Here is a 54,996-nt window from a genome sequence, read left to right on the forward strand (position 1 = left end):
GGGACGGTGATCCGAGGAGCGCCACACCGATCGCGAGTCGCACCTTCATACCGAGCGACAGCGCCCTGACCCGACGCCCCAGGACGGCGTGGAGACCCACGCGACGCGCCGTCTCGTCGACCGCTGAGCGATCGCTGCCCACGAAACGGGCTCGGAGCAGCAGCGTCTCCCGGACGGTCCTGCCGCGGTGCAGGTCTCCGTCCCCGAAGACGGCCCCGACCGCCTCGCCGCGCTGCCACGGCGATCCGGTGAGAGCACCGTGGTCGATGCGCACGAGGCCCGCGAGGACGGCGAGGAGCGTGGACTTCCCGGCGCCGTTCGGGCCGACCAGACCGTACACACGGCCTGGCTGCAGTTCGACGGACACGTCCTGGAGACGAGGTCGGTCGTGGCCACGAAGGCCGACGTCCCGGAGTTGGATCATTGCTCGTTCCTTCCGACTCGGGGCGGCGGCCCGGGCTGGCCCGGACCGCCGCTCCCGAGCGCAGATCAACCGAAGAAGTAGTTCCAGAGAGCGCTGAACAGCTCCTGGACGGTCAGGTGCGCGAGCGCGTTGATGCCGGCGCGGACCCAGCCCGCCAGCCCGTTCCACCAGTTCTTGAAGGCGTTCAGTCCGTTCCGGAGCGCGGTCTTGAGCGCGGGGATGACGGACGAGGCGTTGCGCTTGAGCCAGTCGACGATCGGCCTGATCGGGACTCCGTCAGTGGAGGACCCACTGGTCGTTCCGGCCGGTCCGGTCGGTCCGGTCGTGGACGGAGACGACGCCGCGGGAGGCGCGACGGCGATCGCCGATGAACTGACGGCGCTGGACGAACTCGAGCTGACCGGTTGCGCTGAAGCAGCGGTCGCCCCGATCGTGCCCAGCATCGCTCCGCCCAGGATCGCTGCGACGACCGCACTCGTACGGATCTTCTTCATGGTGGTTCCCCTCGTGGAGGGCGGCTCCTTCACCACCGCTGAATCCACCATTTCAGATACCGAACTGGAATACCAATGAGAGGAGCTGTCAGCTCCCGATCGGCACCCACTCCGCCCCCACCCGGTACACCGCCGGCCCGTGCCCCGGCAGCACGATCGCCGGGTACGGCAGCACCCGCGCCGACTCCACGGCGAGCGCCTGGTCCGCCGTGAAGAACGGCGTGATCATCCGCGGCCGCGGCGCCCAGGACGCGGGCTGCGTGTCGTGGTGCGTGACGACCGCGTCCCCGGTGACGAGGGCGTCCGCGGCCGGGAGCAGGTACGTGGTGGACCCGGCGGTGTGCCCGGGTGCCGGCAGGGGGGTCATCGCACGGCCGTCGAAGTCGCGGGCCGTGAAGGCGCGGGCGCTCGGAACGGTGGTGGGTCGGAGGGCGTCGGACGCGACCGCGCGGGCGAGCCAGCGGAGCACGCGCGGTGCGGCGAGCCGTCCGCCGATCTCCGCCGGGGTGACCTGCTGCCGGTCGGGGCCGCGGACGTTGTCGACCTCGTCGGCGTGCGCGAGCACCTCGACGTGCGGGAAGCGCTCGAGGATCCCGGGCAGGCCGCCGACGTGGTCGACGTGCCCGTGCGTGACGTAGACGCGGCGGAGGTCCTCGAGGTCGTGTCCGGCGAGCAGCACGCTGTCGAGCACGAGGTCGGTGTCGGCCGGGTAGCCCGCGTCGATGAGAGCGACGCCGTCCTCCTCCGCCAGGACGACCCAGTTCGACACCGGCCCCTCGACGAAGACCACACCGGGTGCGACGGAGACGACGGAGCGCGGAGCACGAGGAGCCATCCCCCGACGCTACCGCCCGGCGTTACCGCCCGCCCTCGTCCGACAGGTCGCCGGGCCGGTGTCCCTCCGCGTCGCGACGGGCGCGTGTCTGGACGGCCCGGGCCTCCAGTGCGTCGTCGTCCGGGTACCCGACCTCGGTGAGGGTGAGTCCGCGGGCCGGGGCGGTGGTGAAGGCGCTGGTGCGTTCCGCCGCGACGCGGAGCCCGTCGAGTTCGTCCGGCGTCAGCCGGCCCTCGCCGACGGCGAGGGTGCCGCCGACCATCGCGCGCACCATGGAGTGACAGAAGGCGTCGGCCTGGAGGCTCGCCACCAGCACGCCGTCCGGCTCACGGTCCCAGCGGAACTCCTGCAGGGTCCGGATCGTGGTCGCGCCGACCCGCGGCTTGCAGAACGCCGCGAAGTCGTGCAGCCCGAGCAGCCGCAGCGCACCGCGCTCCATCGACGCCGGGTCGAGGCGCCCCGGGTACCAGGTCGTGTGCCCGCGGCGGAGGGGGTCGCGGAGGGCGTCGACGTCGGCGACCCGGTACCGGTAGCGCCGCCAGAGCGGGGAGAACCGGGCGTCGAAGCCGGCCGGGGCGACACGCACGCTGCGGACGACGACGTCCCCGTCGGCGCCGGCGAGCCCGTTGAGCCGTCGGACGAGCCCGCTGAAGGCGTCGCGGACGGTGCCGTCGGCGCTCGGACGCTTCGGCCGGGTCAGGGCGGCCCACTGGTCCGGGCTGAGGTCGAGGTGCGCGACCTGTCCGGTGGCGTGGACGCCGGCATCGGTGCGCCCGGCGACCGTCAGCCGGGGTGGTTCGCCCCACCGGGTGAAGACGGTGGCGAGGGCGTCCTCGAGCACACCCTGCACGGTCCGGAGTGCGGGCTGCCGCGCCCATCCGGAGAAGCCGGAACCGTCGTACGCCAGGTCGATCCGCAGTCGCACGCCGGTGTCGTCTGCGCCGGTGTCGTCTGGTGTCCGGGCCGTCTCGCTCACGCCCTCCACGGTACCGATGTCAGCGCCGCGTCAGTGCCGCGTGAGCGGTGCTCGGCAGTGTCCTCCCCGTACACGACGTCGACGGAAGGACACGACGATGACCACGACACCGCTCGCGGTGGAGGCCTCGGGCCTCGTGAAGACGTTCGGCAGCAACCGGGCCGTGGACGGCGTCGACCTGCGGGTCGAGGCCGGCACGGTGTACGGCGTGCTCGGTCCGAACGGCGCCGGCAAGACCACCACGATCAGCATGCTCGCGACCCTGCTCCGCCTGGACGGCGGCGAGGCGCGGGTGTTCGGCCACGACGTCCGCCGGGAGCCGCACGTGGTGCGGCAGCTCATCGGTGTGACCGGCCAGTACGCCAGCGTCGACGAGACCCTGAGCGCGACCGAGAACCTCGTCGTCTTCGGCCGGCTGCTCGGGCTGTCCCGGACGGAGGCGAAGCGGAAGTCGACGGAGCTGCTCGAGCGCTTCGGCTTGAGCGAGGCCGCACGACGACCGCTCCGCGGGTTCTCCGGCGGCATGCGCCGACGGTTGGACCTGGCTGCGAGCCTCATCGCACAGCCGCCGCTGATCTTCCTCGACGAGCCGACGACGGGCCTCGATCCCCGGACCCGGGCGCAGATGTGGGACACGATCCGGGAGCTCGTCGCGACCGGGTCGACGGTGCTGCTGACGACGCAGTACCTCGACGAGGCCGACCAGCTCGCGGACCGGATCGCGGTGATCGACCACGGCCGGGTCGTGGCCGAGGGCACGAGCGACGAGTTGAAGGCCTCGGTCGGCACCGCGTCGCTGCAGCTCCGGCTGGCCGACTCGACGCCGGCACGACTGGCCGAGGCGTCCGACCTGGTGCTCCGCGTGCTCGGGACCGAGGCGGTGGCGAGCCCGGAGGGCTCCCGCCTGACCGCGCCGATGGCGGACCCCGACCGTGTCACCGACCTGCTCGTGTCCTTCCGGGACGCCGGCATCTCCCTCGCCGAGATGAGCGTGCAGAAGCCGACGCTCGACGAGGTCTTCCTCACCATCACCGGCGAGGGGGCGGGCGCTGGCACGCCTGCACCCGCCGCCCGCGCGCTCGAAGGGAGCAACGCATGAGCACGCTCACCACCCCCGACCTGGCCGCCGCACCGTCGGGTGCCCCGCGGGTCGCCCCGCGGCCCGGCGTCGGCGGATCCGGCCTGGCCGCGACCGTCCGGCAGTCGCTGACGATGGCGTACCGCGGCCTGGTCAAGGTCCGACGGACGCCGGAGCAGCTCTTCGACGTGACGCTCATGCCGATCGTGTTCACCGTGATGTTCACGTACATCTTCGGGGGCGCGATCGCCGGGGACGTCAGCAGCTACCTGCCGATCATCATCCCGGGCATCCTCGTGCAGACGAACATCACGTCGTCGATCGTCACCGGCGTGCAGCTCCGTGAGGACATGGACAAGGGCGTGTTCGACCGCTTCCGGTCGCTGCCGATCGCCCGTATCGCCCCGCTCGCCGGAGCGCTGCTCGCCGACACGGTCCGCTACGCGATCGCCACCACGATCACGTTCACGGTCGGGTTCATCATGGGGCTGCGTCCCGCCGGTGGCATCGGCGCGGTGCTGGTCGCCGGCCTGCTCGTCGTCGTCGTGGCCTGGGCGATCAGCTGGGTCTTCGCCTACTTCGGCGTCGTCGCCCGCACCGCGTCGAGCGTGTCGGGCATCTCGAACCTGGTGCTCTTCCCGCTGACGTTCCTGTCGAACGCGTTCGTCCCGGCGGACACGCTGCCGGACTGGCTGCACTGGTTCTCCGACGTGAACCCGATCTCGCACCTCATCACCGCGGTCCGCGACCTGGTCAACCACGGCACGGTCGGCGGCGACCTGTGGTTGAGCCTGCTCGGCGCAGCGGTCGTCGTCGCGGTGTTCGCCCCGCTCACCGTCCGGGCCTACATGCGGAAGGCCTGACCGCTTCGAGCGTCGCTCGCGCGGCAGCGACGGCCTCGGCCCGGGACATCCCGGCCGAGGCCGTCTCGGCGTCCTCCACGAGGGCCTCGCCGACCGCGGCCACGACCAGCGGCCGGAGCCGTCCGTGACCGAGGACCGCGAAGTCCTGCCGGGCACCCAGACGGAGCGCACTGGCCCAGGCAGCGGCGACCAGGGCCGGGTCGACTCCGCGGTCGATCGCCTCGAGCGTGGCGCCGAGGACGGCCGTCCCGACGACCGGCAGGTCGTTCCACAGCGACGGCATGCGGAGCGCGACCAGGGCGCTCACCCGGACCTGCCGGGCGAGGTCCGCACGGGCCTCCCGACCGGCGTCCTGGAGGCCCGCTGCGGCCCCGGCGGACCGGCCCTGCGCCGCCTCGTCCTGCGCGGCCAGGAGCGCCGCACCGATGACCATCACCCACTGGCTCGCCTCGCGCCGGTGCGGCACCACCTGGTCCCAGGCCCGCCGGTACTCGACGACCGCGCGTGCGGGGTCCCCCTCGGTCCGTGCGACCTCGGCCCGGACCGCGTGCGCGAGCAGCGTCATCTGCGCCCGCTCCCCGCCGGGGCCGCCACCCGGGCCACCGACCGGTCCGGAACCGGGGGACGCCGGGAGCGCGGCGAGTTCGGCCGCCAACGAGCGGGCGCGGTCGACGTCCCCGGTCGCCGCGGCGCTCAACCCGACGCTCCACCCGACCTCGACCAGGTCGTCCTCGGCGCCGAACTGCTCGAGCCGTTCGCGGGCTGTGGCCGCCGCGGCGAGTGCCTGCTCGTACCGACCGAGTTGCCCGGCGAGCTGCGTCACCGAGACGGCCGCGGTGCCCGAGGTCCAGACGTCACCGGCCTGCTCGGCGAGCAGCCGCGCGCGGGTCGAGAAGCCGAGGGCGCGTTCGAGCTCACCGTCGTTCTCGGTCAACGGCGCGCTGAGCAGGTGCGCCAGGCACGCCACTCCGGTGTCCGGGTCCTCGCGGAGTCGGGTCAGGGCGGTCTCACCCGCGGCCCGACGGCCGAGGGTGAGGAGCAGCTCGGCCTGGGCGTCGACCACCGGGACGCCGGTCACGCCGGCCCGGTGCAGGCGGCGGAGCGCGGCGCGGGCGCGCACCGAGGTGCGGCGGTCGGAGAAGGCGGCGGTCGCGCAGGCGATGACGAGGCCGAGGACGGCGGCCGTCCGCACGCCGGTCGCGGGCTCGGGCTCGGGCTCGGGCTCGGGCTCGGGCTCGGGCTCGGGTGGGACGGTGCGGAGGACGGCCACGACGTCGGACGCGATCGCCGCGACCTCGCCGTGGGCCCCACGGAACGACCAGTACCCGGCGAGCGCCGAGAAGAGCGGCGCGACCGCGACGGCGTCCTCGGCGCGCAGGTTCCAGCGCAGCATCGTGACGAGGTTGTCGGCCTCGCGTTCGAGCACCCGGAAGCGCACGACCTGGTCCGTGGTCCGCACGATGAACAGGTCGTGCTCGGCCGCGACCCGGCAGGCCCAGCGGGTCATCGCCGCACGGACGTCCCCGGTGGCGCCGGACTCCTCCAGCCGTGCGGCACCGAACTCGCGGACGGTCTCGAGCAGGCGGTAGCGGACGGGCTCGCCCTCCTGCTCGACGAGCTGCACGAGGGACTGCTCCACCAGTTCGGCCAGGTCGTCGAGGGCGTCGTGCACCCGGGACGGTGCGGCGACCGCTTCGACGGCGTCGACGGACAGGCCGTCCGGGAAGAGTGTGAGTCGGGTCAGCAGGTCGCGGGCCCCGTCGTCGAGCAGTCGCCAGCTCCACTCGATGACGGCGAGCAGGGTCCGGTGCCGTTCCGGGGCCGACCGGTCGCCACCGCGGAGCAGCGCGAAACGGTCGTCGAGTCGTCGTTCGATCTCGTCGACGCTCATCCCCCGGATCCGCGCGGCGGCCAGCTCGATCGCCAGCGGGGACCCGTCGAGCCGCGTGCAGATCCGGCGGACCGCGTCGACCGGCAGCACCGCACCCGGTCGTGCCGCGCGTGCCCGGTCGGTGAACAGGCGGACGGCGGCCCCGTCGGCTTCCACCGGCAGCGGCGCCAGCGGCGCGACGACCTCGCCGGCGACCGCGAGCGGCGCGCGCGAGGTCGTCAGGACCCGCAGTCCGGGCAGCTCCGCGAGCAGGTCGGCGGTGAACGCGGCGACGGGTTCGAGGATGTGCTCGCAGTTGTCGAGCACGAGCAGGGTGGGTTCCTCGCCGAGTGCTCGGACCACCCGGCTCCGCAGGTCGGCCACCACGGCGTCCCGCAGGCTCCGTGCGCTGCGGACCTCGGCGATCCCCAGCAGCGCACCGATCGCGGGGACCACGTCCTCGCCGGTGGTGAGCGGCGCGAGCTCGACCACGACGACACCGCAGGCGGGCGGGACCGTCGTCGCCGCGGCCTGCGCGAGTCGCGTCTTGCCGAGACCGCCGGCACCGAGGATCGTCACCAGCCGCGCCTGGGACAGGAGGCGCGTGACGGTGGCGAGGTCGGCCTCCCGTCCGATGAGCGCATTCGGCGCGGCCCGCAGCCCGACCCGCCGGACCGAGCCGCTGACGGGACCGGTGCTGCGGAGCACCTCGGCGTTGAGTCGCACCAGGTCGGCGGACGGATCGGCGCCGAGTTCGTCGGACAGCCGGTCGCGGTGCGCGGCGAAGACGGCGAGCGCCTCGGCTGCCTGTCCGGCACCGGCGAGGGCACGGACCAGCCCGGCGACGGCTGCCTCGTCGAACGGGTCGGCCGCGGCCTCGTCGCGCCAGAGGGCTGCGGCGGCATCCGGGTCGCCACTGGACTGGAGGACCGTGGCGAGTCGACGACGGAGGTCCCGTCGGACCGCGCCAGCCCGGTCGGCGAGCTCCCCGGCGACGGAACCCTCGAGGTCCCCTCCGGGCTCGCCGCGCCAGCGGTCCAGGGCCGCGCGCAGCACCGGCGCGTCCGGGGTGCCGCCGAGCATCCGTTCGGCCGCACCGAGGTCGGTCGCGTCGGTGTCCACGCCGAGGACGTACCCGGACGGGGTGGAGACGACGAGCCCGTCGGCGGTGGCGCGGCGGAGGCGCGAGACGAGCGTCTGCAGGGCCGCGCGGGCGCCCCTGGGTGGTTCGTCGGCCCACAGGTCGTCGATGAGGGACTCCGTGGTCACGGCGCGGCCGCGCGCCAGGACGAGCGCGGTGAGGAACGTCCGAGCCAGCGTCCCGGGGACCGGGACGAGGGCACCGGTCCGGTCCTCGGCGAGCACCGGACCGAGGACGGCGACACGGAGCTCGGGCACGCTCGGAGTCTAGGCGCGCCTCGTCACGCGATCGTGATGGGAACGGCCTCTGCTGCCGTCGTGCCCGCCCGTACCCTGAGCATGTGTCCACACGCTTCCGCCGTATCACGACCGCCGCCGTCGCGGTCACGGTCGTCCTCGGTCTGACGGCCTGCTCCGGCACCGACTCGTCGTCCGCGCCGGGTCCGACGTCGGGAGCTGCGAGCGGGACGACCTCCACGCCGGACACCGGGGCTGCCGGGTCCGACCAGGACGGTGCCGACCAGCGGGTCTCCTTCGGGCGCACCCCGGACAGCGCCGGATGGCCGAGCTGTGCGCAGCTGCTGCCGGGTGGCCTGGTCGAGGCGGTCATCCCGGGCGTCGCCGTCGAGGACCCGCTCACCGGGCAGGCGCACACCCTGGGCGCGTGGGCGTTCCCGCAAGCCGCCGGTGGCGCGTCCTGCTGGGCCACCAACGGGGTGTCCACGTTCGACGACGTCGCGGAAGCCCGGCGGGACGACCCCGTGTTCCAGGGCGTCCACGTGTCGGTGCTCCCCGACGCGACCCCCGAGTTCCGGGCTGCGGGCGGGAACGACGCCGCGGGCGCGAGCATGTCCACGACCGAGGTCCGCTGTGACGCGACGGATGCCGCACGCGTGCAGTGCCAGGGTGGCGTCCTGGCCGGTGACGCCTGGGTCGACGTCACGGCCGTCCGGGCGCAGGGCAGCGCCGCTGCGACGCCCGAGGCCGTGCTGCCCGCCTTCCGGACCCTCCTCGGACACGTGCAGCAGGACGTGGCGGACTCCGCCGGCGCGTCGGTGTCCACCGGTCACGCCGCAGCGAGCAGCCGACTGACGGTGTGCGACAGCAGCCGGGTGGACGACGTCAGCGACGCCGACCTCTCGACGCCGTCCGACGTGGCCACCGACACCGCCGCCGAACTCGGCGACTTCGCGATGCACCGGGTCGAGGGCGCCGTGTGTGTCTTCCGCTACGACGGCTCGGGGCGCTACCCGCTGACCGGTGCCGCGTACTCCGAACTGCCCGACGGTGGGTGGGTGCTCGAACAGCGGCTCGGCAACGGCACGGTCGACCGTTCCGGCCGACTCGACCTCGACGGACTCGAGAGCGGCGACGCCGCCTGGCGCACCTGCGACGACATGCTCTGCTCGGTGGACGTCCTGCGAGACGGCACCTGGGAGCACTTCGCGCTCTGGCGCGCGGTCGCGCCGGACACCACCTCGGCGATCGTCCGCTGGGTGGAGGCCTCGCTGGCCGCCTGAGCCGGCTACCGCTCCCGGGGGCGCTGCGGACGGCCCGTTCGCGGCCGTCGCCCGACCCGGTCGCGGACCCGCTCGCGGATTGGTCGCCGGTCCGTGTCGTCCGAGGGCCCGGTCGCGGTGTCCAGGTCCTGCGTCGCCTGGCGCTCGGACTCGACGATGCCGCGGAGCGACACCAGCGCGGACGAGGTCACCGCCACGTCCGACGGGTACTCGCGCGATGCGTCGAGCGCCCGCTCGAGTTCGGAGATCGCCCGGTCGCCCTCCTCCGGCGGGTGGTCGCCCCGGATCATCGCCGCCACCTGCCGGACCGCCGTCGTGAGCGGCACGGTGAACGCCTCGTCCGGCCGACCGAGGTTCGACGACACCGGGCCTGACCGGGCGACGAGTTCGGTGAGGTCCGTCGTGTACCAGGCGACCCGCTCGAGTGCGCGGAACCGGGAACCGTCGCGCTGCAACCGCGCACGCGATCCCCGGAGCGCTCCGCGGGGGTTGATGCGACGACTCTCCTGCGCGATCGACACCCGGCTCCGCACGTCGGCGATGGCACGGTCCACGCGGTCCTGCGCGCGGTCCCACGCCCGCTCGTCCCGCTCCCCCTGCTCGAGCACGTCGGCCAGTCCGTCGAGGTGTTCGGCCAGCACGCTGTTCACCTGGTCGATCCGACGTTCGGCGTCCCAGAAGCGCAGCGGTGGGAACACCAGGAAGTTCACCAACAGGCCGACGACCACACCGACCGCCATCTGCACGAGGTACCCGAGCGAGTACCCCTCGGCGTGGGCGCCGCCGACGAGCAGCACGAAGAGCGCCGCCGTGGAGACCCACGAACTCCCCTCGCCGAGGATCCGGAACCCACCGACGAGCACACCGACGCCGACCGCGAGGGCGACCGCCAGGACTCTCGGGTCGCCCACCCACATCGTGAAGGCGGCGACGGCGATGCCCAGGGCGATGCCGACCAGGGTCTGCACGCCGCTGCGGAGGCCGGCGAACACCGTCGTCTGCATGGCGACCACCGCACCGAGCGGGGCGTAGTACGGGTAGTCGGACGCGACGCCCGGGACGTGCCGGGCGATCATCCATGCGAGCGCTGCGGCGGCGGCGGCCTTGCCGGCGTGCAGCAGGCGCGGCTGTGTTCCGGAACTCCGGCTCCACCGCCACACGCGCGTGCCGACCCCGGCGATGTGCTGGAACTGCATGGGTGCTCTCGTCTCGTCGGCCGGCACCGTGGCGGCGGGCGCTGGGCGTGCCTCCCGGCCGCGCGGGTCCACGCACGAACACGGGAGGGCCCCCGCAGCCTGCGCTGCGAGGGCCCTCCCGTGTGGTGCGGTGTGACTACTTGGACGTGTCCGCGGCGTCGTCCGACTTGGCGGCGGCGTCGGCCTCGACCTCAGCGGCAGCGTCGGTCGTGGTCTCCTCGGCGACCGGCGTCGACTCCTCGGTGGTCTCGGTCTCCTCGACCGGGGCCTCCGTGGTGTCGGACTCCGTCGCGGCCGGCGCTGCGGCGGCCGGAGCAGCCGTGCGCGAGACCGGAGCAGGCGTGCTCGACACGGGCTCGAGGACGAGCTCGATCGAGGCGAGCGGCGCGTTGTCGCCCTTGCGGAAGCCGAGCTTCGTGATGCGGGTGTATCCGCCCTGGCGGTCGGCCACCTGCGGCGCGATCTCCGTGAACAGCGTGTGCACGACGGTCTTGTCGCGCAGGGCTGCGATCACACGACGACGAGCGTGCAGGTCGCCACGCTTCGCGAACGTGATGAGCCGCTCGGCGACCGGGCGGAGGCGCTTGGCCTTCGTCTCGGTCGTGGTGATGCGGCCGTGCGTGAACAGGGCGTTGGCGAGGTTGCTCAGGAGCAGGCGCTCGTGGGCGGGACCGCCACCGAGGCGGGGGCCCTTGGTGGGCTTCGGCATGTCAGTTCTCCAGTGGTGATGGTGGTGCGCCCCGTGTCAGGAGCGCGTGCGCGTCAGCGCGAGGTCAGTTGCTGGACTCGTCCTCGTCGTACCCGCTGTAGAAGTGGGCACCATCGAATCCGGGGACGGTGTCCTTGAGGGACAGGCCGAGCTCGGTGAGCTTGTCCTTGACCTCGTCCACCGACTTCTGGCCGAAGTTGCGGATGTTCATGAGCTGCGTCTCCGAGAGAGCGACGAGCTCGGACACCGTGTTGATGCCCTCGCGCTTCAGGCAGTTGTAGCTCCGGACCGACAGGTCGAGGTCCTCGATCGGCGTCTGCAGCTCGTTCGACAGCACGGCGTCGACCGGCGCGGGGCCGATCTCGATGCCTTCAGCCGCCGTGTTGAGCTCGCGGGCGAGCCCGAACAGCTCGACGAGCGTGCGACCGGCCGACGCGATGGCGTCGCGCGGCGTGATCGCGGGCTTCGACTCGACGTCGACGACCAGACGGTCGAAGTCCGTACGCTCACCCGCACGCGTCGCCTCGACGCGGTAGGTGACCTTGAGCACGGGCGAGTAGATCGAGTCGATCGGGATCTGACCGGCTTCGCTGAACTCCGAACGGTTCTGGGTCGCCGAGACGTAGCCGCGGCCACGCTCGATCGTCAGCTCCAGCTCGAAGCGCGCGGAGTCGTTCAGGGTCGCGATGACGAGGTCCGGGTTGTGGATCTCGACACCGGCCGGCGCGGAGATGTCCGCAGCGGTGACCTGACCGGCGCCCTGCTTGCGCAGGTAGGCGGTGATCGGCTCGTCGTGCTCACTGGAGACGACCAGGCTCTTGATGTTCAGGATGATCTCGGTGACGTCCTCCTTGACACCGGGAACGGTGCTGAACTCGTGGAGGACACCGTCGATGCGGATGCTCGTGACGGCAGCACCCGGGATGGACGAGAGGAGCGTGCGGCGCAGCGAGTTGCCGAGGGTGTACCCGAAGCCCGGCTCGAGCGGTTCGATGACGAAGCGCGAGCGGAATTCGGAGATGGACTCCTCGTTCAGGGTGGGGCGCTGTGCAATGAGCACTGTGGAATTCCTTTCGGCGAAGTGTCCGCTATATGACACTTGGCGGTACGACGGGGCCGGCCGGGCCCCGACGGGTCTGTTTCAGTTGTGATCACGCGCACAGGAGTGCGCGATCGAACGACCAGGAATGGCCGCCCCCACTCGTCCCGGTCAGGGAACGAGCGGGGAACGGCCGGTTGCTCCTCGCGTCAGACGCGGCGGCGCTTCGGCGGGCGACACCCGTTGTGCGCCTGCGGCGTCACGTCGTTGATCGAGCCGACCTCGAGGCCAGCGGCCTGGAGCGAACGGATCGCCGTCTCGCGACCCGAACCCGGGCCCTTGACGAAGACGTCGACCTTCTTGACGCCGTGCTCCGCTGCCTGGCGGGCAGCCGACTCGGCGGCGAGCTGCGCCGCGAACGGCGTCGACTTGCGCGAGCCCTTGAAGCCGACGGCCCCGGAGGACGCCCAGCTGAGGACGGCACCCGACGGGTCGGTGATGCTGACGATGGTGTTGTTGAACGTGCTCTTGATGTGGGCCTGGCCCACAGCGACGTTCTTCTTCTCCTTGCGGCGCGGCTTGCGCGCGGCGGTCTTGGGGGTAGCCATCGTGATCTCCTATCGAGCCTTCTTCTTGCCTGCCACGGTGCGCTTCGGGCCCTTGCGGGTACGAGCGTTCGTCTTGGTGCGCTGACCGCGCACCGGGAGACCGCGACGGTGGCGGAGACCCTCGTAGCTACCGATCTCGACCTTGCGGCGGATGTCGGCGGCGACCTCACGGCGGAGGTCACCCTCCACCTTGAAGGTGCCCTCGATGAAGTCACGGAGGGCGACGAGCTGGTCGTCGGTGAGGTCCTTGACGCGGATGTCGCCGGAGATGCCGGTCTCCGCGAGCGTCTGGACGGCGCGGGTACGGCCGACCCCGTAGATGTAGGTGAGTGCGATCTCCACGCGCTTCTCGCGCGGGATGTCGACGCCTGCTAGACGTGCCATTGTGCTGGCTGCTCCTGTTGTCGATGGAGGTGTGGCGCAGTGCCGGTGCCCGGGCCTCCGACCCGAGGTGTCCCCCGCCCGCTGGTGCGGACGGGATCTGACACTGCGTTGTCGATGTTCAGTTGTGGGTCGTGCTCGAGCCGCTGGCAGTCTCTCGACTGGCGGCCCCGGTCGTGCAACCGGACCGGAGTCCGTTCCGGAGCAGCTCTCGCTGGTCCGTCAGGGACTAACCCTGGCGCTGCTTGTGACGCGGGTTGCTCTTGCAGATCACCATGACGCGGCCCTTGCGGCGGATGACGCGGCAGTGCTCGCAGATGGGCTTGACGCTGGGGTTGACCTTCATTGTTCGTTCCTCGTGCTCGCTGGCTTCGTGCTCGGCGGGTTCGCCTTGCCGTTCCTTTCCAGCTCGCGGATCACTTGTAGCGGTAGACGATCCGGCCGCGGGTCAGGTCGTACGGGCTCAGCTCCACGATCACGCGGTCCTCGGGGAGGATGCGGATGTAGTGCTGGCGCATCTTCCCGGAGATGTGCGCGAGGACCTTGTGTCCGTTGGTCAGCTCAACGCGGAACATCGCGTTGGGCAGAGCTTCGAGCACCGAGCCTTCGATCTCGATGACGCCGTCTTTCTTGGCCATAGCCTCACTGTCGCTTGGTTGGATTACCGGTGTGATCCCCGAGCCGGTCTGCGGGTTCGGGCGCCACGCCAGAAGGCATGGCACACCAAAGATCGATCTTATGTGGTAGTCGGCGGATTGCCAAGTGCGGGTTCCGTGCTGCGCGCGTCGGGCCCCGGTCCGGCGCGCGGCGAGCACCCGTGCGGCAGGGGCCGAGCACCCCAGTGCAGGGGGTGGATCGTCCGTCCGGGTCCGCGGATGCGCTGTTCCACAGGGATCTCCTGGCCACACCGTCGTCGCCACCGAGCCCGGAGCCGTACGGTGACGGGAGCAGTGACCGAAGGAGAACCCCGTGCCCGACGCCCCCGGCCGCACGCGCCCTGTCGCGCGACACGGTCGCCTCCCCCGCCGACGCGGGTGGACGACCCTGCTCACCGTCGTCGCCGCCGCCGCCGCGGTGGTGCTGGTCAGCGGCACCAGCGTCGCCACCATCGCCGCAGCGCAGCTCGCCGCCGCACCGCGGACCGTGCAGCTGAGCACCGACGACCAGAGCACCGCGAAGACCGCCGACGTCACCGCGATCAGGGGCGGTGCGAACATCCTGCTCATCGGCAGCGACACCCGCATCGGACAGTTCGACTCCGACGAGGACGTCGAGGGCGCCCGGAACGACGTCACGATGCTCATCCACGTGTCCGAGGACCACCAGCAGCTCACCGCCGTCAGCTTCCCCCGCGACCTCATGGTCCCGATCCCGGCCTGCACCAACCCGGAGACCGGCACCACCTACCCGGCCGCGTCGTCCGCGCAGTTCAACACGGCCCTCGGGAACGGTGGTGTCTCCTGCGTCGTCGACACGGTCGAGAACCTCACCGGTCTGACGGTCCCGTACGCCGGACTCATCACCTTCGACGGCGTGATCGAGATGTCGAACGCCCTCGGCGGGGTCGACGTCTGCGTGGCCTCCCCGATCGACGACACGTACACGGGGCTGCACCTCAGCGCCGGCGCCCACTCGCTGCAGGGCTCGGACGCCCTCGCCTTCCTGCGGTCCCGGCACGGCGTCGGCGACGGCAGCGACCTGGCGCGGATCAGCTCGCAGCAGGTGTTCCTGTCGGCGCTGCTCCGCCAGGTGACGTCGAACGGCACGCTCTCGAACCCGATCACGCTCTACAAGCTCGCCGGTGCGGCGCTGTCGAACATGACGCTCTCGGACGGCCTCGCCCAGACCCGCACCCTGGTCGGGCTCGCCTCCGCACTCCGGGGGATGAGCACGTCGAGCATGTTGTTCGTCCAGTACCCCGTCGTCGACGATCCGGCGGACTCTGCCCGCGTGGTCGTCGACGAGGCGAACGCCCACACCCTCAACGTCGCCCTGCAGACGGACGAGCGGACGACGCTCAACGACTCCTCCACGGGTCGAGCCTCGCGGGAGTCGTCCGACACCGCGAGCCCGTCGGCCTCCGCGGCACCGTCGGCCCCCGCGACGACGCCCGGTGCTGCGACGCCGGCCCCGGAGACACCCGCTCCGGAGACCACGACGACCAGCAGCCCGTCCTCGACGCCACTGCCCTCGTCCATCACCGGCCAGAGTGCCGCCGAGCAGACTTGCTCGGTGGGGAACTGACCCCGACGCCCCAGGGCCGCGACGCGGCGCGACCACGACATGACGGGAGGCCCGTCGCCAGCAGGCGACGGGCCTCCCGTCATGTGGGCCGGTGCGTCGGCACGCCTCGGAGCACGACCCCGACGCGGGTGGAGTCGGGGAACCGTTCCGCAGCCCCGTGGACCGTGTGGCCGTCCGGCTCCCTGGCGCAGTCCGCTAGGGGACCGGGACCGGCGTCACGCCGAGCGGCTCGAGGCCGGCGGCACCACCGTCGGCAGCCGTGAGGACCCAGATGCCACCGGGATGGACCGCGACGCTGTGCTCCCAGTGGGCGGCGTCGGAACCGTCGAGCGTCCGCACGGTCCACTCGTCGGCGTCGGTCGAGCTGTCGATCGTGCCCGCGGTGACCATCGGTTCGATGGCGACGGCCAGGCCCGGCTTGACGGCAGGCCCGGCGCCACGGACCCGGTGGTTGAACACCGGTGGTTCCTCGTGCATCGAACGCCCGATGCCGTGCCCCGTGTAGTCCTCGACGATGCCCCAGTCACCGGTCTCGTCGATGGCGTCCTCGACCGCCGCGCCGACCTCGTGCAGGTGCTTCGCGTGCGCGAGGGCGGCGACCCCGTGCCAGAGCGCGCGTTCGGTGGTGTCGCAGAGCTTCTGACGCGCCGTGGCCGTGGTGGCGTCACCACCGGGCACGACGACGGTGAAGGCGCTGTCGCCGTTCCACCCGTCGACCTCGGCGCCGGCGTCGACCGAGACGATGCCACCTGGCTCGAGGGTGCGGTCCCCCGGGATGCCGTGCACGATTTCGTCGTTCACCGAGACGCACAGCGTGTGTCGGTAGCCGGGGACCAGCTGGAAGTTCGGCACACCGCCGCCGTCGCGGATGGTGCGCTCCGCGATCGCGTCGAGCTCACCCGTGGTGACGCCCGGCCGGACAGCGGCGCGGACGGCGTCGAGCGCCTGCGCCGTGAGCAGCCCGGGGCGCACCATGGCGCGGAGCTCCTCGGGCGTCTTGTAGATCGATGGCTTCCGGAGACGCGACACGGAGCTCAGACCGAGGCTGCGAGGCCGCGGGCAGAGAGCGCCGCAGCGATCCGGTCGCCGACCTCGTCGACCGCGCCGAGGCCGTCGACGTCCACGACCAGCCCACGCTCCTGGTAGACCGCCACGAGCGGAGCGGTCTGCTCCTGGTACACCTGCTGACGGCGGCGGATGGTCTGCTCGTTGTCGTCGGCGCGGCCCTGGTCGGCCGCACGGTTGAGCAGTCGCCCGACCAGCGCGTCCTGGTCCGCGACCAGCTGCACGACGGCGTCGATCCCGGTGCCCTGCTCGGCGAGCAGCCCGTCCAGGTACTCGACCTGGGCCGGCGTCCGCGGGTAACCGTCGAGGAGGAACCCGTCAGCGGCATCCGACTCGGCGAGGCGGTCGCGGACCAGCTCGTTCGTCAGGTCGTCCGGGACGTAGTCGCCCGCGTCCATGATCGCCTGCGCACGCTGACCGAGGGGCGTGCCCTCGGCGACGTTCTTCCGGAAGATGTCCCCGGTCGAGATCGCGGGGATCCCGAAGGACGACGCGATCCGACCGGCCTGCGTGCCCTTCCCGGCTCCGGGAGGTCCGACGATGACGAGACGTGCGCTCAACGGAGAAGCCCTTCGTAGTGACGTTGCTGCAGCTGCGAGTCGATCTGCTTCACCGTCTCGAGGCCGACACCCACGATGATCAGGATGCTGGCACCGCCGAACGGGAAGTTCTGGTTCGCCCCGAACAGCGCCAGTGCTGCGAGCGGGATGAGTGCGATGAGACCGAGGTAGAGCGCACCGGGCAACGTCACCCGGGTCAGGACGTAGTCGAGGTACTCGGCGGTCGGACGTCCGGCACGGATGCCCGGGATGAACCCGCCGTACTTCTTCATGTTGTCGGCGACCTCTTCGGGGTTGAAGGTGATCGCGACGTAGAAGTACGTGAAGCCGACGATGAGCAGGAAGTACAGGACCATGTAGAACCAGTTGTCACCCGAGGTCAGGTTGCTCTGGATCCAGGTCACCCACGGGGCCGGCGCGGAGCCGTCCGAGGGCTGGTTGAACTGCGCGATCAGCGCCGGCAGGTAGAGCAGCGACGACGCGAAGATGACGGGCACGACGCCGGCCATGTTCACCTTGATCGGGATGTACGTGTTGTTGCCGCCGTACGTACGCCGCCCGACCATGCGCTTGGCGTACTGCACCGGGATCCGTCGTTGCGACTGCTCGACGAACACGACGGCCATCATGATCACCAGTCCGACCAGGATCACGAAGAGGAACAGCTCGAAGGACTGCGACTGCTCGATCGCCCACAGGGCGGACGGGAACTGCGCGGCGATCGAGGTGAAGATGAGCAGCGACATGCCGTTGCCGATGCCGCGCTCGGTGACGAGCTCGCCCATCCACATGATGAGGCCGGTACCGGCGGTCAGGGTGATGACCATGAGCAGGATCGCGTACCAGCTGTCGTTGGAGATGATCGACGTGCAGGACGCCGAGGCGCTCGTGCCGAACAGCGCGCCCGAGCGGGCGACGGTGATCAGGGTGGTGGACTGCAGCACGCCCAGCGCGATGGTGAGGTAGCGCGTGTACTGCGTCAGCTTGGCCTGACCCGACTGACCCTCCTTGTAGAGGGAGTCGAAGTGCGGGATGACCACGCGCAGGAGCTGCACGATGATCGACGACGTGATGTACGGCATGATCCCGAGCGCGAACACCGACAGCTTGAGGAGCGCGCCGCCGGAGAACAGGTTGATCAGGTCGTAGAGGCCGCCGGAGGACGACGCGGACGCCAGGCAGGCCTGGACGCTGGCGTAGTCGACGAACGGTGCGGGGATGTACGAGCCCAGGCGGAACAGCGCGATGATCGCCAGGGTGAAGCCGATCTTCTTGCGAAGATCTGGGGTGCGCATGATGCGCGCGACCGCTCTGAACACGAGTTACTCCGAACTTCTGTGACCGGTCGAGCCGGTCGAGCCGGGCGAGGTGCCCGTGGCCGGAAGCGCCGACCCCGTGGCCCGTTGACGCACGTCGAACGACGCAGTCTTGCCGGGCCTGCCATCAAGGAAACCGTAACGGCGGCCCGCGCGCAATGCGCGGGCCGCCGACGGGGACTACTTGGTGACGGTGCCGCCCGCCGCCACGATCTTCTCCTCGGCGGATGCCGAGACCTTGTCGACCGTGACCGTGAGCTTCACGCTGATGTCACCCTGACCGAGAACCTTGACCTTCTCGTTCTTGCGGACGGCGCCCTTGGCGACCAGGTCCGCGACGGTGACGTCGCCACCGTTCGGGTAGAGCTCCGCGATCTTGTCCAGGTTCACGGGCTGGTACTCGACGCGGAACGGGTTCTTGAACCCGCGGAGCTTCGGGGTGCGCATGTGCAGCGGCATCTGCCCACCCTCGAAGCCGACCTTGACCTGGTACCGGGCCTTCTGACCCTTGGTACCACGGCCGGCGGTCTTGCCCTTCGACCCCTCACCGCGACCCACACGGGTGCGGTCCTTCTTCGAGCCAGCGGCCGGACGAAGGTGGTGCACCTTCAGGATCTGGACGCGCTCGTTCTTCTCGTCGCTCATGCGTCGACCTCCTCGACCTTCACGAGGTGCGCCACCGTGGCGACGTACCCGCGGTTCTGGGCGTTGTCCTCACGCAGGACCGTACGGCCGATGCGCTTGAGACCCAGGCTGCGGAGCGTGTCGCGCTGGTACTGCTTCTCGCTGATGACGGACTTCGTCTGCGTGATCTTCAGCATGGCCATCAGGCACCTGCCTTCTCGTTCGCGGCGGCACGCGCGGCTGCCTCGGCGTGCAGCAGGCGAGCCGGCACGACGTGGTCGACGGGGAGGCCACGACGTGCTGCGACGGCGCGGGGCTCCTCGAGCTGCTTGAGGGCCTCGACCGTGGCGTGCACGATGTTGATGGTGTTCGACGAGCCGAGCGACTTGCTCAGGACGTCGTGGATGCCGGCGCACTCGAGCACGGCGCGGACCGGACCACCGGCGATGACACCGGTACCGGCAGCGGCCGGACGCAGGAGGACGACGCCAGCGGCGGCTTCACCCTGCACCGGGTGCGGGATCGTGTTGCCGACGCGGGGGACGCGGAAGAAGTTCTTCTTGGCCTCTTCGACGCCCTTCGAGATGGCGGTCGGGACCTCGCGGGCCTTGCCGTAGCCGACGCCGACCAGACCGTTGCCGTCACCGACGACGACGAGCGCGGTGAAGCTGAAGCGACGACCACCCTTGACGACCTTGGAGACGCGGTTGATGGTGACGACGCGCTCGAGGAACTGGCTGTCGCCACCCCGCCCGTTGCGGTCGCCGCCACGGCCACCCTGCTGGCGGTCACGGCCGCCACCGCTGCCGCCACCACGGCGACCACGGTTGTCGACGGAGTCGCGGTTGTTCGAAGCCGAACCCGCCGCGGTCTCGACGGGACGCTCGACGACGGGGACCTCGGGCTCCTTGACCGCGGGGGCCTTGGCGTCTGCGTCGGTCGTCTCGGCAGCGTCGGTGCTCTCCGTGGCGGTGTCCGCCTCGGTCGGCGCCGCAGCGGTCGTGTCGACCTCGGCGTCGGTCGTGGCCTCGGCCTTGACCTCGGCGTCGTCGTTGGTGTTCGCGATGTCGCTCACAGGTTCAGCCCTCCTTCACGGGCACCGTCGGCGATCGCGGCGACGCGACCGGCGTACTTGCTACCACCGCGGTCGAAGACCACGGCCTCGACGCCAGCCGACTTCGCGCGCTCGGCGACGAGCTCGCCGACACGACGGGCCTTGGCGGTCTTGTCGCCGTCGAACGAGCGGAGGTCGGCCTCCATCGTCGATGCGCTGGCGAGGGTGTGACCCTTCGCGTCGTCGATGACCTGGACGAACACGTGACGTGACGAACGGGTGACGGCGAGGCGGGGACGGGTCTCGGTCCCGGTGATCTTCTTCCGGAGACGGTTGTGGCGGCGGGCCTTGGCTGCCGCCTTGCTCTTGCCTCGAGTACGAGTTCCGATGGCCATGATCACTTACCTGACTTTCCGGCCTTGCGGCGCACGATCTCGCCGGCGTAGCGGACACCCTTGCCCTTGTAGGGCTCGGGCTTGCGCAGCTTGCGGATGTTGGCCGCGACCTCACCGACGAGCTGCTTGTCGATGCCGTTCACGGTGACCCGGTTGTTGCCCTCGACGGCGAAGCTGATGCCTGCCGGCGGGTTGACCGTGATCGGGTGGGAGTACCCGAGCGCGAACTCGAGGTCGCTGCCCTTGGCGGCCACGCGGTAACCGGTACCGACGACCTCGAGGCCCTTGGAGTAGCCCTGGGTCACGCCGATGATCTGGTTCGCGATGAGCGACCGGGTCAGGCCGTGCAGCGCGCGGGAGGAACGCTCGTCGTCCGGACGGCTGACGAGGACCTGGTTGTCCTCGACAGTGGCCTGGATGGGCTCAGCGATGACGAGCGTGAGCTCGCCCTTCGGGCCCTTGACGGCGACGTTCTGGCCGTCGACCGAGACGGTCGCTCCGGCCGGGATGTCGATGGGGAGACGTCCGATACGAGACATGATCGATCACCAAACGTAGGCGAGGACTTCCCCACCCACGCCCTTCTGCTCGGCTTCGCGGTCGGTCAGGAGCCCCGAGGAGGTCGACAGGATCGCCACGCCGAGGCCACCGAGGACACGGGGCAGCTCGGTCGACTTCGCGTAGACGCGGAGGCCCGGCTTCGAGACGCGCTTGATGCCGGCGATCGAGCGCTCGCGATCGGGGCCGTACTTGAGTTCGATGGTCAGGGTCTGCCCGACGCGGGCGTCCTCGACCTTCCACTCGCTGATGTAACCCTCGCGCTTGAGGATGTCAGCGATGGTCTGCTTGAGCTTGGAGCTCGGAAGCGAGACGGCGTCGTGGTGCGCCGAGTTCGCGTTCCGCAATCTGGTCAGCATGTCTGCGACCGGATCGGTCATCGTCATGATGCGTATCCGTTCTTCGTCCGGTTTCGATCACCCGTTCCACGAGTGCCGACCTCGACGATCGATGTGATCCCAGGGCGGTTCCCCGGGATCGGTGTGACTTCGTGCGTGCGGGCCGGAGGAGATGAACTCCTCCGGCCCGCACCGCCCGGAGTAGCTTAGACCGTCTGCTCGCCCGAACGGAACGGGAAGCCGAGCTGGCGGAGCAGCGCGCGGCCTTCGTCGTCCGTCTTCGCGGTGGTCACGACGGTGATGTCGAAGCCACGCACGCGGTCGATGCGGTCCTGGTCGATCTCGTGGAACACGCTCTGCTCCGAGAGACCGAAGGTGTAGTTGCCGTTGCCGTCGAACTGGCGGTCGCTCAGCCCACGGAAGTCGCGGATGCGCGGGAGGGCCAGCGACAGCAGGCGGTCCAGGAACTCCCACGCACGGTCACCGCGGAGCGTGACGTGTGCGCCGATGGCCTGGCCCTCGCGCAGCTTGAACTGCGCGATCGACTTGCGGGCCAGCGTGACCTGCGGCTTCTGACCGGTGATCGCCGTGAGGTCCTTGATGGCACCCTCGATGATCTTCGAGTCGCGCGCGGCCTCACCGACACCGGTGTTGACGACGACCTTGACCAGGCCGGGGACCTGGTTCACGTTCGCGTAACCGAACTGCTCGGTCAGCGCCGCCTTGATCTCATCGCGGTACTTCTGCTTGAGGCGCGGCTGAACTTTCTCAGTCGTCGCGGCAGTCGTGTCAGTCATCAGAGCTTCTCACCAGACTTCTTGGCGTAGCGGACGCGGACGGTCTTGGTGACGCCGTCCTTCTCCACCTCTTCGTTGCGGAAACCGACGCGGGTCGGCTTCTTGGTCGTCGGGTCGACGATCGCGACGTTGGACACGTGGATCGGAGCTTCGTGCTGCTCGATGCCACCGGTCTTCGAACCGCGCTGGGTCTGACCGACGCGGACGTGCTTGGTCACGAAGTTGATGCCCTCGACGACCAGACGGTCGCCGCGGACCTCGATGACCTTGCCCTGCTTGCCGCGGTCGCCGCCACGCTCCTGCGTGGCACCGGTGATGACCTGGACCAGGTCACCCTTCTTGATGTTCGCCATGGCTTACAGCACCTCCGGCGCGAGCGAGATGATCTTCATGAACTTCTTGTCACGGAGCTCGCGACCGATCGGCCCGAAGATGCGCGTACCGCGCGGGTCGCCATCAGCCTTGAGGATCACTGCCGCGTTCTCATCGAACTTGATGTAGGAGCCGTCTGCACGACGGGTCTCCTTCTTGGTGCGAACGATGACCGCCTTGACGACGTCACCCTTCTTCACGTTGCCGCCGGGGATGGCGTCCTTCACCGTGGCGACGATGACGTCACCGAGGCCGGCGTAGCGACGACCCGAGCCGCCGAGAACACGGATGGTGAGGATCTCCTTGGCGCCCGTGTTGTCAGCCACCTTCAGGCGGGATTCCTGCTGAATCACTGCTGTCTCCTATTCCGAAGCGGGCCGAGGCCTACTTGGCCTTCTCGAGGATCTCGACCAGGCGCCAGCGCTTCGTGGCGCTGAGGGGACGGGTCTCGCTGATGACGACCAGGTCGCCGATGCCGGCGGAACCCTGCTCGTCGTGGGCCTTGACCTTCGACGTGCGACGGATGACCTTGCCGTAGAGGGGGTGCTTCACGCGGTCCTCGACCTCGACGACGATCGTCTTGTCCATCTTGTCGCTCGTGACGTAGCCACGACGGGTCTTGCGGTAGCCGCGGGTGACGGCGGCGGAGTCCTTCTCTTCGGTGGCCATCAGTTCTCCTCGGCGGTCGCGGCCTCGGTCGACTCAGCCGGCTTCTCGGCCTTCTTCGACGACTTCTTGGCCTTCGGGGCGGTCTCGACGGGCGCGGGCGTGGCACGGATGCCGAGCTCGCGCTCACGGAGCACGGTGTAGATGCGCGCGATGTCGCGCTTGACGGCACGGAGACGGCCGTGGCTCTCCAGCTGGCCGGTGGCCGACTGGAAGCGGAGGTTGAACAGCTCCTCCTTGGCCTTCTTCAGCTCGTCAGCGAGACGCTCGTTCTCGAACGTGTCGAGCTCCGTCGGACGGAGCTCCTTGGAACCGATCGCCATTATGCGTCGCCCTCCTCGCGCTTGATGATGCGTGCCTTGAGGGGCAGCTTGTGAATTGCACGGGTCAGTGCCTCGCGAGCGACGTCGTCGCTCACACCGGCGAGCTCGAAGAGCACGCGACCCGGCTTGACGTTGGCGACCCACCACTCGGGCGAACCCTTACCGGAACCCATTCGGGTCTCAGCCGGCTTCTTGGTCAGCGGGCGGTCCGGGTAGATGTTGATCCACACCTTGCCGCCACGCTTGATGTGACGCGTCATGGCGATACGAGCGGACTCGATCTGACGGTTGGTCACGTAGGCCGGGGTGAGCGCCTGGATTCCGTACTCACCGAAGGAGACCTTCGTGCCACCGGTCGCCTGGCCCGAACGCTTCGGGTGGTGCTGCTTGCGGTGCTTGACTCGACGGGGGATAAGCATGGTTACGCCTCAACTCCTGCGCCGGCCGGCGCGTCCTGCGGGGCCTGCTGCTCGCGACGGTCGCCACCGCGGTCGTTGCGGTCGCCACGGGGGCCGCCGCCACGACGGTCGTTGCCGCCGCCACGACGCTCCGGGCGGGACGAACGCTGGTTCGCCTGCTCGCGAGCGAGCTCCTTGTTCGTGATGTCGCCCTTGTAGATCCAGACCTTCACGCCGATGCGGCCGAACGTGGTCCGGGCCTCGTAGAAGCCGTAGTCGATGTTCGCGCGGAGGGTGTGCAGGGGCACGCGGCCCTCGCGGTAGAACTCCGAACGGGACATCTCGGCGCCGCCGAGGCGGCCCGACACCTGGATGCGGACACCCTTGGCACCGGCGCGCTGTGCACCCTGCAGGCCCTTGCGCATGGCGCGACGGAACGCGACACGAGCGGAGAGCTGCTCGGCGATGCCCTGCGCGACGAGCTGGGCCTCGGTCTCGGGGTTCTTGACCTCGAGGATGTTGAGCTGGATCTGCTTCTTGGTGAGCTTCTCGAGCTCGCTCCGGATGCGCTCGGCCTCGGCGCCGCGGCGACCGATGACGATGCCCGGGCGCGCCGTGTGGATGTCCACGCGGACGCGGTCGCGGGTGCGCTCCAGCTCGATACGGGCAACGCCCGCGCGGTCGAGGCTCTTCGTCAGGAACTGACGGATCTTGACGTCCTCGGCCACGAAGTCGGCGTAACGCTGACCCTTCTTCGTGCTGTCGGCGAACCAGTGGGAGATGTGGTCCGTCGTGATCCCGAGACGGAAGCCGTACGGGTTGACCTTCTGGCCCATTACTTGCTCGCCTTCTTGCTCGTCGCGGCGGCCTCGGCCTCATCCGGCGTCGCGAGGACGACCGTGATGTGGCTGGTGCGCTTTTTGATGCTGAAGGCCCGGCCCTGGGCACGCGGCTGGAACCGCTTCAGGGTCGTTCCCTCATCGACGTAGACGCTGCTCACGTAGAGATCGCGCTCGTCGAGGAAGCTGTTCGTCGAGTCAGCCTTGACCCGTGCGTTCGCGATCGCCGAAGCGACCAGCTTGTACACGGGCTCCGAAGCGCCCTGGGGGGCGAACTTCAGGATGGCGAGCGCCTCGTGGGCCTGCTTGCCGCGGATCAGCTGGATGACGCGACGGGCCTTCTGAGGCGTGACGCGGATGTGTCGCACGCGTGCGATCGACTCCACCATTTCGTTCCTCCTCTTCGTCGCCGCCTTAGCGGCGACGGCCCTTCTTGTCGTCCTTCACGTGGCCGCGGAAGGTGCGGGTCGGCGCGAACTCGCCGAGCTTGTGACCGACCATCGACTCGGTGACGAACACCGGGATGTGCTTCCGGCCGTCGTGCACCGCGATGGTGTGACCGAGCATGTTCGGGACGATCATCGACCGTCGCGACCACGTGCGGATCACGTTCTTGGTGTTGGCCTCGTTCTGCGTGACGACCTTGCGGAGCAGGTGCTCGTCGACGAAGGGGCCCTTCTTCAGACTGCGTGGCATCTTCGGAACTCCTACTTGCGCTTCTTGCCGGCGTTACGGCGACGGACGATGAGCTTGTCGCTCGGCTTGTTCGGCTTGCGCGTACGGCCCTCGGACTGGCCCCACGGGCTGACCGGGTGACGGCCACCGGAGGTCTTGCCTTCACCACCACCGTGCGGGTGGTCGACCGGGTTCATCGCGACACCACGCACCGTCGGGCGGACGCCCTTCCAGCGCATGCGGCCGGCCTTGCCCCAGTTGATGTTCGACTGTTCGGCGTTGCCGACCTCGCCGATCGTGGCGCGGCAGCGGGCGTCGACGTTCCGGACTTCACCCGACGGCAGACGGAGCTGCGCGTAGGGGCCGTCCTTGGCGACGAGACGCACCGAGGCGCCGGCGGAGCGGGCGAGCTTGGCGCCGCCACCGGGGCGGAGCTCGATCGCGTGCACGACCGTACCCACGGGGATGTTGCGCAGCGGCAGGTTGTTGCCGGGCTTGATGTCAGCGCCGGGGCCCGTCTCGACGACGTCGCCCTGCTTGAGCTTGTTCGGCGCGATGATGTAGCGCTTGGTGCCGTCCACGAAGTGCAGGAGCGCGATGCGCGCCGTGCGGTTCGGGTCGTACTCGATGTGTGCGACCTTGGCGTCGACACCGTCCTTGTCGGCACGACGGAAGTCGATCACGCGGTACTGGCGCTTGTGGCCACCACCGATGTGACGCGTCGTGATGCGACCCGAGCTGTTCCGGCCACCGGTCTTCGGCAGCGGACGGAGCAGGGACTTCTCCGGGGTCGAGCGGGTGATCTCGGCGAAGTCGGCGACCGAGGAGCCGCGACGACCGGGGGTCGTGGGCTTGTAGTTACGAATAGCCATGATTTATCCCTCTGGTCCTCAGCCGACAGCCGTGAAGATGTCGATCGAACCGGACTTGAGCGTCACGATGGCGCGCTTGGTGTCCTTGCGCTTGCCGATCCCGAACTTGGTCCGGCGGGTCTTGCCCGGACGGTTCAGCGTGTTGATGCCGGCGACCTTGACGTCGAAGATCTTCTCGATCGCGAGCTTGATCTCGGTCTTGTTCGCACGGGGGTCCACGAGGAACGTGTACTTGCCCTGGTCGATGAGGCCGTAGCTCTTCTCCGACACGACCGGCGAGATGATGATGTCGCGCGGGTCCTTGTTGAAGCCGCTCATGCGGTGATCTCCTTCGCGGTCTTCGACGCGATGAAGGCGTCGAGGGCGCTCTTGCTGAAGACGACGGCGTCCGCACGGAGGACGTCGTAGGCGTTCAGCTGGCCGTACGAGAGCGCGTGGACGTTCGGCAGGTTGCGGACGCTCTTGAGCGTCAGCTCGTCGCCCGACTCGAGCACGATGAGCACGTGCTTGACGGGTGCGACCTTCTCGAGCAGCGTGCGGGCGGTCTTGGTCGACGGCAGTTCTGCCTCGACGAAGCCCTCCACAGCGGAGATGCGGCCACCGCGGGCACGGTCCGAGAGCGAGCCGAGCAGAGCTGCGGCGATCATCTTCTTCGGGGTGCGCTGCGAGTAGTCACGCGGGGTCGGTCCGTGGACGACGCCACCACCGGTGTGCTCCGGGGCGCGGACCGAACCCTGACGGGCGCGGCCGGTGCCCTTCTGCTTGAACGGCTTGCGACCCGAACCGCGGACTTCGCCACGGTTCTTGGTCTTGTGGGTGCCCTGACGCGCGGCGGCGAGCTGCGCGGTGACGACCTGGTGGATGAGCGGGACGTTGGTCTCGACGTCGAAGATCGCTGCGGGGAGCTCGACGGAGCCGGACTTCACGCCCGAGGCGTCGAGGACGTCGATCGTGGTTGCGGTCGTGGTGGCCATGATCACTTACCCTTCACGGCGGTGCGGACGAAGACGGAACGGCCACGAGCACCGGGGACGGCGCCCTTGACGAGCAGCAGACCCTTCTCGGCGTCGACGGCGTGGACCGTGAGGTTGAGGACGGTCACGCGGTCGCCACCCATACGACCGGCCATGCGCATGCCCTTGAAGACACGCGACGGGGTCGAGGAGGCGCCGATGGAACCGGGCTTGCGGTGGTTGCGGTGCGAACCGTGCGAGGCGGAGACACCGGCGAAGTTGTGACGCTTCATGACACCGGCGAAGCCCTTGCCCTTGCTGGTGCCGACGACGTCGACCTTCTGGCCGGCCTCGAACGTGTCGACGGTCAGCTCCTGACCGAGCGAGTACTCCGCGGAGTCGTTCGTGCGGATCTCGGTGAGGGTGCGTCGCGGCGTGACACCGGCGGCCTCGAAGTGGCCAGCGGCCGGCTTGTTCACCTTGCGGGGGTCGATCTGGCCCGCGGCGATCTGGATCGCCTCGTAGCCGTCGCGCTCGATGTTCCGGATCTGGGTGACCACGTTCGGGCCGACCTCGATCACGGTGACGGGGATGAACTTGTTGTTCTCGTCCCACACCTGGGTCATCCCGAGCTTCTTGCCGAGGAGGCCCTTGACGGTCTTGGTTGAGTTCGCCATGAGTTCCAGCCCCCTTACAGCTTGATCTCGATGTTGACGTCGGCCGGGAGGTCGAGACGCATGAGCGAGTCGACGGCCTTCGGCGTCGGGTCGACGATGTCGATGACCCGCTTGTGCGTGCGCTTCTCGAAGTGCTCGCGCGAGTCCTTGTACTTGTGAGGGGAACGGATCACGGGGATCACGTTCTTCTCGGTGGGGAGCGGCACCGGGCCGACCACGGTCGCACCGGCACGGGTCACCGTGTCGACGATCTTCCGGGCCGACGTGTCGATGACCTCGTGGTCGTACGACTTGAGCCGGATGCGGATCTTCTGTCCCGCCATGTGTTTTCCTGTCCTCTCTTGCGCCGCGCACCCTCAGGCCGCCTGACGCCGCCGGGGCTCCGCTGTCGCGTGCCCGGCTGTTTACGTGAACCACCGGCTCCATCCGCAGGGATGACCGCTGTTCTCCTGTCAACCGCGCGAGTACCCGGGGCACACGCGTGGGCATGTCGTCACCCGCGCACCGTGGTGCTGGCGGATGTCGATCGTGTTCTGCTGCCTGCGGCCCAACCCAGCCCTGCTGAACAGGGGGGTTGTGCACTGCCAGAGCAGTGACCCCACGGGCGCGAACGCCCGCGGAATTTCGGAACCGCACAAGTCTCGCATAGGCCATGCCTCCGTGCAACCCGGGCGTGTCGCGATCTCGACGGCGTGTTGCGGAGCGCGTGACGAGCCTCCCGGCCGGGCTCCCACTGCCGGTCCGAAGTCCGGACTGGAGGCACTGCCCGCGCCTGCCAGGTCGGCCCCCGTCGGGCCCTCGGAACGCCGCTGCTAGCCTTCGCGCATGCCCGATCTCGATGTGCTCGCCGATCCTTCCGACCCCGCCGTCCAGCGGCTCAGCGACCTCGCCAAGCCCGCCCGCGGGGCCGTCCGGACCGCGATCATCGAGGACCAGGAGCCGCTCGTGCAGGCCCTCCACGCGGGAGTCCGGTTCATCGAGGTCTACGGCGAGTCCACGCGGGAGTTCCCCGACGACCTCGCGGCTCTCTGCGCCGAGCTCCGGGTGCCGGTCCGGCTCGTCGAGCCGGCCGTGCTCACCAAGGTGTTCCGCAGCGAGAAGCGCCCGAAGGTCTTCGGCGTCGCGAACATCCCCGCACCGGCCCGTTTCTCGGCGCTGGCAGAGGGCACCGGCGATGTGCTGGTCCTCGACGGGGTGAAGATCGTCGGCAACATCGGCGCCATCGTCCGGACCGCCGTCGGCCTCGGCGCACGCGGGGTCGTCCTCGTCGACAGCGACCTGCCGACCATCGCCGACCGCCGGGTCGTCCGCGCGAGCCGCGGTCACGTGTTCTCGGTCCCGGTGCTGCTGGAGTCACGGGAGCGGGTCGCCCGCTGGCTCGCCGAGTCCGGCCTGCGGGTCGTCGACGTGGACATGGACGGCTCGCTCTCGCCCGAGTCGCTCGGCGAGCTCGAGGGTGACGTGGCCCTGCTGCTCGGTGCCGAGAAGACCGGCGCATCGGACGTGCTGCAGGACCTCGCGGCGGACACGGTCTCGGTGCCGATCGACAGCCGCGTCGAGTCGCTCAACGTGTCCGTGGTCGCCGGCATCGTCCTCTACGCCCGCAGCCGACGCAGCGCCTGACCCCGGACACCACGACGCCCCGGCCCGCACGTGCGGTCCGGGGCGTTCTGTGCATCCGGGGATCAGTCCTCGGGCAGCGGCGGGACGAACCACGGCGGGAAGACGGCCACACGCGGAGCGGGCCCACCGTGTTCGGCGAAGACGGCCTTCACCTGCTGACGGACCTTGTCGTTCGGCACCCCCACCAGGGCGACCGAGGACATCGGCACCTGTGGGCCGGCGAGCAGCTCCACGCCGTGCATCGACGGGTCGGTGATGTCGGTGCGGCGGAGCAGGTTGGTCGCTGCATCCGGCCCGACGGCGAAGCGCACGTCCGGGTCGTCGGCGTCGGTGTCGGCCAGGATCACGGACGCACCGAAGGCGGTCGTCGGGACCACGAGGACGACGAACTCGGTCGCGCGGGTGCGCCGGGCGGCGTCGGACCAGCGGTCCTCCTCGGCTCCGGAGCGCAGCTCGTCCCACCGGCGGGCGTCGGGCGAGAGGGTGAACGGGACGTGGCCGGCCACGCTCGAACCGTCTGGGGCGGTGGCCGCACCACGGGCCTCCCGGGTGGCGGCGGAGCTGACGTCCACGGCCGGCGTGGCCTGGTCCGACGCGAGGATCGCGCCGTCCGCCACGATGCCCGCCAGGTTGTCGATGTGGGTGACGTGGTGCGCGCGGAGCGCACCGAAATCCCGGGTCGCCGGCAGCACCTGCTCGGGGACCTTGCCGCCCGGCGTCGACGGGGTCGACCGCAGTGACGTGGTCACGCGGGTCCGACGCGGCGTCGGGGTCTTGATGATGTCCTCCGGATCACGCTGCCGTGGGGAGCAGATGTCGCAGAGTTCGATGGGGAAACCGTGGATGCACTCGTCGGTCACGACTGATGGGTCCTTCCGTGCCTCGTGGGGTGGGCGGGCACGACCACCAACGCTACGTCATCACGGCACTGCCTGCGACCGTTCACCACTCCACCACGTCATTGTCGGTAGAGCAGCGCCCGGACCTCGGACTCGGCCGCGTGCAGACGTTGGGGGTCGATCGTCTCGCCGTGCTCGTACGCGTCGAGCAGCCTGGGGTCGATATAACTCTGTCTCGCGACGGTCGGTGTGTTGCCCAGGACATCGCTCGCGGCCTTGACGGCGTGCGAGATGGCCTTCTTCCGCTTCGCCTGACTCGACAGTACGCCGGTCTGGGCCAGGTCGACGGCGGCCGCGACCGTCCCGTGCAGCGTCCGGAAGTCCTTCGCGGTGAAGTCCTCCCCCGCACGCTCCTTGACGTAGGCGTTGATGTCCTCAGCGGTCACCGGCTCCCAGTCGTCACCGCGGCGCTCTCGGAACGAGAGCAGGCGGGCGTTCGGACCGCGACGCTTCATGCCGACGAGCACGCGCGCCAGGTCCGCGTCGTGGATCGTCGACGACCACGCCTGGTGGCTCTTGCCGGGGAACTCGAGCTCGATGTCATCGCCCGAGATGTGGGCGTGCGTGCAGAGGAGCGTCGACAGGCCGTGGCTGCCGTGCTCGGTGGCGTACCGCTCGGACCCGACGCGCAGGGAACCCTGGTCGAGCATCCGGAACGCCGCGGCCAGCGCACGGCGTCGGTCCGGCTCCGGACGGCGCAGGTCCTGTGTCACCATCCGTCGCGCGGCTGGCAGGGACTCAGCCAGGGCGAGCGCACGGTCGTACTTGATCTTGTCCATGCGATCGCGCCAGGACGGGTGGTACATGTACTGCCGTCGTCCGGCGCCGTCGATGCCGGTCGCCAGGATGTGCCCGTTCTCGTACGGCGAGATCCACACGTCGTCCCACGCCGGCGGGATGACGAGGTCCTCGAGACGCTGGCGGACCTCCGGATCGGTCACGGTCGTACCGTGCGGGTCCTTGTACGAGAAGCCCTTGCCGCTCCGAACGCGGTGGTAGCCCCGACCCTTGGTCGAGGAACGGCGCAGACGTGTCACGTTCCTGATGCAACACCATGGGGGCTGCCCGACTGAGCAGGAACGTACCCCGGTGCGCGTGCTGGCCCGGACGGCCGGGCCGAACGGAAAGCGGGGCCGGACCCGAAGGTCCGACCCCGCTGACGCAAGTGACCGGAGTTACTTGATGATCTTCTCGACCGTGCCGGCGCCGACCGTACGACCACCCTCACGGATGGCGAAGCGGAGGCCCTCTTCCATGGCGATCGGCTGGATCAGCTCGACCGTCATGGCGACGGTGTCACCGGGCATGACCATCTCGGTGCCCTCGGGCAGCGTGATGACGCCGGTGACGTCCGTGGTGCGGAAGTAGAACTGCGGACGGTAGTTCGCGTAGAACGGGTTGTGACGACCGCCCTCTTCCTTGTTCAGGATGTACGCGTTCGCGGTGAACTCGGTGTGCGGCGTGACCGAACCCGGCTTCACGACGACCTGGCCGCGCTCGACGTCCTCGCGCTTGAGGCCACGGATGAGCAGACCGGTGTTGTCACCGGCGACTGCCTTGTCCAGCAGCTTGCGGAACATCTCGATGCCCGTGACCGTGGTCTTCTGGGTCGCCTTGATGCCGACGATCTCGACCTCGGAGTTGATGTCCAGCTCGCCACGCTCGACGCGACCGGTGACGACGGTGCCACGACCGGTGATCGTGAAGACGTCCTCGATCGGCATGAGGAACGGCTGGTCGGTGGCGCGCACCGGGTCCGGGACGTTCTCGTCGACGGCGGCCATCAGGTCCTGGACGGACTTGACCCACTTCTCGTCGCCCTCGAGCGCCTTGAGCGCCGAGACCTGCACGACGGGGGCGTCCTCGTCGAACTCCTGCGAGCCGAGGAGCTCGCGCACCTCGAGCTCGACGAGCTCGAGGATCTCCTCGTCGTCCACCATGTCGGCCTTGTTCAGCGCGACGACGATGTACGGGACGCCGACCTGGCGGGCGAGCAGCACGTGCTCACGCGTCTGGGGCATCGGGCCGTCGGTGGCGGCGACCACGAGGATCGCGCCGTCCATCTGGGCCGCACCGGTGATCATGTTCTTCACGTAGTCAGCGTGACCAGGAGCGTCGACGTGCGCGTAGTGGCGCTTCTCCGTCTGGTACTCGACGTGCGAGATGTTGATCGTGATGCCGCGCTGGCGCTCTTCGGGAGCGTTGTCGATCTGCGCGAAGTCGCGGGCCTCGTTGAGGTCCGGGTACTGGTCGTGCAGAACCTTGGTGATCGCCGCCGTGAGCGTGGTCTTGCCGTGGTCGACGTGACCGATGGTTCCGATGTTGACGTGCGGCTTGGTCCGCTCGAACTTGGCCTTGGCCACTGTGGGTCCTCCTCAGGACTCGGATGCGTCGCCCCCAGCAGGACCTGGTCGGTCCTGCGCTGTTGGCGCGCGGTGTGTGTGTCTCTACTTTACTTGGTGGCGAGGGGCCCGTCGCCGGGCACCCTCGCCTGGGGATGACGCGGGAGCGTCAGGCCCCGGTGCTCTTCTGGATGATCTCGTCCGCCACGTTGCGCGGGACCTCGTTGTAGGTCTCGAACACCATGGAGAAGACAGCACGACCAGAGGTCTTGGAGCGCAGGTCGCCCACGTAGCCGAACATCTCGGACAGCGGGACGCTCGCACGGACCACCTTGACGCCGGACGCATCCGTCATCTCGGAGATCTGGCCACGACGCGAGTTCAGGTCGCCGATGACGTCGCCCATGTACTCCTCGGGCGTACGGACCTCGACGGCCATGATCGGCTCGAGCAGCACGGGACCGGCCTTGCGGGCCGCTTCCTTGTACGCGATCGAGCCGGCGATCTTGAACGCCATCTCGGACGAGTCGACGTCGTGCGCCGCGCCGTCCTTGAGGGTCGCCTTGACACCGACGGTCGGGAAGCCGGCGAGGACGCCGACCTGCATCGCGTCCTGGATGCCCGCGTCGACCGAGGGGATGTACTCACGCGGGACGCGACCACCGGTCACGCCGTTCACGAACTCGTACACCTTCTCAGCGGTGACGGGCATCGGCTCGAGCGCGATCTGCACCTTCGCGAACTGACCGGAACCACCGGTCTGCTTCTTGTGGGTGTAGTCGTAGCGCTCGACGACCTTGGTCAGGGTCTCGCGGTAGGCCACCTGCGGCTTGCCGACGTTCGCCTCGACCTTGAACTCACGCTTCATGCGGTCGACGAGGATGTCGAGGTGGAGCTCGCCCATGCCCTTGATCGTCGTCTGACCGGTCTCGGCGTTCTGCTCGACGCGGAACGTCGGGTCTTCTTCAGCGAGCTTCTGGATGGCGACGGAGAGCTTCTCCTGGTCGGCCTTCGTGTTCGGCTCGATCGCGACCTCGATGACCGGCTCCGGGAACGTCATCGACTCGAGGACGACCTGGTTGGACGGGTCGCACAGGGTGTCACCCGTGGTGGTGTCCTTGAGGCCGATGACCGCGTAGATGTGACCGGCGGTGACCGAGTCGACCGGGTTCTCCTTGTTGGAGTGCATCTGGAAGATCTTGCCGATGCGCTCCTTCTTGCCCTTGGTCGAGTTGATGACCTGGGCACCGGAGTCGATGTGACCGGAGTACACGCGGACGTAGGTGAGGCGACCGAAGAACGGGTGCACCGCGACCTTGAACGCGAGCGCCGAGAAGGGCTCGGAGGACTCCGGCTTGCGGATGATCTCGACCTCTTCGTCCTTGACGTCGTGGCCGATCATCGGCGGCACGTCGAGGGGCGAGGGGAGGTAGTCGATGACCGCGTCGAGCATCGGCTGCACGCCGCGGTTCTTGAAGGCCGAGCCACAGAGGATCGGGTAGACCTCGGAGTTGATCGTCAGCTTGCGGATCGCAGCCTTGATCTCGGCCTTGGTCAGCTCTTCGCCACCGAAGTACTTCTCGAGCAGTGCGTCGTCGGTCTCCGCGACACGCTCGACGAGCTTGGCGCGGTACTCCTCGGCACGCTCCTGGAGGTCCGCGGGGATCTCCTGGACCTCGTACTGGGCGCCCATGGTGACGTCACCCTTGGCATCGCCCGGCCACACCTTGGCGTGCATCTCGATGAGGTCGATGACGCCGGTGAAGTCGTTCTCGGCACCGATCGGGAGCTGGAGCACGAGCGGCTCCGCACCGAGGCGGTTGATGATCGTGTCGACGGTGAAGTAGAAGTCAGCGCCGAGCTTGTCCATCTTGTTGACGAAGCAGATGCGCGGGACGTTGTACTTGTCCGCCTGACGCCACACGGTCTCGGACTGGGGCTCGACGCCCTCCTTGCCGTCGAAGACGGCGACCGCGCCGTCGAGGACGCGGAGCGAACGCTCCACCTCGACCGTGAAGTCCACGTGACCCGGGGTGTCGATGATGTTGATCTGGTTGTTGTCCCAGAAGCAGGTCGTCGCGGCCGACGTGATCGTGATGCCGCGTTCCTGCTCCTGCGCCATCCAGTCCATCGTGGCAGCGCCGTCGTGGACCTCACCGATCTTGTGCGTGATGCCCGTGTAGAACAGGATGCGCTCGGTCGTCGTGGTCTTGCCGGCATCGATGTGCGCCATGATGCCGATGTTGCGGACCTTGTTCAGGTCGGTGAGCACGTCCTGTGCCACAGGTTCCTCCGGGAGAGTTGTAGGAGAGGGTGGCGGCCGTCCGGGTGCCGCGGCTCTTGGCCGAGGCACCCGGACGGTGCCGGATGACTACCAGCGGTAGTGCGCGAAGGCCTTGTTCGACTCGGCCATCTTGTGGGTGTCCTCACGGCGCTTGACCGCGGCACCGAGACCGTTCGACGCGTCGAGGATCTCGTTCATGAGACGCTCGGTCATCGTCTTCTCGCGACGGCCCTTGGCGTACGAGGTCAGCCAGCGGAGCGCGAGGGTGTTCGCGCGGTGCGGCTTGACCTCGACCGGGACCTGGTAGGTCGAGCCACCGACGCGGCGGCTGCGGACCTCGAGGGTCGGTCGGACGTTGTCGAGCGCCTTCTTGAGCGTGACGACGGCGTCCTGGCCGTTCTTGGAGGAGACCCCTTCGAGCGCGTCGTAGACGATGCGCTCGGCGAGGCCCTTCTTGCCGTCGAGGAGGATCTTGTTGACGAGCTGGCTGACGACGGGGGCGCCGTAGACCGGATCGGCGACGACGGGGCGCTTCGGGGCGGGACCCTTACGAGGCATCTAACTCAACCCTTCTTCGCACCGTAGCGGCTACGAGCCTGCTTACGGTTCTTGACGGCCTGGGTGTCCAGGGCACCGCGGATGATCTTGTAACGCACACCCGGGAGGTCCTTCACACGACCGCCGCGGACGAGCACCATCGAGTGCTCCTGGAGGTTGTGGCCCTCACCGGGGATGTAGGCCGTGACCTCGGTGCCGTTCGAGAGCTTCACACGAGCGACCTTGCGCAGGGCGGAGTTCGGCTTCTTCGGGGTGGTGGTGTAGACGCGGGTGCACACGCCACGCTGCTGGGGGTTCGCCTTCAGTGCCGGCGCCTTGGTCTTGACGACCTTGGGCGTACGACCCTTGCGAACGAGCTGCTGGATGGTAGGCAACTGTTCTCCTGGTTCTTCGCTCGTGCTCTCTGGCCGACGCGGTCCGTCGGCTTCCTCATCCCACGCGGACCAACGCCTGACGGCGGAGGGAGATGGGGGATGGAGTGATCGGGAGGCCAGAGGCCTGCAAGATCTGGGCGCGCCCGAAGGCGCACACCCGGAAGAGCCTAGCCGTCGCGACAGACGAGGTCAATCCGTGGTAGGTCGGACACCGGCGCGTCCGCTGTGGGCGTGACCGGGGTCGTCGACGTCAGGACCCGGAGTCGGACTGGCCGTTGCCGACGGCCGACACGAAGGTCGCTCCGTCGTCGCTGAACGCGGTGATCCACCCCGAGGCGTTCACCGTGATCGGCCCGGCGGTGGCGGTGCCCCGGCCGGCCGGACCGGTGAACTGCGCCCGGAACGTCGCCGATCCCGCCGAACGGGTCTCGACCGCCCATCCCTTCGACGCCCAACCCCCGACGGCGACCGACGGTCGCGCATCGAGCGTCCATTCCTGGTCGGAGTAGGTGTTCGCCGGGTCCTCGCCGTAGGCGTAGAAGCTGCAGCCGTCGGGAGCTGCGGAGGTCGAGGCAACACAGGCGTCCACCCACGCGTCCACGGCGGTCGACGCCGCCTGTGCCCCCGCGTCGGTCAGGGTCGTCGCCACCACGACCGGGGTGCCGGCAGCGCCGAAGCCCGGGACCGCCGCGGTCGAGTCCGTCGCCGTGAACCACTTGCCCCCGTCGAGGTGCACCCCGTACGAGCCCGGGAACGCGCGGAGGTCAGCAGCACCGGAAGCGTCGGTCCGGACGTCGACGCCCGCGACGTGCACGGTGCTGCGTGGCGGCCCCTGCACGACGACCTGCACCGACCCCAGCGCCGGCGCCCGCAGCGACCAGACGGGGAAGACACCCCAGTCGGTGCCCGACCGCTCGAGTTCGAACGTCGCCGGGACGATCCGGCCCGCCTGGGTCAGCACGGCCTGGACGGTCGCCCGGTCCGACCCCTGCTGGACGGAGGTGATCCGGTGCGCCGTGATCTTGTCCCCGGCACGCGCGTAGGCCGCGTCCGTGAGGAGCACGTCGTCGCGGCCGCGGTCGATGCCGGCGGTCCGGAGGGCGTCGGCGAGGTGGCCGTGCTCGACGTCGTCCAGGAAGGACTCCACGGGCCGCTCGGCCGAGTGGCTGTCCGATCCGACCGACCACCCGATGCCCCCGGCGACGACGAGCAGGACCACTGCTGCGACACCGGCCACGATCCCGACGACAACGCCACGGCGCATCGGTCGACGTCCGCCGCTCGAGGTCGGCGACGACTGGGTGAGGGTCATGGCGGGCGGCAGCACACGGTCGCCGTGCAACGACTCGTCGTCCGGCACCGACTCCCAGCCCGGCGTGCGGTCAGCTCGGTCGGTCATCGGTCCCCCATGGTGCATCGGTCAGCGCTTCCCCGGAATCGTACCGGCCGGGGCGGGGGTGGGCCGCGCCTCCCGTCAGTCCTGTGGACGGACCGGCGGCCGCTGTGACCCCTGTGGATGACTCGCCTGCCAGCGCACCGCGGAGATGCCGCCGACGACGGTCACGAGGGCGACGACGACCGCACCCACCACGAAGGGACTGAGGGCGTAGCCCGCGGGGAACACCAGGAGCTCGGCGACGTCGGACCGGACCAGGGCGTAGCCCACCGCACCGACCCCGAGCATGACGAGGTAGGTGGTCGCGGCGGCGACCAGACCGGTGACGCCGGGATTGCCCTCCCGGGCGCCCATCGCGGTCGAGAGGAACACGACGAGTGCAGCGCCGACGACCATCGCCGGGCCGAGGTACGGGGTCGCGTCGGGCTGGCGGATCGCCTCGGCATCGGCGAGCAGGGCTTCGAAGCCCGCCACCGCGATGACGAGCGCGATGAAGAGGACGGACGTCATCGTCGCCACCAACCACCGGGACATGGGCCGATCGTAGCCCTCCCCTGCTGACGGGCCGCGACGCGGCTACGGGGCGTCGGCGCGTTCCGGCTCGGAGGCGTGGTCGGCGGACCGCTGGGTCGTGTCGTGCCGCGTCCGGTGCTGCTGCGTCGTGTGCTGCGGGCCCGTGTGCTGCTGGGCCGTGTGCTGCTGGGTCGCGGCTCGGACGAGGGCGAGGGCGATCGTCGCGGTGATGACGGGGACGGACTCCGTCATCGGGGCGGGGGCATCGGTACCGGTGCCGGTTCCCGTTCCGGGCACGGGCACGGGCACGGCCACGGCCGGGAGGCTCGGGGCCGTGTCGTCGACGGATGTCACGTCGTCGTCGTGGTCGCGGAGCGCGGGACCGATGACGGGGAGGACCGCGGTGGTCGTCGGCAGTTCGGCGTGGAGGTCGGGGCGACGAGTCTCAGACGATCCGGTCACGCGGCGGCGGGCTCGGCGCAGACCCATCCGGACCAGGACGACGGCCGCGACGACCGCCCAGATGCCGTTGACGATGGTCGACGGCACGGCGTGGTGCGCGGCGACGTTGACCGCCACGGAGACTCCTCCGACCAGGTTGAACAGCTGGTACACCGGGCCGTTCGGGATCTTGCCGAGCGAGAAGAGCAAGTAACCGGCAAGAACGGTCACTGCTCCGAACCATCCGAGGAACTCGATGACACCGACGAACACGCGCGACTCCGGGCACGACGAGGAGCGCCCGTTTCGAGGGGCGTCCGAGAGGGAGATGGGCAGCCGCGACCGCGGGCCCGAGCAGCATCGTAAGGGGAGCCGGCGGCGCGGCGGAAGTGGGAGCGGCGTGGCGGGGTGGCCCCGGTGGGGGGGGCTCCGAGACCGACTAACCCTCGGTGTCGGGTGAGCTGGACGAACTGGGCGCTGTCGTGGGGACCGCTGCGGGATCACCGGACAGGACGTAGATCGTTCCTCCGAACGTCCAGGTCGCCGCGCTGGACTCCTCTCCGGAGGTCTCCGCCGATGACGTGATGTTCGTGACGAGGAACAGACGCTCGCCGGTCTGCACGCCCTTGAGGAACGCGCGGGCCTGGTCGAAGGAGCCGGTCACGCCGACCGAGACAGCGATGGTGCTGAAGTTGGCCGCGGTCACGGACGCATCGGTGGCCGGCATGGGAGCGGCGTCGTTGCCAGCGGAAGCACTCGCGTCGTCCGCGGAGCTCTCGGGGCTCGTGTAGGCGACCGGATCCGCCGTGGTGATGGACGAGATGGTCACGCCCGACGCCGCCGCCACGGCGTTCAGCTCCCGGTAGAAGCCGGCCGTGGACACAGTGGACGGAACAGAGGCTTGGAGGGCAGCCAGGGCCTGCTTCTGCGCGTCGAGCGTCTTGTTCTCCTCGCGGAGCTTGGCCAGCTCCAGACGAGACTGCTGATTCCGCTGCTCGATCGCAACACGCTGCCCGTCATTGTCCGACGCCGCTGTGAGTTGCGGTTGGACGCCGAGGAAGAACCCGCCAGCGACCACGACGATCGCGGCCAGCAAGGCGACCACGAGGAAGAGCCGGTTTCTGCTCACGATCAGTTCCCCTTGCCCTTGTACCGGTTGTCGTACGCGCCTTCATCGACGTGGAGGGTGAGACTCGCCGTGTAGGCAGTACCCGTCTCCTCGGAGAGGGTCACCGAATTCGCCGTCCCGTCCACGAACCCGGGCAGACTCCGGAGCGAGTCCAACCAATCCGGCACCTGCGGAAGTGTCGGGCTGCTCGCGGTGAAGGTGAGGGTCGCGACTCGGGCGCCCTGCAGCGCAGATGTGCCCTGCGGGTACGGGGACGTCGCCGTGGCCGAATCCGCCGTGACGGTCGTGATGCTCACCCCCACCGGAAGCGACTTCTGAACCGCGTCGAGGTAAGCCGACCAGTCGATCTCCGTGGACCCGCCGACACGCTGGGCAGCACTCGAACGGGCGGTTTCCTTGACTGTGGACTGGAGGTCGGAGAACTCCCGCTTCTGTGCCAGCAGGGCAGCTGTCTCGCTTTGCGCCGCAGAGAGTTCGGAGGCCGACTGGAGGTTCAACGCACTGACCCCGATGATGGCGACGACCGTGACGAACGCGAGGACGAGAACGCCCAGCCAGGCGCGTCGGACTCCGGCTCGCTGCCGGCGATGGACGTGGACCTCGCCCGGGAGGAGGTCGACGCGTGGAGTCGCGCCGACGAGGGCTGCCGTCGACTTGGATCCGCGCGACGGCTTGCTCGAAGCCGCCGCCTTCTTCACAGAGGCGCGCGGATCGGGGCCCCCGCCGGACTTCCCCCGTGCGGTGACGGACGGCTCGTGGACGGTGGTCATGCTGCGGCGCTCCCGACGGCCAGACCGAACGCGGTGGCGATGGAGGTTGCGCGATGACGGACGGACTCCAAGGAGATCGAGCGCGCGACTGCCACTCCCGTGAAGGGATCGCCGACAACGGTCGGTATGCGGTTGGAAGACTCGATCTCCGCAGCGATCCCGCTGAGCCGCGCTCCGCCGCCCGACAGGACGACCTGCGCGACCGACTGCCCAGGACGTGTGTTCACGAAGTAATTGAGCGTGTTGCGGATGCTGGCGAGCAGTTCCGCGGTCGACTCGTGCAGCACAGCGAGGGCGCGAGCGTCGTCGGCAGTTCGAGCACTGCCGTCGAGCCCGAGGTGTCGCTTCACGACTTCGGCCGCCTCGCGATCGATCTCCAAGCGGCCGGCAAGGGTCTTCGTGAAGTCCTCCCCGCCGACGGGGATGATGCGCACGAACTGTGGAACGCCGTCGACGAGGATGACGACGCTGGTGGTCTCTGCGCCGAGTTCGACGAGCGCGATCGTGCCGTTCCGCTCGGGTCGTCGAACGAGCACACGGCTCAGGGCGAACGGGATGAGGTCGACGCCGGATGGGTTCAGTCCTGCGAGTTGTAGCGCGCGGACGTTGTTGAGCACCGCGTCCTTGACCGCTGCGATCAGCAGCCCGTGCAACACCGGTCCGGTTTCCGACTGCCCTTCGGCCGTCGGGTAGAAGTCGAGGATCGCGTCGCCGACGGGGACCGGGAGCATTTCCTGGACTTGGAACGGGAGAGATTCGCGGATCTGAGCGAGCGGCGCACGAGGCACCGTGAGGTCGCGGGAGAGAACTCGTTGGTTGCCCATCCCGATGACGACGTTCTTGCTGCGGAACCGACCGAGCGCCCACAGCTCTTTCAACGCGGTGGCGACCGTGTTCGGCTCGAGCACCTCACCTCGATGGACCGAGTCCTCGGGAGTGGGTACCTCTGCGAACCGGACGATCGTCGGCCGAGCACGGTTGGCGTCCGCGACCTCGACAGCTCGGATCGCTGAGCCGGAGAAGTCGAGGCCGACGACGGTCTTGGCCATGAGTGTCAGTTCCGTTCTGAGTCTCAAGAGAGACCGATGAGAGAGAGGTACGCCTCGAACAGGCGGTCGCCGAAGAAGACCCCGCACCAGGCACCGGCCAGCATCCACGGGCCGAAGGGAATCCCACTCTTCCGACCGACACGTCGGAGGAGCAAGAGGACGATCGAGACGGTACCTCCGAGGAAGAACGCGGCGAAAGCTCCCACTGCGAGGGGCCCCCAACCGAGGTACGCGAGGACGAACCCGAGGACGAGCGCCAGCTTCACGTCTCCCAGGCCCATTCCCCTGGGGACTGCCAGCGCAAGCGCCAGGTAGAAGGCCCCGAGACCGAGTGAACCGATGACGCCCCGGGAGGATGCTGCCCAGTCGCCACTCACGAGCGACGTCACGACACCGAGAGCGACGACGACGGCCAACGACGGCAAGACCAATGCATCCGGGAGTCGGTGGGTGTCGAGGTCGATCAACGCCAACGCGACGCTGATCGCCGCCAGGAACAGCAAGGCCACGAGCATGAGCGCCTGCGCTGCGATCGCACGCCCGTCGGCCCCTCGGACGATGTCCGGGAGGACGTGCGCCCCGACGACCACGAAGGCCGTGGCCGTGAGGAGCTCCACGGCGGGGTACCGGCCCGAGATAGGAGCAGCACAGTCACGACATCTCCCGCGGAGCACGAGCCAGGAGACGACCGGGACGTTGTCCCGGGCACGGATCTCGTGCGCGCACCGGGGGCAGGCACTCCTCGGATGCACGACCGAAACGCCAGCTGGAACTCGGTGGACGACGACGTTGAGGAACGAACCGATGATGAGCCCGAGGACGGCGGTCAGACCGACGAAGTACACGAGGAAGAAGGCCGTCGCATTCATCGGTTGCCCCCGTCCGCCCGATAGGCCGCGACGACCTCTCCGACGGTGGTGATCCCGTAGGTGGTCGTCACGGGGTTGAGGAACTTCGGCGGTGAGAGGTACTTGAGTCGGGAGTCGTACTGGTACTTCTTGATGTACCCGTTGTCGCCGCTCGAGACGATGCCGCGGAACTTCTGAGCGATCGCCCCCTTGACCGTCAAGGTGCCTCGGAGCCCGCCCTTGTCGTAGTTCTGCACTCCGAACGTATGCGCGACCGAGATGACAGCCGCGTCGATCTCTCGGTTCGTGTCTCCGAGGAGTGCGCCGTTCGTGGTCGAAGTGCAGGTACGCGGGTACCAGTACGAACCACAGTCGTAGCTCGTCGTCGACGTGCCGACCGGGTTCCAGACCCACACCGCGTTCGTGGCCGTGAGGCCGAGGACGTCCGAGCTGGCGTCGTTGTACGTGATGTTCCCCGTTGCGTAGAGGTAGTTCTCGGAAGCGATGGTGAGCTTCCCCTGCAGCTTCCCCTTGACGAAGACGTCTCCGTTCCGAGATCCGTAGGCACACGGAGCAGAAGAGGAGGCGAACGTCGGTGCTGTCTCACCCGCGAGCGGGTACCCCACACCGTTGCCCTGGTTGCACGTGGCGGGGAGCACACTCGTGCTCGTGTAGTTCTGGTCGGTCTTCGCGGACGGGACGTTCTGGACGTAGATCAGGTTGTTGTCCGGGACCGGAACGGTCGCGCCGTTGGCGGAACCGAGCTTCCCGGTTCCGGTCCCGGGCTCGCCACAAGGCTGATCCGTCGACTGCGTGGATGCGATGGCACTGCCGTCGTCACCGGCCCAGCGGGTCTGCCGCGTGTAGGGCGACTTGACGATCATCTTCCCGACGCCGTCGACCACGGTGAACTGGATGTCGGTCGGCCCCGTGTAGAGGCAGCCGGGTCGGGGAACGTCGGTACGGAGGTCAGTTCGCGTCTCGCGCTTCTGCTGCGCGTTCGTCGCGGGCATGTCGATGGAGGACTCGAAGCCGGGTTGCGTCGTCCCGGCGGGGAACTGCTGTCCCGTGCACGAGTTGTTGTTCGAGTCGACCGCCGCGTACGTCTTCCCGCTGGCCGGCTTCCAGGAGGTCGTGACCGAGGTGGAGAAGGTCGCTTGACAGATCCGCATCGTGTCGTTCGAGTGCGCGGGCCCCGCGATGACGTCTCCCGATCCGAAGGCGATCTCGTTGCAGCCGGTCGAAGGACGACCGGCGTACGCGTACCGAGCGCAGTTCGTCGCGCTCTTGCCCGAGAGCTGTGGATCCTGGATCTCGTAGTCCGAGAAGTACAGGAAGTCGATGAACCCCTGCTGTCGAACACTTGCGGTGACGGACCGGACGGAGTTCCCGACCTTCCCCGTTGCACGGATCTTGATGGTGCCGTCCACGAGGTACCGGTGGTTGTCGACCTCGTACCGGTACTTGGCGCTGTCGCCACTGGACGGCACGGTCGCCCATGTGCCGGACACGCCGGTGCCGAACGCGGGGTTCGCGTCGGTCGGCAGACGGACCGTCCCCGCACTGGCGTTCTTGGTGGTGTACTGCGCGTCGGGGTTGCCGTACTGCGTGTAACCGGTGTCGTTCGCGAGACGCGCCTGGTAGTCCTGGATCCCTGCGTACGCAGCGCTGAGCGCCCCGTTCCAGTCCTGGTCATTGTCGGCTTTCCGGAGACCGGAGGTCGCCACCGTCAACGAGGTCGTGACCATCACGACGATGACCATGCCGAAGATGATCACCATCGCCATCGCCATACCGCGGTCATCGCGAAGCCCGTCGAGATGAAGCACACGTCGGAGACGACGCATCAGCCGTTCCCCTTCCGGAGGTTCTCGAGCATCACGGTGTTGATGAGCGTCACGCCGTTGTCGAGGGTGGACTTCGTGTTCGCCTGCCGGAGCGTGATCGCCACCGACGCGATGTCGTCCAGTGCGTCGCCGGACAACGACGAGCCGGCTGCGGGGACGAGTTCCGCGCCGTTGGTGTCGAAGTAGCGGAACAGCGGGTTCTGACCTGACGGCGTCGTCGAGACCGGGCTGGTCAGCGTCCGCGACGTCGTCGGAGAGGTTGCGTCGAAGACCCAGTACGGGCTCGTCGGTGCCGGATGCACCGCCTTCCGCGTGGTCTCACGGAGATTCCGGCTCCCGTCGACAGAGAAACTCACTTCAAGCGGAGTGGTGTCGTCCACCGTGGACGGATCGAGGTTGACCGCCGTCACGAAGGTCGCCGACTCGGACTGGGCGACGCTGAAGGCCGGGCGGTCCGTGGTGTTCACCTGCGGCAGGTTCTGGGCCGAGCGGAACATCCGGGTCAACCCGTTCATGCCGTTGGAAGCGTTCCGGACGTTCTGGTCCGTCGCGTTCGCGTAGGTCGTCGCCTTCGTCATGGTCGCGAACACGGAACCGACGACGGTGAGCACGATCCCGAAGATCATCATCGCCACGATCAGCTCGGGCAGCGAGATGCCGGAGTCCGGGCGCCCCGTCGAGGACAGGCGACGACGAATGCGCGTGATCATGATGCGAGCCTCGGATCGATCGTCACGACGTTCGTGGATGCCCCGGTGCCGAGCAGGCCGCCGATCACGTCCTTCAACGTGACTGCTCGGAGGTTCGCCAAGCTCGTTCCACTCCGGACCCCCCACGTCCCGTACGGCAGGGCGATCTTCACGTCAGCGGTACCCGTACCCGAGTTACCGGTCCTGGTGATCGTGAGGGTCTGTGTCGCTTTGCAGCCCGGGTCCCCGTTGGCCGGGGTGGTCGTGACCGCTTGGATGATCGTGTCGCCCTTCGGGATTGTCACGGTCGTGCCTCCCATGTTGACGGGTGCCGGCGCCGGTGAGGTCGGGTTGGCGGCATCCACCACCGCGGTACCCGGCGCGGTCAACGTCGTTCCCGGCTTCGCGGGCCACGTCGTGGGGTCGGTGGAGAGGCAACTCGTGTCCGCGCCCGTGGTCGGGGAGACGGTCCCAGCAGGAGCGTAGAGACCGGCGTAGACCTGGTACCCGGACGGAACGGGTGACAGGTACACATCGCTCGCCGGTGGGGTGATGGTCGTCGCGCCGTAGGAACTGACGAACGAGGTGGTGAGGTCCTTCGGGATCGCGAATCCGCCGGACAGGTTGCTGGCGTAGGAGGGCTGCGCGTCCATCGCGGGGTCGTAGGTGAACGATGCGCCAGAGGAGTCGCCCGCGGCCACCGTGATCGAACGCTTCACGGGGTTCGGTGCCTGGAGAGGATCGCGGTACTGGCTGCCCGCGGGCGGAGAGAGCGTCACGGTGTACGAGCCGGGACTGAGTTTCGTCGCCACGGTGCAGCCGTCGTTGTTCGTGCGACCGGGCTGGCCCGCGGCGGGCACCACGGTTGCCGTGTTCGGCGAGACGGTGGTGTCCGGCGCGATGGACGCTGTCACTCCGCCGACACCACCGGTCCCCCGCACCGACTGCACTGAGATGAGCACCGTGCCGAGGGTCGGGTCGTTGATCTTGCTCGTCGGAGAAACGACGGTGTCCGCGCGGACGGGCTTCGTCGTGCCGCGCATGCCGTCCCAGGTCACCGTCACCGAGACACGACGGAACAACAAGGCCCCGTTCCCGCTAGTCGCCGGAACAGTGCACTTCGTGTCGATGCCCTTGGTGGTGACCCAGGCAACGACGCTCCGCACCGTGAACTTGACGTCGTTGACGACGGGCGAGGTGACGTTCTCGTCCTGGTCGACGATGTTCGTCACTGCCTCGTCCCTGGCGACGTCGATCGCCTGCTGCGCGAGGTTCGATGCGACTTCCCGTTCCCGGTTGTCGGCCGTCATCGACAGGACGGTCCCGACCGCGGCGATGGAGCCAGCGATGATCGTGGCGAACACCAGGAGCGCGACGATGACCTCGACGAGCGTCAAGCCCTCGTCATCACCACCTCGGCGCAACCGCGCCGCCGTCCAGCTGATCATCGTCAGCGTCTCCTCGGAGTCGAGAAGGGGCGGGGCGTCGATGACGCCCCGCCCCTCGTGTCAGATCAGGAGCAGCTCGAGTAACCGGTCGGGACCGCCGTGGAGGCCGCCTTCGACACGCCCTGCGTGTCCGTCACCCAGAAGAACTTCGCCCCATCGCTGGCTGCGGGGACCTTGATGCAGAAGGTCGTTGCTGCGGTGTCAGCAGCCAGGTTCGTCGGGGCGTAGCTGAAGTCACCAGTGTCGCCACCCTTGGTGAAGCCGTACTTGCCGAGACCGGTCGTGTTGTCGGCCGTCAGCTTCGCGCCAGCAGGCACCTTGTTGTCGTTGTCGGTCATGTACGCGATCACCGCGGTCTTCGCGTTGGCGAGGTCCGACTTCACGCCGGCGTCCTTCGAGGACTTCTGAACGCCGAGGTACACGGGGATGGCGATCGCGGCAAGGATGCCGATGATGATGACGACGACCAGGAGTTCGATGAGCGTGAAGCCCTTCTCCTTGTCCTCGGTGAGGTTCTGCCGGCGAGCGTTCAGCTTGCCCATGAGCGCAAAGTACATTGCTCTTCCATTCTCTGGGATGGCGATAGGAATTGATCGGGGGCTGTGCGGTGCCGCCGCGGACAAGCGTATTGACAGGAGTTTCCGGTCATAATCCCGAGAACGGGGGTCACACCGCAGCAAAATGCCCCCAGAATCAGGCACACCCACTCGGCTGTTCGCCCCCGACCGAGGGGCAAAGCATCGAACCGGCTACTTGATCAGACTCGTGATCTGGAAGATCGGGAGGTAGAGAGCGACGATCATGCCGCCGACGACTACCCCGAGGAACGCGATGAGGAGCGGCTCGATGAGCGAGGTCAGGGCTTCGGTCGTCGCCTGGACTTCGTCGTCGTAGAAGGCAGCGATCTTCTCCAGCATGAGTTCCATCGAACCGGCGTCCTCGCCGACCGCCACCATCTGCGACACCATTGTCGGAAATGCCTTCTCAGAACCGAGCGGACCCGCTATGGATTCGCCTTTTCGCACACTCTCGGCGACGCGTTCCAGGGCTTTCTGAACGACGAAGTTGTTCGACACTTGTCCGACGATCTGCAATGCCGGCAAGATCGGCACACCCGCGCCGATCATGTTCGAGAAGTTCCTGGCGAATCGCGCGATGACGATCTTCTGGTTCAGCGCTCCGAACACCGGCATCTTGAGCTTCACAGGGTCGATGAAAGCCCGGACACGGTCGGTGTTCTTGTTCGCGCGCCACCAGACAGTCGTCACCACGATGACGACCGCCAGTACCGGGAGGACGTACACCATGGAGTGCGAGAGGTAGACGAGCATCATGGTCGGCAGCGGCAGCTTGCCGCCGAGCGACGAGAACATGTCCTGGAAGATCGGGACGATGAACACGAGCATGATCACGACCGCGGCCAGCGACATGCACAGCACCACGACCGGGTAGGTCATCGCGGACTTGATCGTCGACCGGAGCTTGTGCTCCTTCTCGAAGTTCGTCGCGATCGAGTCCATGGCCTGGTCGAGGAACCCGCCGGTCTCCCCCGCACGGATCATGTTGATCATGATCGGCGGGAACTCGATCGGGAACTTCGCGACGGCATCGGAGAACGAGACGCCCTGCTCGACCTCGTCGCGCACCTTGCCGAGGATGTCCTTGAGCTTCTTGCTCTCGGTCTGGTCGGCCAAGATCGTCAGCGCACGCAGCAGCGACAGCCCCGACGACAACATCGTCGACGCCTGCCGCGCCATGATCGCCAGGTCCTTGAGTCCGACGCCCTTCTCGAAGCCCGGGATCTTGATCTCGGTCTGCAGGCCGGTTCCGGCCTTCGCCTCGGTGATGGCGATCGGCGAGACGCCCATGCCACGCAGGCGCTGGACGACGGCGCCTTCGGACGCGGCGTCGACGCGACCCTTGACGAGCTTCCCCGCCCCGTCCCGTCCGCGGTAGTCGAATGCGAGGGACATCAGTAGCCTCCGGAGAACTTGTCGCCGAAGTCGATCCCGCTCGCGGCGATGGCGTCGGCGGACGCGTCGGACGGGGACTCGACGCGCTGCACGAGCCGGTCGAAGCCCTCGAGGTCGTGCACCTTCTCGAGCGCCGCCTTGCGGGTGATGGTGCCGACGTTGACCAGTTCGGCGAGGTCCTGGTCCATCGTGTGCATGCCCGCGTCGCGCCCGGCCTGCATGGCCGAGGTGATCTGGTACGTCTTGCCCTCGCGGATGAGGTTGCCGATGGCGGGGGTGGTCTTCATGATCTCGGTGGACACGATGCGCCCGGTGCCGTTGGCCTTGGGGACGAGGGTCTGGCAGACGACGCCTTCGAGGGTGGCGGCGAGCTGGGTGCGGATCTGGCCCTGCTGGTGCGGCGGGAACACGTCGATGACGCGGTCGATGGTGCCGGGGGCGCTCTGCGTGTGCAGGGTGGCGAACACCAGGTGGCCGGTCTCGGCGGCGGTGAGCGCGACGGAGATCGTCTCGAGGTCGCGGAGCTCACCGATGAGGATGACGTCCGGGTCCTGGCGCAGCACGTGCTTCAGCGCTCGGGCGAACGAGTGCGTGTCCGCGCCGACCTCGCGCTGGTTGATGATCGCCTTCTTGTGCTCGTGCATGAACTCGATCGGGTCCTCGACCGTCACGATGTGGTCGGCCCGGGTCTCGTTGACCAGGTCGATGAGCGCGGCCAGGGTGGTCGACTTGCCGGAGCCGGTCGGTCCGGTGACGAGCACGAGGCCGCGCGGCAGCTTGGCGAAGTCCCCCACGTACTCGGGGATGCCGAGCTGCTTGAGGGTCTTGATCTTGGTGGGGATGATGCGGAAGGCCGCACCCCAGTTGCCACGCTGCTGGTAGTAGTTCACGCGGAAGCGGAACTCGGGCGACAGCGAGTACGCGAAGTCGAGTTCCTGTTCCTGGTCGAACTGTGCGGCCTGCTCGGCGGACATGAGCGTCTTGAGGGCGGCGATGACCTTGTTGCGCGCCCACGGGCCTCCCGGCACGGCGGGACGCAGCGAGCCGTCGACGCGCACGGTCGGCGGTGCGTCGGCGGTGACGTGCAGGTCGGATGCCCCCTGGTAGACGACCTGGGCCAGGGCGGTCACGAGGTCGGAGTCGGCGTCTTCGCGGGCGTGGCGCGTGAAGTTGATCTCGGCGCTGCCCGTCGGGGCGACCATCTGCACCGGCGGGGCGGCGACGGTCTGGAGGTTCGTGGTGGCGACCGCAGGCACCACCGGCAGCCGTTCGGTCACCTGGTACCCGAGGGCCGGGTCCGGTTCGTACCCGTAGCTCGCGGTCGACGGCGGCACCGCGGCGGGAGGTGTGGCCGGTACGGCGTACGGTTGCGCGACGGGGACGGCGACCGGCACGCCACTCGGGGCGGCCCAGCCGGCGAGGTCGTCGCTGAGGTCGTAGACGGGGGTTGCTGGTGCGGCTGATGCGGCAGGGACGACGGGTGCCCCGGATGGTGCCGGGGACTGCTGCGCGGCCTGCGCGAGACGTGCAGCACGGCGTCCACCGACCTCGAGACCGGGGGTGCCGGGGTGCCAGCCGTCGACGGGTTCGTCCCCGGCTGGGCTCAGGTCGTACACGGAGTCGGTCATCTGTTCGTCTCCCACGGCTACGCGACCACGCGCAGGATCTCGTCGACGCTCGTCAGGCCGAGCTTGACCTTCTCCCACCCGTCCATGCGGAGGGTGAGCATGCCCTGCGCCTGGGCGACCCGGCTGATCTCGGCGCTCGAGGCCCGGGACACGGCGAGGCGCTCGATCTCCTCGGTCACGGTCATCACCTCGTGCAGGGCGATGCGTCCCCGGTACCCGGTGTTCGAGCAGACCGAGCAGCCGATCGGGGCGAAGAAGTCGGGCACGGGGGCGTCGGCGCTGTCGAGGAACCCGAGCGCGTGGAGCTGCTCGGCCTCGTAGAAGGCCGGGACCTTGCACCGGTCACAGAGCTTGCGGGCGAGCCGCTGGGCGACGACGCAGTCGAGCGCGGACCCGACGAGGAACGGCTCGATGTCCATCTCGGTGAGACGGGTGATCGCCGAGGGTGCGTCGTTCGTGTGCAGGGTGGAGAGCACGAGGTGCCCGGTGAGGGACGCTTCGATCGCGATCTGGGCGGTCTCGTGGTCGCGGATCTCACCGAGCAGGACGACGTCGGGGTCTGAGCGGAGGATGCTGCGGAGCGCCGAGGCGAAGGTCAGCCCGGCCTTCGGGTTGACCTGCACCTGGTTGACCCCCGCCATCCGGTACTCGACGGGGTCTTCGACGGTGATGACGTTGATCTCGGGCTTCGCGACGGCGTTCAGCGTCGTGTAGAGCGTGGTCGACTTGCCGGAACCGGTCGGGCCGGTGACCAGGATCATGCCGTACGGCTTCGAGTAGGAGCGCTGGTAGGCCGCGGCGTTCCGGTCGAGCAGGTTGAGGTCCTTGAGGGTCAACGACGTGTTCGTGTTGTCGAGGATCCGCATGACGACCTTCTCGCCCCACACCGTCGGCAACGTCGCCACTCGGAGGTCGATCTGGCGTCCACCGTGACGGACGGACATGCGGCCGTCCTGGGGCTTCCGTCGCTCGGCGATGTCGATGTCGCTCATGATCTTGAGGCGGCTGATGACGCCGTTCTGGATGTTCTTCGGCGCCGGGCTCATCTCGTGCAGGACGCCGTCGATGCGGTAGCGGACCCGGACCTCGTGCTCGCCGGGCTCGATGTGGATGTCGGACGCGTGGTCCTGGATCGCCTGTGACACGAGCAGGTTGACGAACCGGACGATCGGGACGTCGTCGAGTGAGCCGTCGCCGATGTCGGCCTGGTGCTCGGTGGTGCGCGCCTCTTCTTCGAGCGAGGAGGTGAGGTCGTTGAGCTCGTCGTCGGCGCGCAGGTAGCGTTCGAAGGCGGACAACAGGTCACGTTCGTCCACCTGCAGCGGCTTGATCGGCCGGCCGGAGGCCGTGCGTGCGTCGTCGATCGCCAGGACGTTGGCCGGGTTGACCATCGCGAGCACGAGGGTCTCGCCCTCGAAGCCGATGCCGAGCACCGAGTGCCGACGGCAGAGCGGAGCGGGCAGGACCGAGACGGCCGTGCCGTCGACCGGGTAGTCGGTCAGCGGGACCGTCTTCGAGTTGTGCGACGCAGCACGCGCGGTGATGTACTGCGCCTCGCTCACGACGCCCTGCTCGACGAGTGAGCGGATCGCCTGCTCGTCGACGTCTTCGTGACCGGTCATCGCGTCGAGGTACTCGATCGGGAGGGCGCCGTTGAGGATCAGGATCTCGGACAGGGTTGCCATGTGCCCTGTACCTCCTTGCTTGCGCGCGCGACGGATCGGCGTGGTTCGGTGGGCGCCGCCAGGGTTGCGGCGCTCGACCACGCTACGTCCGGTGTCACTGCGCGGATCAGTCCCAGAAGGAGGGGGCGGCGGGGTCCAGACTGGACCCAGAACAGGGGTACCCCGGGGTACCGAGTTCCGCGGACGGAGCCTAGAGGGCCATCGAGGTCGTGATCGTCGCGGTCCCGGCGACGAAGCCGAACCGTTCGTACAGCGCGACGGCACCGCTCGGGTTCTCGGCGTCGACCTCGAGCGACGCTGCGGAGAGGCCGGCGTCACGGACGGCGTCGAGGGTCGCACCGAGCACCAGCGGAGCGAGGCCGCGACCGCGTGCGCGACGGACGACGCCGACCCAGTGGAGGTACCCGAAGCTCCGACCGCGGGCAGCGAAGGCACCGGGGTCGGACTCGACGACGGTGAAGGCCAGGACGTCCCCGTGCTCGTCCACCACGACGCGCGACAGGTCCAACCGGCTCTTCTCCGCCGTGAGGTACCCGCGCCAGTCCGCTTCCACCATCGGCTGCGAGCCCCAGTGGTCACGGAAGGCGTCGTTCTTGGCCGCCCGCATCGGCTCGACGTCGGCCACCGTCGCCGCGCGCAGCACGAGCCCGTCGGGCAACGGCGGCACGGACTGCCGCCCGGGCGCATCCGCGTCGTCCAGGACGACCTGCATGTCGACCCACGTCCGCACCGGGTGCAGTCCGGCGTGCGCGGCGAGCGCGAGTGTCGACGACCCCTGCGGTGCGGTGAGGTCGATGGCGCCGGGCAGGTCCAGGTCGAGCCCGGCGAGATGCTGCCGTGCCCGCCCGGTCTGCCACGCGAGCATCCGTCGGCCGATCCCCCGTCCGCGGTGCGCGGGGCGCACCGAGCCGCCGAGGATGACCCGGGCAGCGGTGTCCCGCGTCGGGACCGGGATGACGATGGCGTAGGCGTGCACATGCCCCTCAGCATCGATCGCGACCACCGTGTCACGCTCGGGGTCGAGCCCTTCTGTGGACAGCCGGTGCATGAAGTCCTCTGTGGAGGGATGCGCGTGCGGCTCGTCGACCGCGGCCGACTCGAGGGCGATGCCGTGCACCTCCGGCAGGTCCGCCATCGTGGCGGGCCGGAACGTCAGGCCACCGACCGGTGTCGGGACATCGAGGTGAGCCGGAGCCGTGACCCGTTCGCGCAGCGTCGCCATCCTCACAGCATGCCCTACCCCTCGACGCACCGGGCATCGACGGACCATGATGAGACATGGACATCACGAGCGTGACCGTGGGGTTGCCCGTCACCGACCTGGAGGCCTCCTGCCTCTGGTACGGCGCGGTGTTCGAACGGGTCGAGCCCGATCTCGAGCCCACCGAGGGCGTCGCCGAGTACGAGGTCGGCGGCATCTGGATCCAGCTCCTCGAGGACCCGGACGCCGACGACAACCCCGTCATCGTCCGCTTCGGCGTCGACGACGTCGTGGCGCAGCACGCCCGGATCGCAGCCCTCGGGATCGACGTCGGACCGGTCGAGTGCGTCGACGGAGCCGTCGACTGGTTCGACGCCCGCGACCCCGACGGCAACGTCCTGAGCCTGTACTCGCTCGCCGACGAGAGCGGCCGTGGTTCCGGCGGGCGCGACAGCGACGCCGGTCGCTCCGTCTAGACCGGGCCGGATCCGGACGGGAGGCCCGTGGCGGGCCCGCCCCGTGCCTCCCGTCCGGCGTCTCCCCCGCGACAGCGGAAGGGCCCCGCATCCGACTGGATGCGGGGCCCTCCTCAGGGACTCACTCGGTTCAGTTGTACGTACCCGGCGTGAAGTCGTCCGACGAGAAGCTGTCGAAGTCGACGAAGCTCAGGTCGGCGTCCGAGAACGACGAGTCGTCCGCGAAGATGCGGTTCGGGTACCGCTCCGCCTTCGCTTCTTCCGTCGCGTTCACGTCGACGTCGCGGTACCGGCTGAGGCCCGTCCCGGCGGGGATGAGCTTACCGATGATGACGTTCTCCTTGAGGCCGACGAGCTGGTCCTGCTTGCCCTCCATGGCCGCCTGCGTCAGGACGCGGGTGGTCTCCTGGAAGGACGCGGCGGACAGCCACGACTCGGTCGCGAGGGACGCCTTGGTGATGCCCATGACCTCCTGGCGAGCCGAGGCGGTCTTGCGACCCTCCTGCAGCGCCGCCCGGTTGATCGCGTTGTAGCGCGACCGGTCGACGAGCTCGCCCGGCAGCAGGTCGGTGTCGGCGTGGTCGACGACGGTGACCTTGCGGAGCATCTGGCGGACGATGACCTCGATGTGCTTGTCGTGGATCGGCACACCCTGCGAGCCGTAGACGTCCTGCACACCGTTGACCAGGTGCTTCTGGACCTCTCGGACACCCTTGACCCGGAGGACTTCCTTCGGGTCGACGGTGCCGGCGATGAACTGCTCGCCGAGCTCGACGTGCTGGCCGTCCTCGATGAGGAGGGTCGCACGCTTGAGCACCGGGTAGATGAACGGCTCGTCGCCGTTGTCCGGCGTGAGGATGATCCGACGACCCTTGTCCGTGTCCTCGATCGTGGCGCGGCCGGGGGCCTCGGCGATCGGGGACGCGCCCTTCGGGGTGCGAGCCTCGAAGAGCTCGGTCACGCGGGGCAGACCCTGCGTGATGTCGTCGGCCGAGGCCGAACCACCCGTGTGGAAGGTACGCATCGTCAGCTGGGTACCGGGCTCACCGATGGACTGGGCGGCGATGATGCCCACAGCCTCACCGATGTCGACCAGGTTGCCCGTGGCGAGCGACCGGCCGTAGCACTGCGCGCAGACACCGACGGCCGACTCGCAGGTCAGGACCGAGCGCACCTTGATGCTCTCGACACCGGCTGCCAGCAGCTTGTCGAGGAGGACGTCACCGACGTCCTCGCCGCCCTCGGCCACCACGGTGCCCGAGGCGTCGACGGCCTCGGTCGCGAGGGTGCGCGAGTAGACGGTGTTCTCGACGCGCGGGTCGCGGACGAGCTTGCCGTCGGCACCCATCGTCGCGATCGGCAGCTCGAGGCCACGGGTCGTCCCGCAGTCGTCCTCACGGATGATGACGTCCTGCGACACGTCCACGAGACGACGGGTCAGGTACCCCGAGTCGGCGGTACGGAGAGCCGTGTCCGCCAGACCCTTGCGAGCACCGTGCGTGGCGATGAAGTACTCCGCCACGGTCAGGCCTTCGCGGTACGAGTTGATGATCGGGCGGGCGATGATGTCACCCTTCGGGTTGCTCACCAGACCACGCATACCGGCGATGTTGCGCACCTGCAGCCAGTTACCACGAGCACCCGAGGACACCATGCGGTTGATGGTGTTGTCGATGGGGAAGTTGTCCCGCATCTCCTGCGCGATCTCGTTGGTGGCCTCGGTCCAGATCTTGATCAGGTCGGCGCGACGTTCCGCGTCGGTGATCAGACCCTTGTCGAACTCACCCTGGACCTTGGCGGCCTGGATCTCGTAGCCCGCGATGATCTCCTTCTTGCGAGGAGGCGTCACGACGTCCGAGAGGGCGACGGTCACACCGGAGCGGGTGCCCCAGTAGAAGCCGGCGTCCTTGATCCGGTCGAGCGCGGCGGCCGTCTCGGTCTTGGAGTAGCGCTCGGCGAGGTCG

General features: G+C 69.0%; 63 protein-coding genes (2 of these 63 cut by a window edge). 6 read left to right on the forward strand and 57 right to left on the reverse strand.

Annotation, left to right across the window (positions count from 1 at the left end):
• The 4 genes from DEJ25_RS00800 to DEJ25_RS00815 form a co-directional block, all read right to left on the reverse strand.
• Positions 1–424, reverse strand: the 5' end (the start) of a protein-coding gene (locus DEJ25_RS00800) for an ATP-binding cassette domain-containing protein (protein ID WP_111043480.1). 446 nt of this gene lie to the left of the window's left edge; the window shows 424 of its 870 coding nt (coding positions 1–424); its start codon is at positions 422–424; its stop codon lies beyond the left edge, outside the window.
• Between the two features lie 65 nt (positions 425–489).
• Positions 490–918, reverse strand: a complete 429-nt coding sequence (locus tag DEJ25_RS00805; protein ID WP_110903543.1) for a hypothetical protein — start codon at positions 916–918, stop codon at positions 490–492.
• Between the two features lie 88 nt (positions 919–1,006).
• The gene (locus tag DEJ25_RS00810; protein WP_110903544.1) at positions 1,007–1,753 is read right to left on the reverse strand and encodes an MBL fold metallo-hydrolase; all 747 of its coding nucleotides are present in this window, start codon (positions 1,751–1,753) and stop codon (positions 1,007–1,009) included.
• Positions 1,754–1,775: 22 nt separating this feature from the next.
• Positions 1,776–2,729 carry a tRNA pseudouridine synthase A gene (locus tag DEJ25_RS00815; RefSeq protein ID WP_375334526.1) on the reverse strand — a complete coding sequence of 318 codons (954 nt, stop codon included), beginning with the start codon at positions 2,727–2,729 and terminating at the stop codon, positions 1,776–1,778.
• 97 nt (positions 2,730–2,826) lie between these two features.
• On the opposite strand from DEJ25_RS00815, the gene DEJ25_RS00820 reads away from it, so the two are divergent.
• Both DEJ25_RS00820 and DEJ25_RS00825 read left to right on the forward strand, forming a co-directional pair.
• Positions 2,827–3,828: an ATP-binding cassette domain-containing protein gene (locus tag DEJ25_RS00820; protein WP_111043481.1), complete on the forward strand. Its 1,002-nt coding sequence runs from the start codon at positions 2,827–2,829 to the stop codon at positions 3,826–3,828.
• Entirely contained in the window at positions 3,825–4,670 is an 846-nt protein-coding gene (locus tag DEJ25_RS00825; RefSeq protein ID WP_111043482.1) for an ABC transporter permease, read from the forward strand. The genes DEJ25_RS00820 and DEJ25_RS00825 overlap by 4 nt, the downstream gene beginning before the upstream one ends.
• Here the strand turns inward: DEJ25_RS00825 and DEJ25_RS00830 are convergent.
• Positions 4,639–7,938, reverse strand: a complete 3,300-nt coding sequence (locus DEJ25_RS00830; protein ID WP_111043483.1) for a BTAD domain-containing putative transcriptional regulator — start codon at positions 7,936–7,938, stop codon at positions 4,639–4,641. The two genes, DEJ25_RS00825 and DEJ25_RS00830, sit on opposite strands and share 32 nt — an antisense overlap.
• 83 nt (positions 7,939–8,021) lie before the next feature.
• Between DEJ25_RS00830 and DEJ25_RS00835 the strand changes: the two genes are divergently transcribed.
• Positions 8,022–9,200 carry a hypothetical protein gene (locus DEJ25_RS00835; RefSeq protein WP_111043484.1) on the forward strand — a complete coding sequence of 393 codons (1,179 nt, stop codon included), beginning with the start codon at positions 8,022–8,024 and terminating at the stop codon, positions 9,198–9,200.
• Between the two features lie 5 nt (positions 9,201–9,205).
• On the opposite strand, the gene DEJ25_RS00840 is transcribed toward DEJ25_RS00835, so the two are convergent.
• The 7 genes from DEJ25_RS00840 to infA form a co-directional block, all read right to left on the reverse strand.
• Positions 9,206–10,396, reverse strand: coding sequence for an FUSC family protein (locus tag DEJ25_RS00840; protein WP_111043485.1), 1,191 nt, complete (start codon positions 10,394–10,396; stop codon positions 9,206–9,208).
• A 136-nt stretch (positions 10,397–10,532) separates the two neighbouring features.
• On the reverse strand, positions 10,533–11,105 hold the full coding sequence (gene rplQ, locus DEJ25_RS00845) for a 50S ribosomal protein L17 (protein ID WP_111043486.1): 573 nt from the start codon (positions 11,103–11,105) through the stop codon (positions 10,533–10,535).
• A 64-nt stretch (positions 11,106–11,169) separates the two neighbouring features.
• Positions 11,170–12,165, reverse strand: a complete 996-nt coding sequence (locus DEJ25_RS00850; protein WP_110824226.1) for a DNA-directed RNA polymerase subunit alpha — start codon at positions 12,163–12,165, stop codon at positions 11,170–11,172.
• Between the two features lie 188 nt (positions 12,166–12,353).
• Positions 12,354–12,752 carry a 30S ribosomal protein S11 gene (gene rpsK, locus DEJ25_RS00855; RefSeq protein WP_110824227.1) on the reverse strand — a complete coding sequence of 133 codons (399 nt, stop codon included), beginning with the start codon at positions 12,750–12,752 and terminating at the stop codon, positions 12,354–12,356.
• A gap of 9 nt (positions 12,753–12,761) precedes the next feature.
• Complete coding sequence (gene rpsM / locus DEJ25_RS00860) at positions 12,762–13,136, reverse strand: 30S ribosomal protein S13 (protein ID WP_110903552.1); 375 nt, start codon at positions 13,134–13,136, stop codon at positions 12,762–12,764.
• A 226-nt stretch (positions 13,137–13,362) separates the two neighbouring features.
• On the reverse strand, positions 13,363–13,479 hold the full coding sequence (rpmJ, locus tag DEJ25_RS00865; RefSeq protein ID WP_022903266.1) for a 50S ribosomal protein L36: 117 nt from the start codon (positions 13,477–13,479) through the stop codon (positions 13,363–13,365).
• A gap of 70 nt (positions 13,480–13,549) precedes the next feature.
• On the reverse strand, positions 13,550–13,771 hold the full coding sequence (gene infA, locus DEJ25_RS00870) for a translation initiation factor IF-1 (protein WP_017885509.1): 222 nt from the start codon (positions 13,769–13,771) through the stop codon (positions 13,550–13,552).
• 331 nt (positions 13,772–14,102) lie between these two features.
• Between infA and DEJ25_RS00875 the strand changes: the two genes are divergently transcribed.
• Positions 14,103–15,377: an LCP family protein gene (locus DEJ25_RS00875; protein ID WP_111043487.1), complete on the forward strand. Its 1,275-nt coding sequence runs from the start codon at positions 14,103–14,105 to the stop codon at positions 15,375–15,377.
• Between the two features lie 195 nt (positions 15,378–15,572).
• On the opposite strand, the gene map is transcribed toward DEJ25_RS00875, so the two are convergent.
• The 23 genes from map to rpsJ all read right to left on the reverse strand — a co-directional run bounded on the left by map (position 15,573) and on the right by rpsJ (position 28,182).
• Positions 15,573–16,352: a type I methionyl aminopeptidase gene (gene map, locus DEJ25_RS00880; RefSeq protein ID WP_375334530.1), complete on the reverse strand. Its 780-nt coding sequence runs from the start codon at positions 16,350–16,352 to the stop codon at positions 15,573–15,575.
• A 59-nt stretch (positions 16,353–16,411) separates the two neighbouring features.
• Positions 16,412–17,002: an adenylate kinase gene (locus DEJ25_RS00885; RefSeq protein WP_111043489.1), complete on the reverse strand. Its 591-nt coding sequence runs from the start codon at positions 17,000–17,002 to the stop codon at positions 16,412–16,414.
• Positions 16,999–18,321: a preprotein translocase subunit SecY gene (gene secY / locus DEJ25_RS00890; protein WP_110824231.1), complete on the reverse strand. Its 1,323-nt coding sequence runs from the start codon at positions 18,319–18,321 to the stop codon at positions 16,999–17,001. Before secY ends, DEJ25_RS00885 begins: the two co-directional genes overlap by 4 nt.
• 177 nt (positions 18,322–18,498) lie before the next feature.
• A complete protein-coding gene (rplO, locus tag DEJ25_RS00895) occupies positions 18,499–18,963 on the reverse strand; it encodes a 50S ribosomal protein L15 (RefSeq protein ID WP_110903556.1) in 465 nt (154 codons plus the stop codon).
• Entirely contained in the window at positions 18,960–19,145 is a 186-nt protein-coding gene (rpmD, locus tag DEJ25_RS00900; protein WP_022906355.1) for a 50S ribosomal protein L30, read from the reverse strand. The genes rplO and rpmD overlap by 4 nt, the downstream gene beginning before the upstream one ends.
• Positions 19,145–20,017 carry a 30S ribosomal protein S5 gene (gene rpsE / locus DEJ25_RS00905; protein WP_110903557.1) on the reverse strand — a complete coding sequence of 291 codons (873 nt, stop codon included), beginning with the start codon at positions 20,015–20,017 and terminating at the stop codon, positions 19,145–19,147. Before rpsE ends, rpmD begins: the two co-directional genes overlap by 1 nt.
• Complete coding sequence (rplR, locus tag DEJ25_RS00910; protein WP_110824233.1) at positions 20,014–20,391, reverse strand: 50S ribosomal protein L18; 378 nt, start codon at positions 20,389–20,391, stop codon at positions 20,014–20,016. Before rplR ends, rpsE begins: the two co-directional genes overlap by 4 nt.
• Positions 20,392–20,393: 2 nt before the next feature.
• Entirely contained in the window at positions 20,394–20,930 is a 537-nt protein-coding gene (gene rplF, locus DEJ25_RS00915) for a 50S ribosomal protein L6 (protein WP_110903558.1), read from the reverse strand.
• A gap of 6 nt (positions 20,931–20,936) precedes the next feature.
• Complete coding sequence (gene rpsH / locus DEJ25_RS00920) at positions 20,937–21,335, reverse strand: 30S ribosomal protein S8 (protein ID WP_110903559.1); 399 nt, start codon at positions 21,333–21,335, stop codon at positions 20,937–20,939.
• 158 nt (positions 21,336–21,493) lie between these two features.
• Positions 21,494–22,084, reverse strand: coding sequence for a 50S ribosomal protein L5 (gene rplE / locus DEJ25_RS00925; RefSeq protein ID WP_110903560.1), 591 nt, complete (start codon positions 22,082–22,084; stop codon positions 21,494–21,496).
• A complete protein-coding gene (gene rplX / locus DEJ25_RS00930) occupies positions 22,084–22,437 on the reverse strand; it encodes a 50S ribosomal protein L24 (RefSeq protein WP_110903561.1) in 354 nt (117 codons plus the stop codon). The genes rplE and rplX overlap by 1 nt, the downstream gene beginning before the upstream one ends.
• A gap of 3 nt (positions 22,438–22,440) precedes the next feature.
• Complete coding sequence (rplN, locus tag DEJ25_RS00935; protein WP_110903562.1) at positions 22,441–22,809, reverse strand: 50S ribosomal protein L14; 369 nt, start codon at positions 22,807–22,809, stop codon at positions 22,441–22,443.
• Positions 22,810–22,840: 31 nt separating this feature from the next.
• Entirely contained in the window at positions 22,841–23,125 is a 285-nt protein-coding gene (gene rpsQ, locus DEJ25_RS00940; protein WP_110903563.1) for a 30S ribosomal protein S17, read from the reverse strand.
• Positions 23,125–23,445 carry a 50S ribosomal protein L29 gene (rpmC, locus tag DEJ25_RS00945; protein WP_110903564.1) on the reverse strand — a complete coding sequence of 107 codons (321 nt, stop codon included), beginning with the start codon at positions 23,443–23,445 and terminating at the stop codon, positions 23,125–23,127. The genes rpsQ and rpmC overlap by 1 nt, the downstream gene beginning before the upstream one ends.
• Positions 23,445–23,864 carry a 50S ribosomal protein L16 gene (rplP, locus tag DEJ25_RS00950; protein WP_110903565.1) on the reverse strand — a complete coding sequence of 140 codons (420 nt, stop codon included), beginning with the start codon at positions 23,862–23,864 and terminating at the stop codon, positions 23,445–23,447. Before rplP ends, rpmC begins: the two co-directional genes overlap by 1 nt.
• 2 nt (positions 23,865–23,866) lie before the next feature.
• Positions 23,867–24,679, reverse strand: a complete 813-nt coding sequence (gene rpsC / locus DEJ25_RS00955) for a 30S ribosomal protein S3 (RefSeq protein ID WP_110903566.1) — start codon at positions 24,677–24,679, stop codon at positions 23,867–23,869.
• A complete protein-coding gene (rplV, locus tag DEJ25_RS00960) occupies positions 24,679–25,071 on the reverse strand; it encodes a 50S ribosomal protein L22 (RefSeq protein ID WP_111043490.1) in 393 nt (130 codons plus the stop codon). Before rplV ends, rpsC begins: the two co-directional genes overlap by 1 nt.
• A 25-nt stretch (positions 25,072–25,096) precedes the next feature.
• Positions 25,097–25,378, reverse strand: a complete 282-nt coding sequence (rpsS, locus tag DEJ25_RS00965) for a 30S ribosomal protein S19 (RefSeq protein ID WP_017885529.1) — start codon at positions 25,376–25,378, stop codon at positions 25,097–25,099.
• Positions 25,379–25,389: 11 nt separating this feature from the next.
• Positions 25,390–26,229 (reverse strand): 50S ribosomal protein L2, encoded by an 840-nt coding sequence (gene rplB, locus DEJ25_RS00970; protein WP_110903568.1) that lies wholly within the window; start codon positions 26,227–26,229, stop codon positions 25,390–25,392.
• 18 nt (positions 26,230–26,247) lie between these two features.
• Complete coding sequence (rplW, locus tag DEJ25_RS00975; RefSeq protein WP_110824245.1) at positions 26,248–26,547, reverse strand: 50S ribosomal protein L23; 300 nt, start codon at positions 26,545–26,547, stop codon at positions 26,248–26,250.
• A complete protein-coding gene (rplD, locus tag DEJ25_RS00980) occupies positions 26,544–27,203 on the reverse strand; it encodes a 50S ribosomal protein L4 (RefSeq protein ID WP_111043491.1) in 660 nt (219 codons plus the stop codon). The genes rplW and rplD overlap by 4 nt, the downstream gene beginning before the upstream one ends.
• 2 nt (positions 27,204–27,205) lie before the next feature.
• Positions 27,206–27,859, reverse strand: coding sequence for a 50S ribosomal protein L3 (gene rplC / locus DEJ25_RS00985; protein ID WP_110903570.1), 654 nt, complete (start codon positions 27,857–27,859; stop codon positions 27,206–27,208).
• A gap of 14 nt (positions 27,860–27,873) precedes the next feature.
• Positions 27,874–28,182, reverse strand: coding sequence for a 30S ribosomal protein S10 (rpsJ, locus tag DEJ25_RS00990; RefSeq protein WP_110824248.1), 309 nt, complete (start codon positions 28,180–28,182; stop codon positions 27,874–27,876).
• A gap of 502 nt (positions 28,183–28,684) precedes the next feature.
• Between rpsJ and DEJ25_RS00995 the strand changes: the two genes are divergently transcribed.
• A complete protein-coding gene (locus DEJ25_RS00995; protein WP_111043492.1) occupies positions 28,685–29,482 on the forward strand; it encodes a TrmH family RNA methyltransferase in 798 nt (265 codons plus the stop codon).
• Positions 29,483–29,544: 62 nt separating this feature from the next.
• Here DEJ25_RS00995 and DEJ25_RS01000 read toward each other — a convergent pair whose 3' ends face one another.
• The 21 genes from DEJ25_RS01000 to DEJ25_RS01100 all read right to left on the reverse strand — a co-directional run bounded on the left by DEJ25_RS01000 (position 29,545) and on the right by DEJ25_RS01100 (position 52,577).
• A complete protein-coding gene (locus DEJ25_RS01000) occupies positions 29,545–30,342 on the reverse strand; it encodes a DarT ssDNA thymidine ADP-ribosyltransferase family protein (RefSeq protein WP_110903572.1) in 798 nt (265 codons plus the stop codon).
• Positions 30,343–30,440: 98 nt separating this feature from the next.
• Positions 30,441–31,418, reverse strand: coding sequence for a DNA topoisomerase IB (locus DEJ25_RS01005; protein ID WP_111043493.1), 978 nt, complete (start codon positions 31,416–31,418; stop codon positions 30,441–30,443).
• Between the two features lie 138 nt (positions 31,419–31,556).
• Positions 31,557–32,744 carry an elongation factor Tu gene (gene tuf, locus DEJ25_RS01010; RefSeq protein WP_110903574.1) on the reverse strand — a complete coding sequence of 396 codons (1,188 nt, stop codon included), beginning with the start codon at positions 32,742–32,744 and terminating at the stop codon, positions 31,557–31,559.
• A 148-nt stretch (positions 32,745–32,892) separates the two neighbouring features.
• A complete protein-coding gene (fusA, locus tag DEJ25_RS01015; RefSeq protein WP_110903575.1) occupies positions 32,893–35,007 on the reverse strand; it encodes an elongation factor G in 2,115 nt (704 codons plus the stop codon).
• A gap of 87 nt (positions 35,008–35,094) precedes the next feature.
• Positions 35,095–35,565 (reverse strand): 30S ribosomal protein S7, encoded by a 471-nt coding sequence (rpsG, locus tag DEJ25_RS01020; RefSeq protein ID WP_110903576.1) that lies wholly within the window; start codon positions 35,563–35,565, stop codon positions 35,095–35,097.
• A gap of 5 nt (positions 35,566–35,570) precedes the next feature.
• Complete coding sequence (rpsL, locus tag DEJ25_RS01025; protein WP_058728453.1) at positions 35,571–35,939, reverse strand: 30S ribosomal protein S12; 369 nt, start codon at positions 35,937–35,939, stop codon at positions 35,571–35,573.
• 250 nt (positions 35,940–36,189) lie between these two features.
• Positions 36,190–37,338: a hypothetical protein gene (locus DEJ25_RS01030; protein ID WP_110903577.1), complete on the reverse strand. Its 1,149-nt coding sequence runs from the start codon at positions 37,336–37,338 to the stop codon at positions 36,190–36,192.
• Between the two features lie 75 nt (positions 37,339–37,413).
• Positions 37,414–37,869: a DUF6121 family protein gene (locus DEJ25_RS01035; protein ID WP_111043494.1), complete on the reverse strand. Its 456-nt coding sequence runs from the start codon at positions 37,867–37,869 to the stop codon at positions 37,414–37,416.
• A 42-nt stretch (positions 37,870–37,911) separates the two neighbouring features.
• Positions 37,912–38,562 (reverse strand): hypothetical protein, encoded by a 651-nt coding sequence (locus DEJ25_RS01040; RefSeq protein ID WP_111043495.1) that lies wholly within the window; start codon positions 38,560–38,562, stop codon positions 37,912–37,914.
• Between the two features lie 166 nt (positions 38,563–38,728).
• On the reverse strand, positions 38,729–39,418 hold the full coding sequence (locus DEJ25_RS01045) for a hypothetical protein (RefSeq protein WP_111043496.1): 690 nt from the start codon (positions 39,416–39,418) through the stop codon (positions 38,729–38,731).
• 2 nt (positions 39,419–39,420) lie between these two features.
• Positions 39,421–40,188 carry a PilN domain-containing protein gene (locus DEJ25_RS01050; protein ID WP_111043497.1) on the reverse strand — a complete coding sequence of 256 codons (768 nt, stop codon included), beginning with the start codon at positions 40,186–40,188 and terminating at the stop codon, positions 39,421–39,423.
• Positions 40,185–41,345, reverse strand: a complete 1,161-nt coding sequence (gene pilM / locus DEJ25_RS01055) for a type IV pilus assembly protein PilM (protein ID WP_258366385.1) — start codon at positions 41,343–41,345, stop codon at positions 40,185–40,187. Before pilM ends, DEJ25_RS01050 begins: the two co-directional genes overlap by 4 nt.
• Positions 41,261–42,106 carry an A24 family peptidase gene (locus tag DEJ25_RS01060; RefSeq protein ID WP_111043499.1) on the reverse strand — a complete coding sequence of 282 codons (846 nt, stop codon included), beginning with the start codon at positions 42,104–42,106 and terminating at the stop codon, positions 41,261–41,263. The genes pilM and DEJ25_RS01060 overlap by 85 nt, the downstream gene beginning before the upstream one ends.
• Positions 42,103–43,866, reverse strand: coding sequence for a hypothetical protein (locus DEJ25_RS01065; protein ID WP_258366386.1), 1,764 nt, complete (start codon positions 43,864–43,866; stop codon positions 42,103–42,105). The genes DEJ25_RS01060 and DEJ25_RS01065 overlap by 4 nt, the downstream gene beginning before the upstream one ends.
• A gap of 65 nt (positions 43,867–43,931) precedes the next feature.
• Positions 43,932–44,642: a type II secretion system protein J gene (locus DEJ25_RS01070; protein ID WP_111043501.1), complete on the reverse strand. Its 711-nt coding sequence runs from the start codon at positions 44,640–44,642 to the stop codon at positions 43,932–43,934.
• Complete coding sequence (locus DEJ25_RS01075; protein ID WP_111043502.1) at positions 44,639–46,069, reverse strand: hypothetical protein; 1,431 nt, start codon at positions 46,067–46,069, stop codon at positions 44,639–44,641. Before DEJ25_RS01075 ends, DEJ25_RS01070 begins: the two co-directional genes overlap by 4 nt.
• A 65-nt stretch (positions 46,070–46,134) precedes the next feature.
• Positions 46,135–46,611, reverse strand: a complete 477-nt coding sequence (locus tag DEJ25_RS17110; protein ID WP_309146909.1) for a type II secretion system protein — start codon at positions 46,609–46,611, stop codon at positions 46,135–46,137.
• A 207-nt stretch (positions 46,612–46,818) separates the two neighbouring features.
• Entirely contained in the window at positions 46,819–48,042 is a 1,224-nt protein-coding gene (locus tag DEJ25_RS01085) for a type II secretion system F family protein (RefSeq protein WP_111043504.1), read from the reverse strand.
• On the reverse strand, positions 48,042–49,670 hold the full coding sequence (locus DEJ25_RS01090) for a type IV pilus twitching motility protein PilT (protein ID WP_181427313.1): 1,629 nt from the start codon (positions 49,668–49,670) through the stop codon (positions 48,042–48,044). Before DEJ25_RS01090 ends, DEJ25_RS01085 begins: the two co-directional genes overlap by 1 nt.
• Positions 49,671–49,687: 17 nt before the next feature.
• Positions 49,688–51,355 carry a GspE/PulE family protein gene (locus DEJ25_RS01095; RefSeq protein ID WP_110903689.1) on the reverse strand — a complete coding sequence of 556 codons (1,668 nt, stop codon included), beginning with the start codon at positions 51,353–51,355 and terminating at the stop codon, positions 49,688–49,690.
• 190 nt (positions 51,356–51,545) lie between these two features.
• A complete protein-coding gene (locus tag DEJ25_RS01100) occupies positions 51,546–52,577 on the reverse strand; it encodes a GNAT family N-acetyltransferase (RefSeq protein WP_181427314.1) in 1,032 nt (343 codons plus the stop codon).
• A 56-nt stretch (positions 52,578–52,633) separates the two neighbouring features.
• Between DEJ25_RS01100 and DEJ25_RS01105 the strand changes: the two genes are divergently transcribed.
• Entirely contained in the window at positions 52,634–53,032 is a 399-nt protein-coding gene (locus DEJ25_RS01105) for a VOC family protein (protein WP_111043506.1), read from the forward strand.
• Positions 53,033–53,162: 130 nt separating this feature from the next.
• Here DEJ25_RS01105 and DEJ25_RS01110 read toward each other — a convergent pair whose 3' ends face one another.
• On the reverse strand, positions 53,163–54,996 hold the 3' portion of the coding sequence (locus DEJ25_RS01110; RefSeq protein WP_110903686.1) for a DNA-directed RNA polymerase subunit beta'. It continues 2,048 nt past the right edge of the window; only the last 1,834 of its 3,882 coding nucleotides appear in the window; the start codon falls outside the window, past its right edge; its stop codon occupies positions 53,163–53,165.

This window comes from Curtobacterium sp. MCPF17_011 (assembly GCF_003234145.1).
GTDB lineage: Bacteria > Actinomycetota > Actinomycetes > Actinomycetales > Microbacteriaceae > Curtobacterium.

Bases quoted from the DNA above. Each gene is read 5' to 3' on its own strand.
- rpsG (WP_110903576.1), bottom strand. From the start codon at position 35,565: ATGCCTCGTAAGGGTCCCGCCCCGAAGCGCCCCGTCGTCGCCGATCCG.
- DEJ25_RS01065 (WP_258366386.1), bottom strand. From the start codon at position 43,866: ATGGTGATCATCTTCGGCATGGTCATCGTCGTGATGGTCACGACCTCG.
- DEJ25_RS00805 (WP_110903543.1), bottom strand. From the start codon at position 918: ATGAAGAAGATCCGTACGAGTGCGGTCGTCGCAGCGATCCTGGGCGGA.
- DEJ25_RS01085 (WP_111043504.1), bottom strand. From the start codon at position 48,042: ATGTCCCTCGCATTCGACTACCGCGGACGGGACGGGGCGGGGAAGCTC.
- rpmC (WP_110903564.1), bottom strand. From the start codon at position 23,445: ATGGCGATCGGTTCCAAGGAGCTCCGTCCGACGGAGCTCGACACGTTC.
- infA (WP_017885509.1), bottom strand. From the start codon at position 13,771: ATGGCCAAGAAAGACGGCGTCATCGAGATCGAAGGCTCGGTGCTCGAA.
- DEJ25_RS01095 (WP_110903689.1), bottom strand. From the start codon at position 51,355: ATGGCAACCCTGTCCGAGATCCTGATCCTCAACGGCGCCCTCCCGATC.
- DEJ25_RS00825 (WP_111043482.1), top strand. From the start codon at position 3,825: ATGAGCACGCTCACCACCCCCGACCTGGCCGCCGCACCGTCGGGTGCC.
- DEJ25_RS00995 (WP_111043492.1), top strand. From the start codon at position 28,685: ATGCCCGATCTCGATGTGCTCGCCGATCCTTCCGACCCCGCCGTCCAG.
- rplO (WP_110903556.1), bottom strand. From the start codon at position 18,963: ATGAGCGACGAGAAGAACGAGCGCGTCCAGATCCTGAAGGTGCACCAC.
- DEJ25_RS01060 (WP_111043499.1), bottom strand. From the start codon at position 42,106: ATGAATGCGACGGCCTTCTTCCTCGTGTACTTCGTCGGTCTGACCGCC.
- rpsQ (WP_110903563.1), bottom strand. From the start codon at position 23,125: ATGGCCACCGAAGAGAAGGACTCCGCCGCCGTCACCCGCGGCTACCGC.
- rplW (WP_110824245.1), bottom strand. From the start codon at position 26,547: ATGAGCGGCTTCAACAAGGACCCGCGCGACATCATCATCTCGCCGGTC.
- DEJ25_RS01050 (WP_111043497.1), bottom strand. From the start codon at position 40,188: ATGACCACCGTCCACGAGCCGTCCGTCACCGCACGGGGGAAGTCCGGC.
- rplE (WP_110903560.1), bottom strand. From the start codon at position 22,084: ATGACTGACACGACTGCCGCGACGACTGAGAAAGTTCAGCCGCGCCTC.
- DEJ25_RS01090 (WP_181427313.1), bottom strand. From the start codon at position 49,670: ATGACCGACTCCGTGTACGACCTGAGCCCAGCCGGGGACGAACCCGTC.
- rpsM (WP_110903552.1), bottom strand. From the start codon at position 13,136: ATGGCACGTCTAGCAGGCGTCGACATCCCGCGCGAGAAGCGCGTGGAG.
- rplF (WP_110903558.1), bottom strand. From the start codon at position 20,930: ATGTCTCGTATCGGACGTCTCCCCATCGACATCCCGGCCGGAGCGACC.
- DEJ25_RS00810 (WP_110903544.1), bottom strand. From the start codon at position 1,753: ATGGCTCCTCGTGCTCCGCGCTCCGTCGTCTCCGTCGCACCCGGTGTG.
- rplD (WP_111043491.1), bottom strand. From the start codon at position 27,203: ATGGCCACCACGACCGCAACCACGATCGACGTCCTCGACGCCTCGGGC.
- rpsH (WP_110903559.1), bottom strand. From the start codon at position 21,335: ATGACGATGACCGATCCGGTCGCAGACATGCTGACCAGATTGCGGAAC.
- rpsJ (WP_110824248.1), bottom strand. From the start codon at position 28,182: ATGGCGGGACAGAAGATCCGCATCCGGCTCAAGTCGTACGACCACGAG.
- DEJ25_RS01075 (WP_111043502.1), bottom strand. From the start codon at position 46,069: ATGATCAGCTGGACGGCGGCGCGGTTGCGCCGAGGTGGTGATGACGAG.
- rplQ (WP_111043486.1), bottom strand. From the start codon at position 11,105: ATGCCGAAGCCCACCAAGGGCCCCCGCCTCGGTGGCGGTCCCGCCCAC.
- rplX (WP_110903561.1), bottom strand. From the start codon at position 22,437: ATGGCGAACATCAAGAAGGGTGACCTGGTCCAGGTCATCACCGGTGCC.
- rplR (WP_110824233.1), bottom strand. From the start codon at position 20,391: ATGGCCATCGGAACTCGTACTCGAGGCAAGAGCAAGGCGGCAGCCAAG.
- DEJ25_RS01035 (WP_111043494.1), bottom strand. From the start codon at position 37,869: ATGTCCCGGTGGTTGGTGGCGACGATGACGTCCGTCCTCTTCATCGCG.
- rplP (WP_110903565.1), bottom strand. From the start codon at position 23,864: ATGCTTATCCCCCGTCGAGTCAAGCACCGCAAGCAGCACCACCCGAAG.
- rpsS (WP_017885529.1), bottom strand. From the start codon at position 25,378: ATGCCACGCAGTCTGAAGAAGGGCCCCTTCGTCGACGAGCACCTGCTC.
- rplB (WP_110903568.1), bottom strand. From the start codon at position 26,229: ATGGCTATTCGTAACTACAAGCCCACGACCCCCGGTCGTCGCGGCTCC.
- DEJ25_RS01070 (WP_111043501.1), bottom strand. From the start codon at position 44,642: ATGATCACGCGCATTCGTCGTCGCCTGTCCTCGACGGGGCGCCCGGAC.
- DEJ25_RS01030 (WP_110903577.1), bottom strand. From the start codon at position 37,338: ATGACCGACCGAGCTGACCGCACGCCGGGCTGGGAGTCGGTGCCGGAC.
- rpmD (WP_022906355.1), bottom strand. From the start codon at position 19,145: ATGGCCATGCTGAAGATCACGCAGACGAAGTCCGTCATCAGCGAGAAG.
- rpsK (WP_110824227.1), bottom strand. From the start codon at position 12,752: ATGGCTACCCCCAAGACCGCCGCGCGCAAGCCGCGCCGCAAGGAGAAG.
- DEJ25_RS01105 (WP_111043506.1), top strand. From the start codon at position 52,634: ATGGACATCACGAGCGTGACCGTGGGGTTGCCCGTCACCGACCTGGAG.
- rplC (WP_110903570.1), bottom strand. From the start codon at position 27,859: ATGGCGAACTCAACCAAGACCGTCAAGGGCCTCCTCGGCAAGAAGCTC.
- map (WP_375334530.1), bottom strand. From the start codon at position 16,352: ATGGTGCGCCCCGGGCTGCTCACGGCGCAGGCGCTCGACGCCGTCCGC.
- rpsC (WP_110903566.1), bottom strand. From the start codon at position 24,679: ATGGGCCAGAAGGTCAACCCGTACGGCTTCCGTCTCGGGATCACGACG.
- DEJ25_RS00820 (WP_111043481.1), top strand. From the start codon at position 2,827: ATGACCACGACACCGCTCGCGGTGGAGGCCTCGGGCCTCGTGAAGACG.
- rpmJ (WP_022903266.1), bottom strand. From the start codon at position 13,479: ATGAAGGTCAACCCCAGCGTCAAGCCCATCTGCGAGCACTGCCGCGTC.
- rplV (WP_111043490.1), bottom strand. From the start codon at position 25,071: ATGGTGGAGTCGATCGCACGCGTGCGACACATCCGCGTCACGCCTCAG.
- DEJ25_RS01100 (WP_181427314.1), bottom strand. From the start codon at position 52,577: ATGGCGACGCTGCGCGAACGGGTCACGGCTCCGGCTCACCTCGATGTC.
- DEJ25_RS00840 (WP_111043485.1), bottom strand. From the start codon at position 10,396: ATGCAGTTCCAGCACATCGCCGGGGTCGGCACGCGCGTGTGGCGGTGG.
- DEJ25_RS17110 (WP_309146909.1), bottom strand. From the start codon at position 46,611: ATGGGCAAGCTGAACGCTCGCCGGCAGAACCTCACCGAGGACAAGGAG.